Source organism: Mycobacterium sp. NGS33 (assembly GCF_059812885.1).
In genome coordinates this window covers 341784-398103 of sequence record NZ_JCALDN010000001.1, presented here as the reverse complement: position 1 = coordinate 398103, position 56320 = coordinate 341784, and the positions used below count along the sequence as shown (strand labels likewise).

General features: G+C 68.0%; 54 protein-coding genes, 3 tRNA genes and 1 pseudogene (2 of these 58 only partly in view). 40 read left to right on the top strand and 18 right to left on the bottom strand.

Features of this window, described 5'->3' with window-relative positions:
- The 3 genes in view from AC5Y5B_RS01670 to cynS are tightly spaced (at most 50 nt apart) and all read left to right on the top strand, a layout consistent with a single transcriptional unit that may run on beyond the window.
- Positions 1–82, top strand: partial view of a nitroreductase family protein gene (locus AC5Y5B_RS01670; RefSeq protein WP_112632324.1) — the final stretch only. 434 nt of this gene lie to the left of the window's left edge; the window shows 82 of its 516 coding nt (coding positions 435–516); its start codon lies beyond the left edge, outside the window; its stop codon occupies positions 80–82.
- Positions 83–132: 50 nt separating this feature from the next.
- Positions 133–882: a class I SAM-dependent methyltransferase gene (locus AC5Y5B_RS01665; RefSeq protein ID WP_500002973.1), complete on the top strand. Its 750-nt coding sequence runs from the start codon at positions 133–135 to the stop codon at positions 880–882.
- Between the two features lie 25 nt (positions 883–907).
- Positions 908–1363, top strand: a complete 456-nt coding sequence (gene cynS, locus AC5Y5B_RS01660; RefSeq protein ID WP_112632325.1) for a cyanase — start codon at positions 908–910, stop codon at positions 1361–1363.
- Positions 1364–1470: 107 nt separating this feature from the next.
- Here cynS and AC5Y5B_RS01655 read toward each other — a convergent pair whose 3' ends face one another.
- The 5 genes and pseudogenes from AC5Y5B_RS01655 to AC5Y5B_RS01635 all read right to left on the bottom strand — a co-directional run bounded on the left by AC5Y5B_RS01655 (position 1471) and on the right by AC5Y5B_RS01635 (position 6790).
- Positions 1471–1950: a hypothetical protein gene (locus AC5Y5B_RS01655; RefSeq protein ID WP_112632326.1), complete on the bottom strand. Its 480-nt coding sequence runs from the start codon at positions 1948–1950 to the stop codon at positions 1471–1473.
- A gap of 2 nt (positions 1951–1952) precedes the next feature.
- The gene (locus AC5Y5B_RS01650; RefSeq protein ID WP_500002971.1) at positions 1953–4400 is read right to left on the bottom strand and encodes a molybdopterin oxidoreductase family protein; all 2448 of its coding nucleotides are present in this window, start codon (positions 4398–4400) and stop codon (positions 1953–1955) included.
- Between the two features lie 60 nt (positions 4401–4460).
- Positions 4461–5156 (bottom strand): crotonase/enoyl-CoA hydratase family protein, encoded by a 696-nt coding sequence (locus tag AC5Y5B_RS01645; protein ID WP_112632328.1) that lies wholly within the window; start codon positions 5154–5156, stop codon positions 4461–4463.
- Positions 5153–6006 (bottom strand): annotated as a pseudogene (locus tag AC5Y5B_RS01640) (DUF8453 domain-containing protein). Before AC5Y5B_RS01640 ends, AC5Y5B_RS01645 begins: the two are co-directional and overlap by 4 nt.
- 70 nt (positions 6007–6076) lie before the next feature.
- Positions 6077–6790, bottom strand: coding sequence for an MBL fold metallo-hydrolase (locus AC5Y5B_RS01635; RefSeq protein WP_112632330.1), 714 nt, complete (start codon positions 6788–6790; stop codon positions 6077–6079).
- A 77-nt stretch (positions 6791–6867) separates the two neighbouring features.
- On the opposite strand from AC5Y5B_RS01635, the gene AC5Y5B_RS01630 reads away from it, so the two are divergent.
- The 12 genes from AC5Y5B_RS01630 (at position 6868) to rplA (ending at position 11962) form a co-directional block, all read left to right on the top strand.
- Entirely contained in the window at positions 6868–7074 is a 207-nt protein-coding gene (locus AC5Y5B_RS01630) for a type II toxin-antitoxin system VapB family antitoxin (RefSeq protein ID WP_112632331.1), read from the top strand.
- 155 nt (positions 7075–7229) lie between these two features.
- A tRNA-Thr gene (locus AC5Y5B_RS01625) sits at positions 7230–7302 on the top strand.
- A gap of 51 nt (positions 7303–7353) precedes the next feature.
- Positions 7354–7427 (top strand) — tRNA-Met (locus AC5Y5B_RS01620).
- Between the two features lie 47 nt (positions 7428–7474).
- Positions 7475–7642 (top strand): 50S ribosomal protein L33, encoded by a 168-nt coding sequence (gene rpmG, locus AC5Y5B_RS01615; RefSeq protein WP_003898538.1) that lies wholly within the window; start codon positions 7475–7477, stop codon positions 7640–7642.
- A gap of 48 nt (positions 7643–7690) precedes the next feature.
- Complete coding sequence (gene hadA / locus AC5Y5B_RS01610; protein WP_112632332.1) at positions 7691–8170, top strand: (3R)-hydroxyacyl-ACP dehydratase subunit HadA; 480 nt, start codon at positions 7691–7693, stop codon at positions 8168–8170.
- On the top strand, positions 8157–8585 hold the full coding sequence (hadB, locus tag AC5Y5B_RS01605; protein ID WP_067170032.1) for a (3R)-hydroxyacyl-ACP dehydratase subunit HadB: 429 nt from the start codon (positions 8157–8159) through the stop codon (positions 8583–8585). Before hadA ends, hadB begins: the two co-directional genes overlap by 14 nt.
- 3 nt (positions 8586–8588) lie before the next feature.
- Positions 8589–9089, top strand: coding sequence for a (3R)-hydroxyacyl-ACP dehydratase subunit HadC (gene hadC / locus AC5Y5B_RS01600; RefSeq protein WP_112632333.1), 501 nt, complete (start codon positions 8589–8591; stop codon positions 9087–9089).
- 144 nt (positions 9090–9233) lie between these two features.
- A tRNA-Trp gene (locus tag AC5Y5B_RS01595) sits at positions 9234–9306 on the top strand.
- Between the two features lie 95 nt (positions 9307–9401).
- Positions 9402–9851, top strand: a complete 450-nt coding sequence (gene secE / locus AC5Y5B_RS01590; protein WP_112632334.1) for a preprotein translocase subunit SecE — start codon at positions 9402–9404, stop codon at positions 9849–9851.
- A gap of 43 nt (positions 9852–9894) precedes the next feature.
- Entirely contained in the window at positions 9895–10701 is an 807-nt protein-coding gene (nusG, locus tag AC5Y5B_RS01585) for a transcription termination/antitermination protein NusG (protein ID WP_112632335.1), read from the top strand.
- Between the two features lie 47 nt (positions 10702–10748).
- Entirely contained in the window at positions 10749–11177 is a 429-nt protein-coding gene (rplK, locus tag AC5Y5B_RS01580) for a 50S ribosomal protein L11 (RefSeq protein ID WP_112632336.1), read from the top strand.
- 77 nt (positions 11178–11254) lie between these two features.
- Complete coding sequence (rplA, locus tag AC5Y5B_RS01575) at positions 11255–11962, top strand: 50S ribosomal protein L1 (RefSeq protein ID WP_112632337.1); 708 nt, start codon at positions 11255–11257, stop codon at positions 11960–11962.
- Here the strand turns inward: rplA and AC5Y5B_RS01570 are convergent.
- The 9 genes from AC5Y5B_RS01570 to AC5Y5B_RS01530 all read right to left on the bottom strand — a co-directional run bounded on the left by AC5Y5B_RS01570 (position 11959) and on the right by AC5Y5B_RS01530 (position 20426).
- Positions 11959–13185 carry an RNA polymerase sigma factor gene (locus tag AC5Y5B_RS01570; protein ID WP_112632338.1) on the bottom strand — a complete coding sequence of 409 codons (1227 nt, stop codon included), beginning with the start codon at positions 13183–13185 and terminating at the stop codon, positions 11959–11961. The genes rplA and AC5Y5B_RS01570 overlap by 4 nt on opposite strands.
- Before the next feature lie 3 nt (positions 13186–13188).
- Positions 13189–13887 carry a YciI family protein gene (locus AC5Y5B_RS01565; protein WP_112632339.1) on the bottom strand — a complete coding sequence of 233 codons (699 nt, stop codon included), beginning with the start codon at positions 13885–13887 and terminating at the stop codon, positions 13189–13191.
- Between the two features lie 93 nt (positions 13888–13980).
- Entirely contained in the window at positions 13981–14877 is an 897-nt protein-coding gene (gene mmaA4, locus AC5Y5B_RS01560; RefSeq protein ID WP_112632340.1) for a hydroxymycolate synthase MmaA4, read from the bottom strand.
- A 149-nt stretch (positions 14878–15026) separates the two neighbouring features.
- The gene (locus tag AC5Y5B_RS01555) at positions 15027–15893 is read right to left on the bottom strand and encodes a cyclopropane mycolic acid synthase family methyltransferase (RefSeq protein WP_112632341.1); all 867 of its coding nucleotides are present in this window, start codon (positions 15891–15893) and stop codon (positions 15027–15029) included.
- Between the two features lie 133 nt (positions 15894–16026).
- The gene (locus AC5Y5B_RS01550) at positions 16027–16887 is read right to left on the bottom strand and encodes a cyclopropane mycolic acid synthase family methyltransferase (RefSeq protein WP_112632342.1); all 861 of its coding nucleotides are present in this window, start codon (positions 16885–16887) and stop codon (positions 16027–16029) included.
- Between the two features lie 87 nt (positions 16888–16974).
- Entirely contained in the window at positions 16975–17823 is an 849-nt protein-coding gene (locus AC5Y5B_RS01545) for an alpha/beta fold hydrolase (protein ID WP_430918366.1), read from the bottom strand.
- A 67-nt stretch (positions 17824–17890) separates the two neighbouring features.
- On the bottom strand, positions 17891–19237 hold the full coding sequence (locus AC5Y5B_RS01540) for an ABC1 kinase family protein (RefSeq protein WP_112632344.1): 1347 nt from the start codon (positions 19235–19237) through the stop codon (positions 17891–17893).
- A 41-nt stretch (positions 19238–19278) separates the two neighbouring features.
- Positions 19279–19893, bottom strand: coding sequence for a DinB family protein (locus AC5Y5B_RS01535; protein WP_112632345.1), 615 nt, complete (start codon positions 19891–19893; stop codon positions 19279–19281).
- A 2-nt stretch (positions 19894–19895) separates the two neighbouring features.
- Entirely contained in the window at positions 19896–20426 is a 531-nt protein-coding gene (locus AC5Y5B_RS01530; protein ID WP_112632346.1) for a DinB family protein, read from the bottom strand.
- 84 nt (positions 20427–20510) lie between these two features.
- Between AC5Y5B_RS01530 and AC5Y5B_RS01525 the strand changes: the two genes are divergently transcribed.
- From AC5Y5B_RS01525 to rplL, 6 genes are all read left to right on the top strand, one after another.
- A complete protein-coding gene (locus AC5Y5B_RS01525) occupies positions 20511–24674 on the top strand; it encodes a glycoside hydrolase family 38 N-terminal domain-containing protein (RefSeq protein ID WP_500002945.1) in 4164 nt (1387 codons plus the stop codon).
- Positions 24671–25288 (top strand): DUF7158 domain-containing protein, encoded by a 618-nt coding sequence (locus tag AC5Y5B_RS01520; RefSeq protein ID WP_500002940.1) that lies wholly within the window; start codon positions 24671–24673, stop codon positions 25286–25288. The genes AC5Y5B_RS01525 and AC5Y5B_RS01520 overlap by 4 nt, the downstream gene beginning before the upstream one ends.
- Positions 25289–25293: 5 nt before the next feature.
- Positions 25294–26214: an ROK family protein gene (locus AC5Y5B_RS01515; RefSeq protein ID WP_112634700.1), complete on the top strand. Its 921-nt coding sequence runs from the start codon at positions 25294–25296 to the stop codon at positions 26212–26214.
- 32 nt (positions 26215–26246) lie between these two features.
- Positions 26247–26687 carry an anthrone oxygenase family protein gene (locus AC5Y5B_RS01510; RefSeq protein WP_112634699.1) on the top strand — a complete coding sequence of 147 codons (441 nt, stop codon included), beginning with the start codon at positions 26247–26249 and terminating at the stop codon, positions 26685–26687.
- A gap of 249 nt (positions 26688–26936) precedes the next feature.
- The gene (gene rplJ / locus AC5Y5B_RS01505; RefSeq protein WP_112634698.1) at positions 26937–27560 is read left to right on the top strand and encodes a 50S ribosomal protein L10; all 624 of its coding nucleotides are present in this window, start codon (positions 26937–26939) and stop codon (positions 27558–27560) included.
- A gap of 44 nt (positions 27561–27604) precedes the next feature.
- Positions 27605–28000: a 50S ribosomal protein L7/L12 gene (gene rplL / locus AC5Y5B_RS01500; RefSeq protein ID WP_066869254.1), complete on the top strand. Its 396-nt coding sequence runs from the start codon at positions 27605–27607 to the stop codon at positions 27998–28000.
- A 50-nt stretch (positions 28001–28050) separates the two neighbouring features.
- On the opposite strand, the gene AC5Y5B_RS01495 is transcribed toward rplL, so the two are convergent.
- Positions 28051–28740 (bottom strand): TetR/AcrR family transcriptional regulator, encoded by a 690-nt coding sequence (locus AC5Y5B_RS01495; protein WP_500002933.1) that lies wholly within the window; start codon positions 28738–28740, stop codon positions 28051–28053.
- A 71-nt stretch (positions 28741–28811) separates the two neighbouring features.
- On the opposite strand from AC5Y5B_RS01495, the gene AC5Y5B_RS01490 reads away from it, so the two are divergent.
- The 9 genes from AC5Y5B_RS01490 to AC5Y5B_RS01450 all read left to right on the top strand — a co-directional run bounded on the left by AC5Y5B_RS01490 (position 28812) and on the right by AC5Y5B_RS01450 (position 44445).
- Positions 28812–30314, top strand: coding sequence for a carotenoid oxygenase family protein (locus AC5Y5B_RS01490; RefSeq protein WP_500002931.1), 1503 nt, complete (start codon positions 28812–28814; stop codon positions 30312–30314).
- 182 nt (positions 30315–30496) lie between these two features.
- Positions 30497–31507: an ABC transporter ATP-binding protein gene (locus AC5Y5B_RS01485; RefSeq protein WP_007767822.1), complete on the top strand. Its 1011-nt coding sequence runs from the start codon at positions 30497–30499 to the stop codon at positions 31505–31507.
- A gap of 392 nt (positions 31508–31899) precedes the next feature.
- Positions 31900–35406, top strand: coding sequence for a DNA-directed RNA polymerase subunit beta (rpoB, locus tag AC5Y5B_RS01480; protein ID WP_112634695.1), 3507 nt, complete (start codon positions 31900–31902; stop codon positions 35404–35406).
- A gap of 68 nt (positions 35407–35474) precedes the next feature.
- Entirely contained in the window at positions 35475–39425 is a 3951-nt protein-coding gene (locus AC5Y5B_RS01475; protein WP_112634694.1) for a DNA-directed RNA polymerase subunit beta', read from the top strand.
- A gap of 95 nt (positions 39426–39520) precedes the next feature.
- Positions 39521–40276 carry a deoxyribonuclease IV gene (locus tag AC5Y5B_RS01470; protein WP_112634693.1) on the top strand — a complete coding sequence of 252 codons (756 nt, stop codon included), beginning with the start codon at positions 39521–39523 and terminating at the stop codon, positions 40274–40276.
- Between the two features lie 54 nt (positions 40277–40330).
- Positions 40331–41959, top strand: coding sequence for an acyl-CoA dehydrogenase family protein (locus AC5Y5B_RS01465; protein WP_112634692.1), 1629 nt, complete (start codon positions 40331–40333; stop codon positions 41957–41959).
- A gap of 61 nt (positions 41960–42020) precedes the next feature.
- The gene (locus AC5Y5B_RS01460; RefSeq protein WP_112634691.1) at positions 42021–42959 is read left to right on the top strand and encodes a crotonase/enoyl-CoA hydratase family protein; all 939 of its coding nucleotides are present in this window, start codon (positions 42021–42023) and stop codon (positions 42957–42959) included.
- Positions 42960–42961: 2 nt separating this feature from the next.
- Positions 42962–43681, top strand: coding sequence for a PaaX family transcriptional regulator C-terminal domain-containing protein (locus tag AC5Y5B_RS01455; protein WP_500002925.1), 720 nt, complete (start codon positions 42962–42964; stop codon positions 43679–43681).
- Positions 43678–44445, top strand: a complete 768-nt coding sequence (locus AC5Y5B_RS01450) for a crotonase/enoyl-CoA hydratase family protein (protein ID WP_112634689.1) — start codon at positions 43678–43680, stop codon at positions 44443–44445. The genes AC5Y5B_RS01455 and AC5Y5B_RS01450 overlap by 4 nt, the downstream gene beginning before the upstream one ends.
- A gap of 4 nt (positions 44446–44449) precedes the next feature.
- Here the strand turns inward: AC5Y5B_RS01450 and AC5Y5B_RS01445 are convergent, their stop codons facing one another.
- Positions 44450–44932, bottom strand: a complete 483-nt coding sequence (locus AC5Y5B_RS01445) for a DUF3060 domain-containing protein (RefSeq protein ID WP_112634688.1) — start codon at positions 44930–44932, stop codon at positions 44450–44452.
- 45 nt (positions 44933–44977) lie between these two features.
- Positions 44978–45355: a DUF3060 domain-containing protein gene (locus AC5Y5B_RS01440; protein ID WP_500002920.1), complete on the bottom strand. Its 378-nt coding sequence runs from the start codon at positions 45353–45355 to the stop codon at positions 44978–44980.
- A gap of 197 nt (positions 45356–45552) precedes the next feature.
- Here AC5Y5B_RS01440 and AC5Y5B_RS01435 point away from each other — a divergent pair, with 197 nt between their 5' ends.
- From AC5Y5B_RS01435 to AC5Y5B_RS01395, 9 genes are all read left to right on the top strand, one after another.
- Positions 45553–46197 carry a TetR/AcrR family transcriptional regulator gene (locus tag AC5Y5B_RS01435; RefSeq protein ID WP_112634686.1) on the top strand — a complete coding sequence of 215 codons (645 nt, stop codon included), beginning with the start codon at positions 45553–45555 and terminating at the stop codon, positions 46195–46197.
- A 258-nt stretch (positions 46198–46455) separates the two neighbouring features.
- Positions 46456–46830: a 30S ribosomal protein S12 gene (rpsL, locus tag AC5Y5B_RS01430; RefSeq protein WP_007767794.1), complete on the top strand. Its 375-nt coding sequence runs from the start codon at positions 46456–46458 to the stop codon at positions 46828–46830.
- Entirely contained in the window at positions 46830–47300 is a 471-nt protein-coding gene (gene rpsG, locus AC5Y5B_RS01425; RefSeq protein WP_066869309.1) for a 30S ribosomal protein S7, read from the top strand. Before rpsL ends, rpsG begins: the two co-directional genes overlap by 1 nt.
- Positions 47301–47381: 81 nt before the next feature.
- On the top strand, positions 47382–49487 hold the full coding sequence (fusA, locus tag AC5Y5B_RS01420) for an elongation factor G (protein WP_500002914.1): 2106 nt from the start codon (positions 47382–47384) through the stop codon (positions 49485–49487).
- A 99-nt stretch (positions 49488–49586) separates the two neighbouring features.
- Positions 49587–50777, top strand: a complete 1191-nt coding sequence (tuf, locus tag AC5Y5B_RS01415; protein WP_044483827.1) for an elongation factor Tu — start codon at positions 49587–49589, stop codon at positions 50775–50777.
- 155 nt (positions 50778–50932) lie between these two features.
- Entirely contained in the window at positions 50933–51703 is a 771-nt protein-coding gene (locus tag AC5Y5B_RS01410; RefSeq protein ID WP_500002911.1) for a PE family protein, read from the top strand.
- Positions 51704–51794: 91 nt separating this feature from the next.
- Positions 51795–52634, top strand: a complete 840-nt coding sequence (locus AC5Y5B_RS01405; RefSeq protein WP_112632702.1) for an SHOCT domain-containing protein — start codon at positions 51795–51797, stop codon at positions 52632–52634.
- Between the two features lie 90 nt (positions 52635–52724).
- Positions 52725–53552, top strand: coding sequence for a mycofactocin-coupled SDR family oxidoreductase (locus AC5Y5B_RS01400; protein ID WP_112632701.1), 828 nt, complete (start codon positions 52725–52727; stop codon positions 53550–53552).
- A 25-nt stretch (positions 53553–53577) separates the two neighbouring features.
- The gene (locus tag AC5Y5B_RS01395; protein WP_112632700.1) at positions 53578–54765 is read left to right on the top strand and encodes an NAD(P)/FAD-dependent oxidoreductase; all 1188 of its coding nucleotides are present in this window, start codon (positions 53578–53580) and stop codon (positions 54763–54765) included.
- A 7-nt stretch (positions 54766–54772) separates the two neighbouring features.
- Here the strand turns inward: AC5Y5B_RS01395 and AC5Y5B_RS01390 are convergent, their stop codons facing one another.
- Positions 54773–55600, bottom strand: coding sequence for an inositol monophosphatase family protein (locus AC5Y5B_RS01390; protein WP_500002907.1), 828 nt, complete (start codon positions 55598–55600; stop codon positions 54773–54775).
- 460 nt (positions 55601–56060) lie between these two features.
- Between AC5Y5B_RS01390 and AC5Y5B_RS01385 the strand changes: the two genes are divergently transcribed.
- Positions 56061–56320, top strand: partial view of an aldo/keto reductase gene (locus tag AC5Y5B_RS01385; protein WP_500002904.1) — the 5' end (the start) only. 601 nt of this gene lie beyond the right edge of the window; only the first 260 of its 861 coding nucleotides appear in the window; its start codon is at positions 56061–56063; its stop codon lies beyond the right edge, outside the window.

Here is a 56320-nt window from a genome sequence, read left to right as displayed (position 1 = left end):
TCCCGCCGATCGCCCGCTGACGCCGATCCGTAGACCGAACCGGCGCCCGTTCGCCGAGGTGGTGCACCACGGCCGCTGGTGAAGGCGGTGTGAAAACCCTTCGGCGCCTTGTGGAGTCGTAAGATGATCGGCGTGCATGATCATCGGGGCGATTACGGAGTCGACGGTTCGTTTCACACCGTGTCGCCGCGCGCGCAGGCGGTAGGTATCGGTGCTGCGGCCGCCGGCCTGGCCGTGTTCGCGGGAATCAGCTGGGCGCGCGGCAGGCGGCTCAGGGCGGCGCTGGCCGCGGTGTCGTCCGCCGGTGTCGCGGGCGCCGTCGTCCTGTACATGTACGCCACCCGCGCCGGGAAATTCGTTGTCTGGGATCGGGTCCTGCGCGACCTGCGGCTCGCGGGCGATGAAACCGTGCTCGACCTCGGCTGTGGTCGCGGCGCGGTGTTGCTGGCGGCAGCCAAGCGGCTGCCGCGGGGCCGGGCGATCGGCGTCGACCTGTGGCAGGCCGACCAGACGGACAATTCCGAGCGGGCCACGCTGGCCAACGCGGTGGCCGAAGGCGTCGCCGATCGCATCGAGTTGCACACCGCCGACATGACGGCGCTGCCCCTCGCCGACGAAAGCGTCGACGTGATCGTCAGCAACCTGGCCATCCACAACATCCCCGGCCGCGCCGGCCGGCGCCGGGCGCTCGATGAGGCCGCGCGCGTGCTGCGGCCGGGCGGGCGGCTCGCCATCGCCGACCTGTGGGAGACGCGCCAGCACGCCGCCCGGCTGCGCGAACTCGGCTGGCACAACGTGCGGCGCCGCAATCTCGGCTGGCGCATGTGGTACGGCGGCCCCTGGTTCTCCACCCGCTTGGTCACCGCCACCAAGCCGGAATGAGCCCGGGCGGGCATGCTTGAGGGCTATGAACAGAACCGAGATCACCGAACAGGTCGTTGCAGCCCGGCTCCGTCAGGGGTTGACGTGGCAGGAGCTGGCCGACGCGATCGACCGGCCGGTGCTGTGGACCACGGCCGCGCTGCTCGGCCAGCATCCGATTCCGGTGGAGCAGGCCAAGGTTCTGGTCGAGAAGTTGAAGCTCGACGCGTCCGCGGTGCCGGTGCTGGCGGCGCCGCCCATGCGCGGGGGACTGCCCGCCGCGGTCCCGACGGACCCGACCGTCTACCGCTTCTATGAGGCCCTACAGGTCTACGGCGGCGCGCTCAAAGAGGTGATCGCCGAACAGTTCGGCGACGGGATCATGAGCGCCATCAACTTCAGCGTGGACGTGCAGAAGAAGCCGCACCCGTCCGGCGATCGCGTGGTGGTGACGTTCGACGGGAAGTTCCTTCCCTATCAATGGGTTGCGGCCGACGACTGACACGGCGTCGCGGTGAAGTGACGGCGCGTCGCGCACGTGTCAGACTGGCCGTCGAGGAGGCGAAGGGAACGCGGTGGCGGCCATGGGCGGTCACCGCGTTCGCTGTCTCAGTTCATCAAGACTTGCGGGGACAGCTCTTTGAGCATCGCGTTCGCCCAGCGCATCTGGCGCAAGGTCTCGGGGTGGCACCGCGACGTCAGGTCCAGCAACTCGGAGTCCTTGGCGGCCTGTGCGCCCTGGGCCAGCAGCTCCCAATCGAGCGACACCCCGGCCGACAGCCGGTGAATCCGGCGCAGGTCGGCAAGCAGCGCCAGCGCGGGTTCGGGCCGGTGCCGCAGCAGGCCGCTCATCCGCGATTGCACAAGCCCGGTGATGGCCCCGGTGCGCGGGTCGGCCGACAGGCGCAGGCCGTAGTGGCGGCCGTGCCGCGCCAGTTCGCTGATGTGCTGCTGCGACCAGCCGGCCATGTCGCGCGCCAGGTGGCAGATGTCCTGATCGCTGTGGTGGCGGGCGGCCATCACGTTGAGCCGATGGGCCAGCTTGCGTTCGGAGCGGTGCAGCTCGCGGATCGCCAGTTTCAGTTTCATGATCAGCTCCGGCTCGACACGACTTCGGTGACGCCAGCCAGCGCGCCGCCCTCGGTCGCGGGGACCGAGCCGTTGACCGGAGCGGACGCGGCGGTGGTCGGTGCGTATCCGGCGCCGTTGCGTTCGGGCCGCCCCGCGCGAGCCTTGCGCAGCCGGGCGGCGGCCGTCTTGTAGATCGGCTGCTTGGACACCGGATCCCAGTCGGTGAGCGTCATCTCGTTGCCGGCCCGATGATGAGCCTGGCCGCCGGTGTCCCAGTAGCCGTAGTGGAAGGGCACGAACAGCACTCCGTCGCGGATGCCGCAGATACGCGCGGCGCCCACGACGCAGCCGCGTGGTGTGCTCACCTCGACGAGATCACCCTCCCGGATGTCCAGGCGGCGCGCGTCGCGGTCCGACACCTCGACCCACACGTCGGGCGCGGCCCGCTGAAGTTGTTGCGCGCGAGCGGTTTTGGTGCGGGTGTGGAAGTGGTAGACGGTGCGGCCGGTGATCAACGCGAACGGGAACTCCGCGCTGGTCCGCTCGTGCGGGGGCACGTATTGGGCCGCCTTGATGATCGCCTTGCCGAAGGGGTTCGTCGAGCGGTATTCGTCGGGTTGCAACGGGGCGCCGGTGATCAGGTCTTTGCCGTAGGCCTCGCAGGAGTCCGGTGCCGCCCAGAATTTCGCGTCGGCGTACAGCCGTTCGGTGCCGTCGGGATGCTCTGCGTTGCACGGCCATTGAATGCCGCTGCCGCCGCGCAGCTTCTCATAGGTCAGGCCGGTGTAGTCGCACGGCCGGCCCTCGGAGCATTCCTTCCACGCCTCGAACGCCGACTCCGGGTCCGTCCAGGGCGGGAACGGCCGGCCGTCTTTGTCGCGGAAGTCCATCCGCCGCGCGTAGTCCAGGAAGATATCGAGGTCGCTGCGCGCGGAACCCGGTGGCTCCACGGCCTTTTCGGACAGGTGCACGGTCCGGTCGGCGTTGGTGAAGGTGCCCGTCTTCTCGGCCCACGCCGCGGCGGGCAACACCACGTCGGCCAGCGCGGCGGTCTCGGTCATGAAGATGTCCTGCACGATGAGGAACAGCCGTTCCTGCGAGAGTATGTCGCGGATCCGCGGCAGCTCCGGCAGCGACACCGCCGGATTGGTGGCGGTCACCCACAGCATCTGCATCGTGCCTTCCTCGGCGAAGCGGAACATCTGCATGGCGTGCGTGGGCGGACCGTAGTGCGGAATCTGCAGGGGCTCGAGGTTCCACAGCTTCGCCAGTTCGGCGACGTGGGAGTCGTTGGACCAGTTGCGGAAGCCGGCCAGGTCCCCGTCGGCGCCGCACTCGCGGGTGTTCTCCGCGGTCGGCTGCCCGTTCATCTGCAGCAGGCCGCAGCCCGGCTTGCCCAGCATGCCGCGCACCAGGTGAATGTTGTTGACCTGCACGGCCGCCGCGGTGGCCTGGTGGGATTGGTAGAAGCCTTGCAGCACGGTGGACATCAACCGCTCGGCCGTGCCGAGCAGGCGCGCCGCATGCCGGATGTCGTCGGTGGACACACCGCAGATCTTGGCCACCCGCTCGGGGGGAAACTCGTCGACCCGGCCGCGCAGTTCGTCGAAACCCACTGTGTGCGAGTCGATGTAGTCCTGATCGATCCAGCCGTGGCCGATGATCTCGTGCAGCAGGCCGTTCATCAACGCGACGTTGGTGCCCGGCAGCGGCGCCAGGTGGACCGTGGCGTGCCGGGCCACGGGCGTGAGCCGGGGGTCGACGCAGATGATCGCCGGCGGCGAGTCGCCGGCCAGCCGGTCCAGCATCCGGGCCCACAGCACCGTCTGCGTCTCGGCGACGTTGTGCCCGAACAGCGCGATGACGTCGGCGTGGTCGACATCGGTGTAGGACCCCGGCTGCCCGTCGCAGCCGAAGGACTCCTTGAGCGCCTCGGCCGCCGTCGCGGTGCACAGCCGGGTGTTGCCGTCGACGTGGTTGGTGCCGATCGCGCCGTGCGCGATGGCCCCTTGGGTGTAGTAGGCCTCGGCGAACAGCTGCCCGGACGTGTAGAAGCCGATCGAGCTGGGGCCGTAGCTGTCGAGTAGGTGCCTGGTGTGGTCGACGATCCGTTGCATGGCGGTATCCCAGTCGCACGGCGTCAGCTCGCCGCGGACCCTGACCATCGGTGTGGTGAGCCGGTCGGCGGAACCGTTGGCCTGCCAGCCGAACAGATCCTTGGGATCGAGCCGCCCGTGATTGACCCGGTCGACGGCGCGTCCGCGCACCCCCACGATCCGACCGTCCTTCACGGCGATGTCCAGTCCGTCGCCGTTGGAATGCAACACCGCGGCGGACTGCACCCAGCGGTCCACCGACTCGGCGGCCACCCCGTCAGCCAGGTAGGTATCGACGCGTTCCGGCCACCGCGTGCCGGGTCCGTACGGGGTCCGCGTCCCCCAGGGGTCGGCGATGCGATCTATGGCCATTCCGGTGACTTCCCCGGCAGGGGCCCGCGAAACCGATTCGGGCGGACGCCCCTTGGCGGATCACACGCCGAATTCGGCTTCGATCCCGTCGATGCCGGCGCGGATGGCCGCCAGGGCGTCGGCGCGGGTGCGCAGTTTGGTGGCGGCGTGCGCGCGCTGATGCAGGCCGGCGAACTCCCGTGCGGCCTCCTCGGCGCGGTCGACCACCACCTCGGGCAGCACGATCTCGTCGATAAAGCCTGCGGCGAGGGCGGTTTCACCGAAGAAGGTCTTGGCCAGCCCGCTGGCTTGCTGGTAGGCCGACGGAGTCAGCCGCAGCTTCATGATCTCTAGGGCGGCGTAGGGGATGACCATGCCGATCGCGACCTCGTTGGCCTGGATGTTGTAGGCGTGCGCGGCGATTCGGTGATCGCCCGCGGACAACAGGAACGCCCCCATCGCGATGGCGTGGCCGGTGCAGGCCATCACCACCGGCTTGGGATGGGACAGCAGGCGATGCGCCAGCTCGAATCCGCCGCGCAGCATGTCGATCGCGGGCTGCACCTCGCCGGAGGTGAGGATCTTCAGGTCGAAGCCCCCGCTGAACACCCGCTCGTTCCCGGTGATCACCAGCGCCCCGGCGTCGTCCGCCTCGGCCCGGTCGATCGCGTCGTTCAGGGCGTGCTGCATGGTCGGGCCCAGCGCATTGACCTTGCCGTCGTCCATCTTGATGACGGCGATGGAGTCTTTGGTGCTGTAGTGGACCGGGGCGGTCATCGGTGGCTCCTTGCCGTCAGGCGGGCTGGCTGTGGTGTTTGCCCAGGTCGTCTTCGGCGTTGCTCCAGCGCAGGCTGACATCGGTGGGTTCGTCGAGTTGGCGGGTGCGCCATCTGTCTTGGGTTTCGCGGACCGCGGCGTTGATCCGCTCGATCTCGCTGCGGAAGACCTCCGGCCGGGTCTCCTTGCTGGCGTAGTGGAAATAGGTCAGCAGGCCGCGCAGCAGCTCCAGCTTCTCCTTCTCCCGCTTCGCCAGGTCATGGGTGGTCATCAGCTCGATGCGCTGGACGGGCGGCAGGGCGTCCCAGTCCAGCACGACGTCGGTCTGCAGCGGCGAACGCTCGCGCTGCCAGAACCGCCGGCCGCGCGGCGCAGCGGGCCGGTCGTAATAGGTCACGGTGCCGGTGAAGCAGGATTCGATGCCGCTGCCGATCTCGGCGCGGTCGAGCGCGGAATCCCACACCATGCGCCATTCCTGGCCGGGGGCCAGCGTCGGCAGCTCCCGGGGGAGTCGCAGTTCGACGACGTCGGCGTAGCCGTCGGTGGCGTTCTCGTATTCGGCCACCGTGGGGGGATTGTCGAAGGAGAAGCTGATGTCGTAGGCGGCGGTCCGGCCGAAATTCCGGACCACCAGCTCGATCACGTGCCAGTCGGCCGAATGCGGCTCCATGAACATCGTGACGTGCGGGCGGGTCTGCTCGGCCGCAGCGCGGCGATGGCGGTTGAGCTGGCTGTTGGTGAAGACCAGCGCGACGACGGCCAGGACGATCGCCGCCCACGCTGCCCACGCAATCCAGGTGCTGGACCCGACGTGCGTGACATCATGCCAGCTGTCCTGGATCCAACCCATGGAATCCACCCCCCGCTTATATCACAGAAGGCGGCCGCGGGATGGCCATCACCCAGCGATCGCGGGGCGCTCAGCCGCCCATCAGCATCCGCCATTGGTCAAGGTCGGCGGCCCGATACACGTAGTTGGAGCGCTTGACCTCCGAGAGCGAGGCGCTGGGCTCCGCCGAATACCAATGGCCCGGGAACACGGTCGGGTCACCGGGCAGGGTCGCTAGCCGTTGCAGGCTGCGGTACATCTCGTCGGAGTCCCCGCCGGGGAAGTCGGTGCGCCCGCAGCCGTCCAAGAACAGCGTGTCACCGGCGACCAGGCGGCCGTCGAGCAGGAAGCACTGGCTGCCCGGGGTGTGGCCGGGGGTGTGCAGCAACTCGATCTCGATGTCGCCGATGCTCACCTTGTCGTGGTTCTCATGGGAGGTCAGGTCGCTCAGGCTTATCCCGGTGACGCGCGAAACCCACAGTGCCTCATGGGTATTGACGTGCACGGGCACCGGTGCGCGCTCCAGCAGTTCGGCCAGGCCCGCCAGCGCGAAGCCCATCATGGATCCCCCGACGTGGTCGGGGTGGTGATGGGTCACCAGCACCCCCGACAGGTGCATGCCGTCGGCCTCGAGCGCGTCGAGCAGATCGCCGGCGGCGTACGCCGGGTCGACGACGACGCAGTCGCCGGTTTGCCGGTCGCCGATCAGGTAGGCGAAGTTGCGCATCTGCGTCGCCATCATGTCGCCGGCGGCGAAGTCGCGACCTGAGAGCAGTTGACGAAAGTACAGCCGGTCCTCTGGCACGTGACCAGACTAGGACCTCGGCCGACGCCGCCGTTTCGGGCCCGATTCGGCCGGTACCCAGTGGGTATTGTTGGCGCATGAAGAAGAAGGTTGAAATCGAGCTCGACGTCGATCTGGTCGACGAGGCGATCCGCCGATTTCATCTCCTCGACGCGCGCGAGGCCGTCAACCTCGCGTTGCGGACCCTGCTCAACAACGGCGATTCCGTCGAGCAGGACGACGAGTACGACGAGTTCAGCGACCTCAACGCCTGGCAGCCCGGGCACCGGGTCGACGGCGGCTGAAGTTTGCCGCGCGCGGAGCAATCCCCGCCCGAGCCCGCGATTTCCTATCGACCCGCGCCCGACGGCGCTTCCGTCACCCGTGGTTTGGTGCGGCTGCAAGCCAGGCTGTACCCTCTTTTAGGCCCGCGCGGAGCAGATCGCTGCGGGTCAGAACGGCCCCCTTAGCTCAGTCGGTAGAGCGTTTCCATGGTAAGGAAAAGGTCAACGGTTCGATTCCGTTAGGGGGCTCGGCGGACGCCGAGCAGGCGTGGCGGCCCCGACCCAAACGGGGTGGCCAGAGGCGATGTAGCTCAGTCGGTTAGAGCGAACGACTCATAATCGTTAGGTCGCCGGTTCGAGTCCGGCCATCGCTACAACACAACAGCACAGCTTTATTTTCAGGAATTGAGAGAGAACCGTCATGGCTTCCAGTACCGATGTGCGGCCGAAGATCACTTTGGCATGCGAGGTGTGCAAGCACCGCAACTACATCACCAAGAAGAACCGCCGCAACGACCCGGACCGACTGGAGCTGAAGAAGTTCTGCCCCAACTGCGGTAAGCACCAGGCACATCGGGAGACACGCTAGCGGCCACCCGCGGGCGTCTCATCCGATTGACTAGGTAGTTTAAGAATCGTGCCGCTAAGTTCAAGCATCGTCGGGATGCACTATCGCTACCCGGATCATTACGAGATCGAGCGGGAGAAGATCCGGGAATACGCGACGGCCGTGCAAAACGACGACGTCTGGTACTTCGAGGAGAAGGCGGCCGCCGAACTCGGCTACAACGGCCTGCTCGCCCCGCTGACGTTCGTCTCCGTCTTCGGCTACCAGGCCCAGACGGCCTTCTTCGAGTACGCCAACGTCGCCGTCCAGGACGCACAGGTCGTCCAGGTCGACCAGGTGCTCAAGTACTTCGCCCCGCTCGTGGCCGGGGACAAGCTTTACTGCGACGTGTATGTGGACTCGGTGCGTGTGTCGCACGGCACCCAGCTCATCGTCACCAAGAATGTCATCAGCAACGAAGCCGGTGACGTCGTGCAAGAGACCTACACGACCCTGGCGGGCCGTGCCGGCGAGGATGGAGAAGAGGGATTTTCTGATGCCACTGCGTGAGTTCAGCTCCGTGAAGGTGGGTGACCAACTTCCCGAGAAGACCTACCCGCTGACCCGACAGGACCTGGTGAATTACGCGGGCGTCTCCGGCGACTTGAACCCGATCCACTGGGACGACGAAATGGCCAAGGTCGTCGGCCTCGACACCGCGATCGCGCACGGCATGTTGACCATGGGCATCGGTGGCGGCTACGTCACGGCATGGATCGGCGACCCCGGCGCGGTGACCGAGTACAACGTGCGGTTCACCGCCGTGGTGCCGGTGCCCAACGACGGGAAGGGCGCCGAGCTGGTCTTCAGCGGCCGGGTCAAGTCCGCCGATCCCGAGACCAAGTCCGTGACCATCGCGCTCACGGCTACCACCGGCGGCAAGAAGATCTTCGGCAGGGCCATCGCGTCCGCAACCCTGGCGTAGCCCATGGCGCTCAAAACAGACATCAGGGGGATGATCTGGCGCTACCCGGACTACTTCGTTGTGGGGCGGGAACAACTGCGCCAGTTCGCCCTGGCCATCAAGAACCGGCACCCGGCCCACTTCGAGGAAGACGCCGCCGCCGAACTCGGCCACGAAGCGATCATCGCGCCGCTCACGTTCGGGACCATCTTCGCCAAGCTGGTCCAGCTGGATTTCTTCCGGCACGTCGACATCGGCATGGAGACGCTGGTGATCGTCCAGGTCGACCAGCGGTTCGTGTTCGCCAAGCCGATCAAGGCCGGCGACAAGCTGTGGGCCCGCATGGACGTCGTGTCGGTGGACGAGCGTTTCGGCGCCGACATCGTCGTCACCAAGAACATCTGCACCAACGAGCGGGACGAGGTCGTCCTGGAGGCTTACACCACGCTGATGGGCCAGTACGCCGACAACTCCGAGAACCTGCGCTGGGACCCGGACTCCGGCCAGGTCGTCAGAACGGCGTAATTAGTATCTGACTCTCGCGTCGTTGTACACTCGGTCCTCGGGGTTTTCCCAGCATTAGCGCGCTTTCCGTGAGTCGAGCGATCGGAAGGCGCGCGTGTCATGTAAGCCCCGGTAGGTAAGCGCAGGTTGGCCTGCCAACCGCGAAGGGGCGTAGCTCAACTGGCAGAGCAGCGGTCTCCAAAACCGCAGGTTGCAGGTTCAAGTCCTGTCGCCCCTGCTAATGGCGAACGTCCTGGCATGGTGGACACTGGAAGAAAGCCCCCACCACCGGCGGGATGGTTCGCGAAGCACTAGCAAACAAAGGAGCATGCGGTGAGCGACGAAGGCGACGTTGCCAACGACGCCGCAAGCGACGGCACTGACAAAGAGGACGGCCGCGCAAGCGGCGGTCGGACGGCGGTGGTGACGCGGCCGCAGCGCCCCACCGGCAAGCGGTCCCGGCAGCGGGCGGCCGAGGCGGGCGACGACGCCGAAGCGTCGGACGACGTCGAGACCGCGACGCTGGAGAAGACCAAAAAGGGCGCCAAGACCAAAAAGGGCGCCAAGCCCAAGAAGGCCGGCGACCACCGGGTCAATCCCTTCGTGTTCGTCTACAACTACCTCAAGCAGGTCGTTGCAGAGATGCGGAAGGTCATCTGGCCCAACCGCAAGCAGATGCTCACTTACACCTCCGTTGTGCTGGCTTTCCTGGCCTTCATGGTGGCACTGGTCGGCCTGGCGGATTTCGGCCTGACCAAGCTGGTGCTGTTGGTGTTCGGCTGAGCGAGCGACGCCGCTTTTGAACGTGACAGAGAGGACTCAAACCGTGACTACCTTCGACGGTGACCCGTCCGCGGGTGAAGCGGTCGACCTGAAAGAGACCGCCGACGCCACCGAGGCGCAGGCCACGGACACCTCCGCGGCCACCGAGGTCACCGAGGCGACCACGGACGAGGCTGTCGACGAGACGGTCGAGACCGCCGAGGCGCCCGAGGAGTCGGCCGAAGAGGCCGACCCGGCCGCCGCGCTCAAGGCGGAGCTGCGCAGCAAGCCCGGCGACTGGTATGTCATCCACTCCTACGCGGGCTACGAGAACAAGGTCAAAGCCAACCTCGAAACCCGTGTGCAGAACCTCGACGTCGGTGACTACATCTTCCAGGTGGAGGTGCCCACCGAAGAGGTCACCGAGATCAAGAACGGCCAGCGCAAGCAGGTCAACCGCAAAGTGTTGCCCGGCTACATCCTGGTCCGCATGGATCTGACCGACGATTCGTGGGCCGCGGTGCGCAACACCCCCGGCGTCACCGGGTTCGTCGGGGCGACCTCGCGTCCCTCGGCGCTGACGCTCGACGACGTGGTGAAGTTCCTGCTGCCGCGCGGCGCGACGAAGAAGGCCGCCAAGGGTGCGGCCACCACGGCGGCCGCCGCCGAGGTCGGCGGGCTGGAACGCCCGACCATCGAGGTCGACTACGAGGTCGGCGAATCGGTGACGGTCATGGACGGTCCGTTTGCGACGCTGCCGGCCACGATCAGCGAGGTCAACGGCGAACAGCAGAAGCTCAAGGTGCTGGTGTCGATCTTCGGCCGCGAAACCCCCGTCGAATTGACCTTCAGCCAAGTCTCCAAGCTCTAAACCGGCGCATACGCCGGGCATAAACCAGGAAGGAACAGCACAATCTCATGGCCCCGAAGAAGAAAGTCGTCGGGCTGATCAAGCTTCAGATCCAGGCGGGGCAGGCCAACCCGGCGCCGCCGGTCGGGCCCGCGCTCGGTCAGCACGGCGTCAACATCATGGAGTTCTGCAAGGCGTACAACGCCGCCACGGAGAACCAGCGCGGCCAGGTCATCCCGGTGGAGATCACGGTCTATGAGGACCGCAGCTTCACCTTCGCGCTCAAGACGCCGCCCGCCGCCAAGCTGCTGCTCAAGGCCGCCGGCGTGGGCAAGGGATCGGCCGAGCCGCACAAGACCAAAGTCGCCAAGGTCAGCTGGGATCAGGTCAAGGAGATCGCCGAGACCAAAAAGACCGACCTGAACGCCAACGACATCGACGCGGCCGCCAAGATCATCGCCGGGACCGCCCGGTCGATGGGTATCACCGTCGAGTAGTACCCGCACCACCACCGTGGGAGGGCCAGCTTCGGCCCGCTTTCCAACCACGACCCAACATCAGATTGGATGAGTCAATGAGCAAGAACAGCAAGGCATATCGCGCCGCCGCCGAGAAGGTGGACCGCGACAACCTCTACACCCCGCTGGAGGCGGCCAAGCTCGCCAAGGAGACGTCGTCGAACAAGCAGGACTCGACCGTCGAGGTGGCGATCCGGCTCGGCGTCGACCCCCGCAAGGCCGACCAGATGGTCCGCGGCACGGTCAACCTGCCGCACGGCACCGGCAAGACCGCCCGCGTCGCGGTGTTCGCGGTCGGCGACAAGGCCGAGCAGGCGCAGGCCGCCGGCGCCGACATCGTCGGTAGCGACGACCTGATCGAGAAGATCCAGGGCGGCTTCCTGGACTTCGACGCCGCGATCGCGACCCCGGACCAGATGGCCAAGGTGGGTCGCATCGCCCGGGTGCTCGGTCCGCGCGGCCTGATGCCGAACCCCAAGACCGGCACCGTGACGCCCGATGTCGCCAAGGCGGTTTCCGACATCAAGGGCGGAAAGATCAACTTCCGGGTGGACAAGCAGGCCAACCTGCACTTCGTCATCGGCAAGGCCTCGTTCGACGAGAAGGCCCTGGCCGAGAACTACGGCGCCGCGCTGGACGAGGTGCTGCGGCTCAAGCCGTCCGCGTCCAAGGGTCGCTATCTGAAGAAGATCGTGGTCTCGACGACGACCGGACCGGGCATCCCGGTGGACCCGGCCGTCACCCGCAACTTCGCGGAGTCCTAACCGCCGCATTCGGCGATGCGCCGCCGCAGAAACTCGCGGCCCGGCTCGGATCCGCTGGACCCCAACGCGGTTCGATACCAGGTGAGTGCGTCGTCGGGTCTGCCCGCGCGCCGCAGCAGGTCGGCGCGCACGGTCGCGACGAGATTGGAGCGGTCCAGCCGCGGATCGTGTGCCACCGCGTCCAGGGCGGCCAGGCCGGCGTCGGGGCCGTCGCGGAATCCGACGGCCAGCGCCCGGTTGGCGGCCACCACCGGCGAGCCGGTCAGTGCGAGCAACCGGTCGTAGGCGGCGCAGATGGTGACCCAGTCGGTCTGCTCCCAGGACGGGGCCGTGGCGTGCAGGGCGGCGATCACGGCCTGGGGCAGATAGGCGCCCGTCGAGCCCTGGGCGTCACGCAACCGGTCGAGACCGCGCGCGATGCGCCCCCGATCCCACCGGCGCCGATCCTGGTCCTCGAGCGGCACCGGTATTCCGGCGTCGTCCACCCGGGTCGCGCGCCGCGAATCGTGCAGCAGCATCAGGGCGGACAGGGCGTGTGCCTCCGGCTCCTCGGGCAGCAGCGCGCACAACTCCCCGGCCAGCCGGATCCCTTCGTCGCACAGGTCGTCCCGGACGGCCGAGGGGCCCGCGGTCGACCAGTAGCCCTCGGTGAATACCGAATAGACGCAACCGAATACGTGCGGTGTGCGCTCCGGCAGCAACTCGGGGGGCGGCACCCGCAGCGGGATGTTGGCGTGTCGAATCTTGTTCTTGGCGCGCGTGATTCGCTGACCGATCGCGGCCTCGGTCTGCAGCAGCGCGCGGGCGATCTCGCCGACGGTCAGACCGGACACCAGCCGCAGCGTGAGGGCCAATTGCGACTGCCGGTCGAGTGCCGGGTGGGCGCAGGTGAACATCATCCGCAGCTCGTCGTCGCGAACCGGATGCGGTTCGGTCTGATCGGTGCGGGCCCTAATGGCCTCGATTTCGCTGACCACCGCCTTCAGTTCCTTTCCGGGGCGCACGGATTCGCGGCGCAACCTATCCCGGGCGCGGTTACGCCCGACGGTCACCAGCCAGCCACCGGGGTTGGCGGGCACCCCGTCGCGCGGCCAGGTGCGCAGCGCTTCGGCGCAGGCCTCCTGGACGGCGTCCTCGGCGACGGTGAGGTCACCCGACCACCGCGCGAGCGCGGCCACGGCCGGTCCCCATTCCCGGCGGAAGACGCCGTCCAGGTCGGCCATCGGCTACAGGCCGGACACGCCCGCCAGCTGGCGCAGTTGCACGGTGGAGGCGGGGATCATTGAGGCGACCTTGACGGCCTCGTCGCGATCGGCGGCGCCGATCAGATAGATGCCGGTGGCGATCTCGGCGCCCTCGACGTATGGCCCGTCGGTGATGAGAACCTCGCCGTCGCGCACCCGGACCGTAGTCGCCGTGGACCGGTCGTGCAAAGCCGCCCCGCCGATCACGTGATCACCGGCGGCGGCGTGCAGGTCCGCGTGCTTTGCCGCCACCGCCTCCCACTCCGGCGTGCCCGGCGTGTGTGCCGATTCGGCCGGCTCCAACAGCAGCGCGAGCCAGTCGTTTCCGGTCAGCGTGCGCGACGGCTCGATCGAGTGGACCACCGGCCACAACTCGACGGCCCCGAACTGCGCGACCGGGACGTCGCGGGCCAGCGCGAGCGCCTCGTCCAGGTTCTCCGCTTCGAACACGTAGTAGCCGCACGCCACCTCGGCGGTCTCCGCGAAGGGGCCGTCGGTGACCACCGGCGCATCCGGACCGCCGGTGATCACCGCCGCGGCCGCGGCGGGCGCCAGCGCGTCCCCGGCTTTGATCGCGGAGCCCGCTTTGGCGTGGAAGCTCTCCCATTCCGCCATGGCCGCCGCCGCGTCATCGGGCGTGCGCTCTTGTTCCCTGCTGATCAACAAGGCGAAGTACTGCATGTCTCGTCACCTCCAGATAGCGAGCGAAACCCTGTGTTCCACTCTCTACCTACTCGACGAACGACGCAGCCCGGATCCGACAGGCCGCGGAAATTACGAGACGGCGCCAGGCTTGAGGTAGGTGACCAGGCTGACGTCGAGCATCTCGTCGGTGAAGTAGTGCTCGCAGCCGCGCAGGTACTTGATGTAGCGGTTGTAGACCTCTTCGGAGGTGACCTCGATGGCCTTGTCCCGGTTCGACTCCAGCGTGTCGCCCCAGATGTGCAGCGTCTTGATGTAGTGCGGTCGCAGTGAAAGCGGTTCGGGCACAACGAATCCCGCCTTCTCCCCGTGGTCGACCATCATCTGGGTCGACGGCAGCCGCCCGCCCGGGAAGATCTCGGTGATGATGAACTTGATGAACCGCGCCGTCTCGAAGCTCAGCTTCTTACCGCGAGCGCGCAGGTCGTCCGGGTGGTAGCTGACGCTGCTCTGAACGGTCATCCGCCCGTCGTCGGGCATGATGTCGAAGGTCCGCTTGAAGAAGTCGTCGTAATTCTCGTGCCCGAAGTGCTCGAAGGCCTCGATCGACACGATGCGGTCGACCGGCTCGGCGAAGTCCTCCCAGTTCTGCAGCCGGACCTCCCGCGAGCGGTCGCTGTCGACGGAACCGAGCAACGCCTCGGCGCGGGCGTGCTGGTTCTTGGACAGCGTCAGGCCGATGACGTTGACGTCGAACCGCTCGACGGCGCGCTTCATGGTGGTGCCCCACCCGCAGCCGATGTCCAGCAGGGTCATGCCCGGCTTGAGATCCAGCTTGTCCAGGTTCAGGTCGATCTTGGCGTACTGGGCCTCTTCCAGGCTCATATCGTCGCGCTCGAAGTAGGCGCAGCTGTAGATCCGGGACGGGTCCTGGAACAGGCCGAAGAAGTCGTCGGAGACGTCGTAATGCGCCTGGATGTCCTCCGAACGCGTCCGCGTCTTCGTCGGGCTAGTCGGTTGCTCAGCCATTTTCGTCCTGTTCTCCTCCGAAGAGATTCACTTCGTACAACCCGCGCACGCATCGGAGGGTCGAGTTTGACCAGCAACGATACCCAACGCCGAGGCGTGATCCGGAAAGGGTGCAAGTGCGCGTCGCGGACCCGACCGCGGATACGGGTCTACTTTTCCAGGGTGAACTGGTTGACGTCCACCCAGCCTGAGCGGAACGCGTTGGCGCAGCCGGTCAGATACTTCATGTACCGCTCGTAGACCTCGACGCACTGGATCTCGATCGCCTGATCCTTGCGCTCCCGCAGCGCGGCCGACCACAGGGTGAGGGTCCTCGCGTAGTGCGGCTGCAGCGACTGGCGGCGGGTCAGCGTGAAGCCGGCCTTCGCCGAGTGCTCCTCGACCATCTGGATCGTCGGCGCGCCACCGCCGGGGAAGATCTCGGTGAGGATGAACTTGAGGAAGCGCACCATCTCCATCGAGGTCCGCAGGCCCTGCTCGGCGAGCTGGTCGCGGGTCAGCGCGGTGATCGAGTGCAACAGCATGACGCCGTCGGCGGGCAGGATACTGTACGCCCTGGCGAAAAACTCGTCATAGCGGTCGCGGCCGAAGTGCTCGAAGGCGCCGATCGACACGATCCGGTCCACCGGTTCGTTGAATTCCTCCCAGCCGTGCAACAGCACCCGCCTACTGCGCTCGGTCTCCATCGCCTCGAACAACTTCTGCACGTGGCTGGCCTGGTTCTTCGACAGCGTCAGCCCGATGACGTTCACGTCGTAGCGCTCGATTGCCCGGCGCATGGTGGCACCCCATCCGCAGCCCACGTCGAGCAGCGTCATGCCGGGGCGCAGCCCCAGCTTGCCCAGCGAAAGATCGATCTTCGCGAGCTGGGCCTCTTCCAGGGTCATGTCGTCGCGCTCGAAATACGCGCAGCTGTAGGTCTGGCTGGGATCGAGAAACAGGCGAAAGAAATCGTCTGACAAGTCGTAGTGTGCCTGCACCTCTTCGAAATGCGGCGTCAATTTTTTGGCGGCCATGAGGCAACGCCTTCCTGGACCTCGCTGGCCCCCTCGACAGTCCGGCGCCCGTGCACGCACGTATACCCGAAGGGACGAGGCGGCTAATCGTTTGGTTCAGGCGACGCCGCAAGCCGCAGGCCGGGCCCGGCCGCTACTTGGTGAGGGTGTACTGGGCGACGTTGGAGATGCCCTTGCGGAAAAGCTCCGCGCAGCCGGTCAGGTAGCGCATGAAGCGGTCGTAGACCTCTTCGGACTGGACGGCGATGGCGCGTTCGCGATTGGCCGCGAGATTGGCCGCCCACATGTCCAGCGTGCGCGCGTAATGCGGCTGCAGGTATTGAGTTTGTTCGAGCGAGAAACCTGCCTGCCGGGAAAGGTCGACGATATCGGGTTCACCGCACATCTGCCCGCCGGGGAAAATCTCCTTGCCGAGAAAATGCAGAAAACGCAGGTCGGACATCGTGATTTTGATGCCGACCTCCTTCCAGTGCGACTGCGGATGCGTGAAAATGCTGTGCATCAGCATCCGGCTGCCCTCGGGAAGCGTCTTATACGCCCAATCCCAGAACGCGGGCCAACGTTCCTTTTTGAACGCGTCGAAGGCCTCGAAGCTGACGATCCGGTCCACTTGCTCGTCGAACTCTTCCCAACCCTGCAGCCGGGCCTCGGCCCGCCGCGTGGTCGGGATCGCCGCCAGCCGCGCCTTGGTGCGCGCGTAGTGATTCCGGCTCAGCGTGATGCCAATGACATTGACGTCGTATTTCTCCAGCGCGCGGACCACCGCACCGCCCCAGCCACACCCGACGTCGAGCACCGTCATGCCCGGCTCGAGTTTCATCTTGTCCAGGGCCAGATCGATCTTCGCGAGCTGCGCCTCTTCCAGCGTCATGTCGTCGTTCTTGAAGTAGGCGCAGGTGTACACCATGTTCGGGTCCAGGAACAGCGCGAAAAAGTCGTCTGAAATGTCGTAGGTTGCTTGCGACTCTTCGTAATACGGCTTCAGCTTGGCCAATTGAGACACCCACCCTTCTGTGCCAACCGTACAGCCCGGCGACATGGACTGAAAATCGCGGGGATGCGTTTCTACCAATGTTTTTGGCTAGCCGGCCCTGGCGAAGTTTTCCGTCAACACGCCGATCACCTGATCCCACAACTGCTGTGGAAGATCATGGCCCATGCCGTCGAATGTCACCAATCGGGCACCATCGATCGCGCGCGCCACGGCGCGCCCACCGAACGGCCGCATCAGCTTGTCCGCGGTGCCGTGGATCACCACGGTGGGGGCGGTGGTCTGGCGGTTGTAGCGACGCAGGCTGCCGCTGCCCAGCACCGCACCGAAATGCCTCGCCACGCCCTGCGGGTAGTAGTTGCGGTCGTAGCCCTCGGCGGCCTCGGCGCGGGCCTGCTCTTCGGGCACGCGGTAGCGCGGGCTGCCGATGATGTTGCCCACTCGCACCGCGTTGTCGATGATCACCTCGCGCGGCGAGTCGGGCGGCGGGCCCTTCAGCAGCGCCAGCAACGCGCGCGGGGCCGGCGGCGGCAGCAGCGCCGAATTGTTGCTGGAGAAAATGATCGCCAGCGTCTTGGTCCGCTCACGGAATCGCGCGGCGAAGATCTGCGCGATCATGCCGCCCATCGACGCGCCCACGATGTGGGCGCGGTCGATGCCCAGATGGTCCAGCACCGCGGCGGCGTCGTCGGCCATGTCCTCGAGCTTGTAGGCCGACTGGCTGGGCAGGCCCAGCCAGGACCGCAACAGCTTGGTCACCAGCGGCTGGCCGGAGCTGCGGTGTTGCGTCTTGCTGGACAAACCGACGTCGCGGTTGTCGTACCGGATGACGCGCAGGCCGTGGCCGACCAGCTTCTCGCAGAACGCGATCCGCCACAGCAGTAGCTGGGCGCCCAGGCCCATGATGAGCAGGACGGGCGGGTCGTCGATATCGCCCATGTCCTCGAAATACAGCTTCAGATCGCCAGAAATGGCGTGTCCCGTGCGGACCTGCACCGCAGTGCTCCTAAACCTCGATGTCGGAGGAGTGCTCGCGGCTGACTTCGACCATGAAGTTCGCGAAATAGCCCGTCAGCTGCGGATCCGACATCATCTGCCACTTGGGCGCCAGCAGCTTCATGTACCGCTCGACGTAGAGGAATTGCTTGCCGATCAGCACCAGCTCGCGGGGCAGCTTGACGTCGTAGGCGTCGGCCAGCGCCGACAGCTGCCGTCCGATGTCCGCGTAGGACATGTCGCCCAGCGTCTGCATGGTCAGCGGGGTGGCGAAGCGCTCCAGGTCCTTGGCGGCCTCGGCCTCGGGCTTCATGGTGCCGACGGCACCCATCAGCACCACGATCTTGCCCGCCGCGGCATGGTCCTTCTTGACCAGCAGCGCGTACACCAGCTCGCGCAGCAGCCAGCGGGTGCGCGGATCGATGCGGCCCATGATCCCGAAGTCGAAGAACACGATGCGGCCCTGCTCGTCGACGTAGAGGTTGCCGGCGTGCAGGTCGCCGTGGAACAGTCCGTGCCGCAGCCCGCCCTCGAACAGGCTGAACAGCAGCGCCTTGACCAGCTCGGTGCCGTCGAACCCGGCCTTGCGGATGGCGGCGACGTCGTCGATGCGGATGCCGTGCACCCGCTCCATCGTCAGCACCCGGTCGCTGGTGAAGTCCCAGAACACCTGCGGCACCCGGATGTTCTTGCCGAGCGGCGAGGCGTGCAGGTGCGCCACCCACGCCTCCATCGACTGCGCCTCCAGCCGGAAGTTCAGCTCCTCGGCCAGGTTGTCGGAGAAGTCGGCGACCACGTCTTGCGCCGAGAGCCGTCGGCCCAGCTTGGCCAGCTCGACGGCCTGGGCGAAACGCTTGAGGATCTGCAGGTCGGCCGCGACCCGGCGCCGGATGCCCGGGCGCTGGATCTTGACGACGACCTCCTCGCCGGTGTGCAGGGTGGCGTAGTGCACCTGCGCGATGGACGCCGACGCGAACGGTGTCTCGTCCCATTTGGCGAACAACTCGGACGGGTCACCGCCCAGCTCCTCGACGAAGAGCTTGTGCACTTCCTCGGATTCGGCGGGCGGCACCCGGTCGAGCAGGCCGCGGAATTCGCGGGACAGCGACTCGCCGAACGCGCCGGGGCTGGACGCGATGATCTGTCCGAATTTGACGTACGTCGGCCCCAGGTCGGCGAAGGTCTGCGGGAGCTGCTTGATCACCTTCTGCTGCCACGGTCCGCGGCCCGGCAGCTTGGTGACGATGCGAGCGGCGGTGCGGGTGACCTGCCAACCTGTCACGGCAACCCGGGCGGCTTCGACCGGCAACGGCACCCGGTCGAGCTTGGCCCCCTCTCGGTGTTTGGTAGAGCTCATCTGTGCAGTGTGCCAAATAGGCACGGATGAGTCCCAATCCTCTAACCCGGGCGCCCACCGCTGTCGCCGCGGTTCCAGGGCTGCACCCAGCCCTCGATCGCCCAGCCCTCCCGCGCGGCGATCAACTCGTACATGGTGGCGCCGTCGATCGTCTCCCGGATGATGTCGGCGTGCCCGGCGTGCCTAGCCAGCTCGTTGATCACATGCAGGATCACCCAGCGCACGGACCAGGCCTGCTGGTCCTTCGGAAACCAGGGAATGTCGCGGGGGACGGGCACCGCGGCGTCCAGGTCGGCGGACTCGACCAGCCGCAGCGATGTCGCGTTCTGGGCCTTGAACGCCTCCAGCAGCACGGCCAGCGTCTCGTCGGGCCGCATCACATGCTGGTCGGAGAACTCCGCGGCGATCTGCTCGAACGGTCGGGGATCCTTCGGCGGCGCGCTTGGCGCGGCGGCCACCCGCGCCATCCAGCTGCGCTGCATGCCGGTCGCGTGCTTGACCAGACCGCCGATCGACAGCGCGCTGACCGAGGGTGTGGACCGGGCCTGGTCGTCGGTGAGGCCGTGGCTGACAGCGAAATACGCGCTCTGGTGATAGGCCAGAAATTCGCGCAGGGCGCTGCGTTCGTCGGCTACCGGCGGGGCGAGGGCGGGCATTATCAATCCTCCTGAATGGCATGGCTGTGCAGGTAAAGGTCTCGGAGGCAGGCGATTTCGGCGCCATGGTGGATCGCTTCTCGATTGATGTGCAAGACCAAGTCGCTTAGCGGGTAGTCGGCGTACGGGCCTTCGGCCGCGCCGCAGCGGCGGGCCAGGTCGGCGGCGGACAGCGACCGCACACCGGTAATCCATGCGGTGTACGTCTCGTCCAATTGCCTCAGCGCAGTGGCGGCGCCGGTGGCGTAGTTCCAACTCTGATAGTCGGCGGGCGGTCCACCGAAATGGTGATGGGCACGCATCGCGAATACGCCGACGATGACGTGTGCCATGCGCCACGCGATCGTGGTGAACGGTGCCGGGATGGGCGGCGGGAACACGAAGTCCACCGACCCGCCGGGATGTACCGTCCAGCAGTTGGCCACCGGCTGCCAGAAGTACTCGTCGTCGGTTAGGCCGTCCAGCCGGGGGCGCAGATGTCCGCGCCAGTGCCAGTCGAGCTGCTCGGCCAGTTGGGTGGTCAGGTTCGACATGAGACTGAGCCTTCCAACGAGGGGCGGCAAGCGTACCAACCGTAACGGCTTTTTCGCGGCGGCGGGCCGCCGTAAGGTGCGGATATGCAGGTGATTTCGGCCGGGTCGACCGAGCTTTTCGTCGGGCCACCGGATGCGCCGCTGCAGCTGGTCCGCGTCACCGTCGCCGGGTGTCGCGAGCCCACGCCGATCCGCATCGACGGGCGCGGCCTGCGCGGCCAGGCCGTCGCCGAACCCGGATGCGAGTCCGTCGAGGTCGCGGTGACGGTCGACGACGCCGTCGTCGGGCAGCGCCGGCCCGCGCTGGCGCACGCCGGGGGCCTGCGGCTGCCGTTCGAGTTCACCGTGGCCGAGCCCGGCTGGACCATGTTCATGGTCAGCCACTTCCACTACGACCCGGTGTGGTGGAACACCCAGGGCGCCTACACCAGCGAATGGACCGAGGACCCGCCGGGCCGCGCCCGGCAGACCAACGGCTTCGAGCTGGTGCACGCCCACCTGGAGATGGCGCGCCGCGATCCCGAATACAAGTTCGTGCTGGCCGAGGTCGACTACCTCAAGCCGTACTGGGACACCCGCCCCGAAGACCGTGCCGACCTGCGCCGATTCATCGACCAGGGCCGCGTCGAGGTGATGGGCGGCACCTACAACGAGCCCAACACCAACCTCACGAGCCCCGAAACCACGATTCGAAACCTGGTGCACGGCATGGGGTTTCAGCGCCACGTTGTGGGGGCGAACCCGGCCACCGCCTGGCAGCTGGACGCGTTCGGCCACGATCCGCAATTCCCCGGCATGGCCGCCGACGCGGGGCTGACGTCGAGCTCGTGGGCCAGGGGACCGCACCACCAGTGGGGCCCCGCGCTGGGCGGCGGTGACGTCGAGCGCATGCAGTTCGCCAGCGAGTTCGAGTGGATCTCGCCGTCGGGCCGCGGACTGCTCACCCACTACATGCCGGCGCACTATTCGGCGGGCTGGTGGATGGACTCCGCGGCGTCGCTGGGCGAGGCCGAGGCCGCCACGTGCGAGCTCTTCGAGCAGCTCAAGAAGGTCGCGTTGACCCGCAACGTGCTGCTGCCGGTCGGCACCGACTACACCCCGCCCAACAAGTGGGTCACCGAGATCCACCGCGACTGGGCCGCCCGCTACACGTGGCCGCGGTTCGTGTGCGCGCTGCCGAGTGAGTTCTTCGCGGCGGTGCGGGCCGAGCTGGCGCAGCGCGGCCGCGTGCCGTCGCCGCAGACCCGGGACATGAACCCGATCTACACCGGCAAGGACGTGTCCTACATCGACACCAAGCAGGCCAACCGGGCCGCCGAGAACGCCGTCTTGCAAGCCGAGCGCTTCGCCGTGTTCGCCGGGCTGCTGACCGGCGCCCCCTATCCGCAGACCGCGCTCGCCAAGGCGTGGGTGCAGCTGGTCTACGGCGCGCACCACGACGCCATCACCGGGTCGGAATCCGACCAGGTCTACCTCGACCTGCTGACCGGGTGGCGCGACGCCTGGGAGCTGGGCCGCGCGGCCCGCGACGACGCGCTGGCCCTGCTGTCCGGCGCCGTCGGCGCGGGCGACGTGATCGTGTGGAATCCGCTGACCTGCCCGCGCACCGACGTCGTCACCGCGCGCCTCGACCGGCCGCTCGGCGCCCGGGTCCGGGTGCTCGACGCCGACGGCGCCGAGCTGGCGGCGCACGTCGAACACGGCGGACGGTCGGTCAGCTGGCTGGCCCGCGACATGCCGTCGCTGGGCTGGCGGGCCTACCGGTTGGTGCCCGGTGCGGGGCGCGAACCGGCCGGCTGGGAACCGGTGCCGGGAACGGCGATCGCCAACGAGCACTACCGGCTCGAGGTCGACCCGGCGCGCGGCGGGGGCGTCGCCTCATTGCTCCAGGACGGCCGCGAGCTCATCGCCGGCGGTCGGGTGGGCAACGAGCTCGCGGTCTACGAGGAATACCCGGCGCATCCGAGCCAGGGTGAGGGCCCGTGGCATCTGCTGCCCAAGGGCCCGGTGGTGTGCTCGTCGGAAGCCCCCGCCCGGGTACAGGCCTTCCACGGGCCGCTCGGTCAGCGGGTGGAGGTACGGGGTCGGATCGGCGCGCTGCTGCGCTACACCCAAACGCTGACGTTGTGGCGCGGGGTCGCGCGGGTGGAGTGCCGCACCACCATCGACGAGTTCAGCGGAGCCGACCAGCTGGTGCGGCTGCGCTGGCCGTGCCCGATACCGGGCGCCATGCCGGTCAGCGAGGTGGGCGACGCCGTCGTCGGCCGCGGTTTCGCCCTGCTGCACGACGGGTCGCGCGCCGTGGATTCCGCGAAGCACCTGTGGGCACTGGACAACCCGGCCTACGGGTGGTTCGGCCTGTCCTCGGCGGCCCGGGTCCGCGTCTCGGGCGCCGGCGTGCGGGCGGTGTCGGTCGCCGAGGTGGTGTCGCCGACGGAGACGCTGTCCGGGCCGCTGGCCCGGGAGCTGATGGTCGCGCTCGTCCGCGCCGGCGTCACGGCCACCTGCAGCGGCGCCGACAAGCCGCGCTACGGCAACCTCGCGGTCGATTCCAACCTGCCCGACGTGCGCATCGCGCTGGGCGGGCCCGGCCGCAACGCCTTCGCCGCGGCCGTGCTGGCCGACGCACCGGAGTACTCCGCGGAGCTGGACCGTCAGCTGGCGACGACCGGCCGGGCCCGGGTGTGGGTGCCCGCCGCGGCTCCGCTGGACGCGGTGTGGGTGCCCGACGCCGACCTGCGCCCGGCGCGGGCGTTGCCGGTGCTGATCGTCGACGGCCGCGACGACGAGCAGCTGCGGGCCGCGATCGCCGCCGTCGTCGACGACCTCGACGACGCCGAGATCGCCGTCACTCAGCGGGCACCCGCAGCGACGGGCACTTTCGAGGATCGCACCGTCGCCCTGCTCAACCGCGGCGTGCCCAGCTTCGCCGTCGACACCGAGGGCACCCTGCACACCGCGTTGATGCGGTCCTGCACCGGCTGGCCGTCGGGCATCTGGATCGACGACCCGCGCCGCACCGCGCCCGACGGCTCCAACTTCCAGCTGCAGCACTGGACGCACCACTTCGACTACGCCTTGGTCGGCGCGGCGGGCGACTGGCGGCGCGCCCAGATCACCACCCGCAGCGCCCAGTTCTCCCAGCCGCTGCTCGCCGTCACCCCGGGCCGGCGTCGGGGCGCGCTGCCGCCGGCCGGGTCGCTGCTGCGCGTGCAGCCCGCCGAATCGGTGCAGCTGGGCGCCCTGAAGGCCGCCGGCAATCCGCTGACCGCGGGCAGCGCGGCGCCGCTGGACCCGAACGCGGTCGCCCTGCGCCTGGTGCAGACGACCGGCGCGGCCACCGACGTCGCGATCGACTCGGACGTCGCGACGCTGAGCGGCCTGCACCGCGCCGACCTGCTGGAGTCCGCCCTCGAACCCGTGTCGTCGGTCGAGCTGCACGGCTATGAGGTGGCGACCGTCCTGGCCCGGTTCGACGCGCCGAGGGCGGCGACCGGCGCCGCCGCGCAGGCCCCGCACGCCGAGGCCGCGCAGCCGCTGTATGCGCGGTACTGGCTGCACAATCGCGGCCCCGCGCCGCTCGGCGGGCTGCCGGCGGTCGCGCACCTGCTACCGGTGCGGGTGGGCGCGGAACCCGGCGGCGAGGTGACGCTGCGGCTCACCGCGGCCAGCGACAGCACCGACGCCACCCTGCCCGGCGCGGTCACCCTCAGGTGTCCCGACGGCTGGACGGTCACGCCCGCCGAGCTGCCCTTCACCCTGGGGGCCGGTGACCACCTGCACACCGACGTGGTGGTGCGGGTGGCGGCCCGCGCCGGACCCGGGCTCTACCCGGTGCGCGCCGAACTGCGCGTCGCAGGCGAAGGCGTCCCGGCCTCCTGGCTCCAGGCGGTCGAGGACGTGTGCGTGGTGACGGTGGGTGAGCCCGGCGAGCTGATCTACCTGGCCGGCGGGCCCGGCGAGGTCACGCTCGCGGCCGGGGAGGCGGGCGCCCTGACCGTCACGGTCGGCAGCCGCGCCGGGGCCGACCTGGCGCTGGAGGCGCATCTGATCAGCCCGTGGGGCACCTGGGAGTGGATGGGTCCCGGCGCGCTGGGCGCGGTGCTGCCGGCCCGCGGCACCGTCGACCTAGGCTTCGACCTGACCCCACCGGCCTGGCTGGGGCCCGGCCAGTGGTGGGCGCTGGTGCGGGTCGGCTGCGCCGGGCGGCTGGTCTATTCGCCGGCGGTGAAGGTGACGGTGACATGAGCGCATCTGTGATCGCGACCGTTGCCGGCGTGCCCGTGTCGCCGGGCGTGCTCGACGCCGCCGAGGAGCGGCTGCGCGCCGCGCGGGGTGCGGCCGCCCTGCCGGTCAGCGGCACCGGCGAGGGCCGCCAATTGCGGCGCTGGCTGACCCAACTGATCGTCACCGAGCGGGTGGTAGCCGTGGAGGCGGCCGCGCGCGGCCTGACCGCCGGCGGCGCCCCGGCCGAGGCCGAGCTGCTGCCCGACGCGACCGCCCGGCTCGAGATCGGCAGCGTCGCCGCGGCGGTGCTGGCCGACCCGCGCGCCCGGGCGCTGTTCGCCGATGTCACCGCCGCGGTGCGGGTGGGCGACGCCGAGGTGGCCGCCTACCATGTCCGCAACCCGCTGCGCTTCGCCGAGCCGCTGTCGGGCGAACACGGCTGGCGCACACCGGCGCCGGCCGGCCCGCCGCTGGAGGAGGTGCGCTCGGCGATCGAAGAGCATCTGCGCGGTGCCGCGCGGCGACGCGCGTTCCGGCTCTGGCTGGATGCGCGCCGCGCCGCGCTGGTGGAGCTGGCACCCGGCTACGAGCATCCCGGGGACCCCCGACAGCCCGACAACACCCACCGGCACTGAGCGCCATGCCCACCCTCGCGTTGGACATCGGCGGCACCAAAATCGCTGCCGCGCTGGTGGATTCGGGTGGGAAGGTGGTGTACACCGCCATCCGTCCCACACCGGTCACCACCGTCCCAGACGACGTCTGGGCCGTCGTCGACGCGACGATCGCCGACGCGCTGGGGGCGGCCGACGCAGCCGTCACAGCGGTGGGGATCGCGTCGGCCGGGCCCATCGATCTGCGCAGCGGATCGGTCAGCCCCATCAACATCGGCAGCTGGGACCGGTTCCCCTTGCGCGACAGGGTCGCCGCGGCGGTGCCCGGGGTGCCGGTGGTGCTGGCCGGCGACGGCGTCTGTATGGCGTTGGGGGAGCACTGGATTGGAGCGGGCAAAACCGCGGGACCCGACGCCCGGTTCCTGCTGGGCATGGTGGTCTCCACCGGGGTCGGCGGCGGCCTGGTGCTCGACGGCGTCCCCTACTCGGGACGCACCGGCAACGCCGGTCACGTCGGTCACGTGGTGGTCGAGCTGGACGGCCGGCCCTGCACCTGCGGCGGCCACGGCTGCGTCGAAACCGTCGCGTCCGGACCGTGGATGGTGCGCTGGGCGCGCGAGAACGGCTGGTCGGCGCCGCCCGACGCCGGCGCCAGCGACCTGGCCGCCGCCGCCGCGGCGGCAGACCCGGTGGCCCAGCGGGCGTTTCACCGCGGGGCCAACGCGCTCGCCGCGATGATCGCCTCGGTCGGCGCGGTGTGCGATCTGGATCTCGTGGTGATCGGGGGAGGCGTGGCCAGATCCGGGCCGCTGCTCTTCGACCCGCTGCGGGCCAGGCTCGCCGACTACGCCGGCCTGGACTTCTTGTCCGGGCTGCGGGTGGTGCCGGGCGAACTCGGCGGTGCGGCCGGTCTGATCGGCGCCGCCCGGCTCGCGGGCCTGGGCTGACCCCGTGCGGGTTTCATGCCAAGGTCGTTGTCATGAACCACAGCATCGACGCGCTCGCGGTCGTGGTCACCGGGCTGCTGGTCGGCGTGGAACTGGCGGTCGCCGTCTTCTTCCATCCGCTGCTCGCCCGGCTGCCCGACGACGCCTTCCGCACGGCGCGCGGCGGCGCAGGCCGGGCGCTGGGCACGACGATGCCCTTCTGGTACGCGATCGTCCTGCTGCTGTTGGTGTCGCTGGCGATCCAGGAGCGCGGCGCCCCGCGCGACTGGCTCTGCGGCATCGCCGCCGGCCTGATGGCCGTGGTGGTGCTGCTGACGGTCACCCTGCTGGTGCCGATCAACAACCGCATCGCGAAATGGCCCAGCACGGGAGGGCTCTCGCGCGAGCTCGCCGCCCGCTGGGATCGACGGCACCGGGTGCGGGTCGTCCTGCTGCTGGCGGTGTTCGTCCTGCTGGCCCTCGCGGTCACCTGAGGCCGCCGTTTTGGCCGACCGGGCCAGGTCGCGCTATCCTGTTGGCCGATCCACCGAAGACCGTCGGTCACCGAGCAATCGGTTGAAGGTCCGGGAGCATCCCGGCGGCCCACGCAGGAGGACGAGGCAACCGCGCCGGCTCGCGCCGGCGCCCTTTCACGCCCCGGCCGCTTCTGCGCCGGGGCGTTCGTCGTTCTTCCGGGGGATCGAGACGACACGTCGCATTGACTTTCACTTCAGGAGGTAGGCATGGCCAGGGCTGACAAGGCCACCGCCGTTGCAGACATCGCCGAGCAGTTCAAGGAATCGACCGCGACCCTGATCACGGAATACCGCGGTCTGACCGTCGCCAACCTGGCCGAGCTGCGGCGCTCGCTCAACGGGGCGGCCACCTACTCGGTGGCCAAGAACACGCTGGTCAAGCGGGCGGCTTCGGAGGCCGGGGTCGAGGGGCTCGACGAGCTTTTCGCCGGCCCGACGGCCATCGCCTTCGTCACCGGGGAACCGGTCGACGCCGCCAAGGCCATCAAGACCTTCGCCAAGGAACACAAGGCGCTGGTCATCAAGGGCGGCTACATGGACGGCCGCGCGCTGACGGTCGCCGAAGTCGAGCGCATCGCCGACCTCGAGTCGCGCGAGGTGCTGCTGGCCAAGCTGGCCGGCGCGATGAAGGGCAACCTGGCCAAGGCGGCCGGGCTGTTCAACGCTCCGGCCTCGCAGGTCGCCCGCCTGGCGGCCGCCCTGCAAGAGAAGAAGGCCGCAGCAGGGCCGGCGGCTCCCGCCGCTGCCGCAGAGTCCGCCGCGGAATCCGCCCCCGAACCCGCTTCGGAAGCACCCGCTGAGGCGCCGGAAACCCCGGCCGACGCCGAATAACAACCACCCCGGAACCTGGGAAAAACAAGGAAGGACCCACACCCATGGCAAAGCTGTCTACTGACGACCTGCTCGACGCCTTCAAGGAGATGACCCTGCTGGAGCTCTCCGACTTCGTGAAGAAGTTCGAGGAGACCTTCGAGGTCACCGCGGCCGCCCCGGTCGCCGTTGCCGCCGCCGGTGGTGGCGCCGCCGGTGGCGCGCCCGCCGAGGCCGCCGAGGAGCAGTCGGAATTCGACGTCATCCTCGAGGCCGCCGGTGACAAGAAGATCGGCGTCATCAAGGTGGTCCGCGAGATCGTCTCCGGCCTGGGCCTCAAGGAGGCCAAGGACCTGGTCGACGGCGCGCCCAAGCCGCTGCTGGAGAAGGTGGCCAAGGAGGCCGCCGACGAGGCCAAGACCAAGCTCGAGGCCGCCGGCGCCACCGTCACCGTCAAGTAAGTCACTGCGCACGAAACCCCCGGGATCGCCATCCCGGGGGTTTCGTGCGCTCAGCGCGCCTGCATCGCCGCGTGCAGCGACCGTGTCACCCGCTCCGGTGAATCGCCAAGGGCCACAAGCAGGTTCGACGTCATCGAGCCCAGCACGGGGACCACCGCCGAGCTGTCATCGCCGTAATAGCCGGCCAGTTCCAGCATGACGAACCCGTGAATCAACGCCCAGAATTGGGCGGCGGTGGCCACCACGGACGCGTCGTCGACGCCGCCTTCCACGGCGCCCGCGGGCGTGATGCGCCCGCCCAGCATGCATCGGTGCACCCCGCGCACCACGTGCGCGAAGCTCGGGTAGTCGCGCTCGATCTCGGCGACCGTCAGCGTCAGCACGTTGTGCGCGGGCGCGTTGATGCCGTGCGCGCTGGTGCTGCCGAACATCAGCCGGTACATGTGCGGGCGCTCGATGGCGTAGCGGCGGTAGGCCGCCCCGATCACGAACAGGTCGGCGACCGGGTCGTCGGTGCGCGGCACGGTCAGCGCGGCGTCGAACTGCCGCAGCCCCTCCTCGGCCACCTCGGCGATGAGCCCGCGCATCCCGCCGAAGTGGGTGTAGACCGCCATCGTGGAGGTCCCCACGGCGCGGGCGACCTTGCGCGTCTGCAGGGCGTCGGGCCCGTCCTCGTCGAGCAGGGCGACCGCCGCGTGCAGCAGCTCCTCGCGGACGCTGCGCTGAACGTCTGAAGTCATCGTTGCCATCTTCTCATCGGCGGCGTACCGTGCCAATAACGCTGAAATAACAATGTTATAGGAGCTCAGCCATGGCGACAGCGGCAACCGTCAAGCCCGGCAATCCCTATCTCGAGGACTTTCTGGCGCCGGTCAGCGCGGAAGTCACCGCGCACGACCTGCGCGTCACCGGACGCATCCCCGACCACCTCGACGGGCGCTACCTCCGCAACGGGCCCAACCCGGTTGCCGAGGTGAACCCGGCCGTCTACCACTGGTTCAGCGGCGACGGCATGGTGCACGGGGTGGCGCTGCGCGACGGCGAGGCGCGCTGGTATCGCAATCGGTGGGTGCGCACCGCCCACGTCTGCGCCGCACTCGGCGAGCCGGCGCCCCGCGGGCTGAACCCGCGGGCCGGCATGCTTTCCGTCGGGCCCAACACCAACGTGCTCAGCCATGCCGGTCAAACGCTCGCGCTCGTGGAAGGGGGCGGGGCGAACTACCGCCTGACCGACGAGCTGGACACCGAGGGGCCCTGCGATTTCGACGGGACGTTGTTCGGGGGATACACCGCCCACCCGCACGCCGATCCGCGGACGGGCGAATTGCACGCGGTCTCCTACGCATTCACCCGCGGGTGGACCGTGCAGTACTCCGTCATCGACACCGCCGGCAGGGCCCGGCGCACGGTGGACATCGAGGTCGGCGGGTCGCCGATGATGCACGACTTCTCGCTGACCGACAACTACGTGGTGCTCTACGACCTGCCGGTGACCTTCGACCCCGTGCAGGTGATGCCGACGAACGTGCCGCGCTGGTTGAGTCTGCCGGCCCGGCTGGTGATGCAGTCGCTCATCGGGCGCGTGCGGGTGCCGGGCCCCATGACGACGGCGATCAACCGCAATCGCGAGCCGATCAACCGGATGCCCTACCGCTGGAACCCCGGCTACCAGGCGCGCATCGGGGTCATGCCCCGCGAGGGCACTAACAACGACATTCGCTGGTTCGACATCGAGCCGTGCTACGTCTACCACCCGCTCAACGCCTACTCCGAGATGCGCGACGGGGCAGAGGTTTTGGTGCTCGACGTGGTGCGCTATTCGCGGATGTTCGACCGTGACCTGCGCGGTCCCGGCGACAGCCGGCCGACGCTGGACCGCTGGACCGTCAACCTGGCCACCGGGGCGGTGACCAGCGAGCGCCGCGACGATCGCCCCCAGGAGTTCCCGCGGATCAACGAGACCCTGCTGGGCGGGCGGCACCGCTTCGGCTACACCATCGGCACCGAAGGCGGTTACCTGTCCGGCGGGGCATCCGCGATGTCCACCGCGGTGTACAAACACGACTACGCCACGGGCTCCAGCGCGGCGGCCGACCTCGATGCCGCCCTCGTGCTCGGCGAGATGTGCTTTGTGCCCAATCCCACCCCCCGCGCCGAGGATGACGGCATCCTGATCGGCTTCGGCTATCACCGCGAGCACGACGAGGGCCAGCTGCTCTTGCTGGACGCGCAGACGCTCGAGCGGGTCGCCACCGTGCACCTGCCGCAGCGGGTTCCGATGGGTTTCCACGGCAACTGGGCGCCCACGGGCTAACGTTTGGCTAACACGTGCGTCAAATAAGTTGTGCCGCCGGGACGTGAGAGTGATCTCAGGACGGTCAATTTATTCCCGCAGTGCTCCGTATCCCTGATGCCGTGTGCCAGCCGTGCGCTACAGTGACTCATGCCACACAAAAGGGCAGGTGGCGGGCACGACTGTCGACGGAAGGATTCCCCATGGGCGTCGCTATCGAGGTGAATGGACTGACGAAGTCCTTCGGCTCCTCGAGAATTTGGGAAGACGTGACGCTGGAAATCCCCGCCGGGGAGGTCAGCGTCCTACTTGGACCATCGGGTACCGGCAAATCGGTTTTCCTGAAGTCCCTGATCGGTTTGTTGCGGCCCGAGCGCGGCTCGGTCGTCATCGACGGCACCGACATCCTGCAATGTACGGCCAAGGAGCTCTACGAGATCCGCACGCTGTTCGGCGTGATGTTCCAGGACGGCGCCCTGTTCGGTTCGATGAACCTGTTCGACAACGCGGCGTTCCCGCTGCGCGAGCACACCAAGAAGAAGGAAGGCGAGATCCGTGACATCGTCATGGAGAAGCTGACCCTGGTCGGCCTCGGTGGCGACGAGAAGAAGTTCCCCGGCGAGATCTCCGGCGGTATGCGCAAGCGCGCCAGCCTGGCCCGCGCCCTGGTGATGGATCCGCAGATCATCCTCTGCGACGAGCCGGACTCCGGTCTGGACCCGGTGCGTACCGCCTACCTGAGCCAGCTGATCCTGGACATCAACGCCCAGATCGACGCCACGGTGCTGATCGTGACCCACAACATCAACATCGCCCGCACCGTGCCGGACAACATGGGCATGCTGTTCCGCCGCAAGCTGGTCATGTTCGGCCCCCGCGAGGTGCTGCTGACCAGCGACGAGCCCGTCGTGCGGCAGTTCCTCAACGGTCGCCGGATCGGACCGATCGGCATGTCCGAGGAAAAGGACGAGGCGACCATGGCCGAAGAGCAGGCCGCGCTGGACGCCGGGCAGCATGCCGGCGGTGTCGAGGAGATCGAGGGTGTGCCCCCGCAGATCGTCGCGTCGCCGGGCATGCCGGAGCGCAAGGCCGTCGCCCGGCGCCAGGCGCGGGTGCGCGAGATCCTGCACACCCTGCCGCAGAAGGCGCAAGCCGCGATCATCGACGACATGGAAGGCACCCACAAGTATCGGGCGCACGAGGTCGGCGACTAGGGGCCCCGGGCTCGCCGGTTTCGCGATAACTCCGCGTAACACGACGGCCCGCCCTCTTGACGGCGGGCCGTAAACGAGCCAGTCTGTTGGGCAGCATGTATCCAGTGGAAAGTCGAGATGCCAGCCAGCGCCGATGTCCCTGGACTGCTAACGCTGGGAAGTTGAGGAATGCGCCGTCCTGCGCTATTGTTGGACGTTGCGCTGGCTACCTCCTGCCCACCTCACCCGCCACCTGACACCGTGGTCTAAGCCTGAGCCCCCTTACGTGGCTTAGTTCTAGTTGCGCGTGAGATCCGGACAGTTCGTTCGCCGGCCGAACCGACACAATTCGCGGCGAGCTGGCCGGTGGTCCCGGCCTTCGTGAGCCGCACGAGGTGCTGGAAGGATGCATCTTGGCAGATTTCCGCCAGAGCAAGACGGATCGCCCACAAAGTTCCTCTAACGGAAGTTCCTCAAACGGCTCCGTGCCGGGAGCGCCCAACCGAGTTTCCTTCGCCAAGCTCCGCGAACCGCTCGAGGTTCCGGGTCTGCTTGACGTGCAGATCGACTCCTTCGAGTGGTTGATCGGCGCGCCGCGGTGGCGCGAGGCCGCCGCCGCCCGCGGGGACGTCACTCCGGTGGGTGGCCTGGAAGAGGTGCTCTACGAGCTCTCGCCGATCGAGGACTTCTCCGGCTCGATGTCGCTGTCGTTCTCCGACCCGCGTTTCGACGAGGTCAAGGCGCCGGTCGACGAGTGCAAAGACAAGGACATGACGTACGCGGCCCCGCTGTTCGTCACGGCCGAGTTCATCAACAACAACACCGGTGAGATCAAGAGCCAGACGGTGTTCATGGGTGACTTCCCGATGATGACCGAGAAGGGCACCTTCATCATCAACGGGACCGAGCGCGTCGTGGTCAGCCAGCTGGTCCGCTCGCCCGGCGTGTACTTCGACGAGACCATCGACAAGTCCACCGAGAAGCTGCTGCACAGCGTCAAGGTGATCCCCAGCCGCGGCGCGTGGCTGGAGTTCGACGTCGACAAGCGCGACACCGTCGGCGTGCGCATCGACCGCAAGCGCCGCCAGCCCGTCACCGTGCTGCTCAAGGCGCTGGGCTGGACCAACGAGCAGATCACCGAACGCTTCGGCTTCTCCGAGATCATGATGTCGACGCTGGAGAAGGACAACACCGCCGGCACCGACGAGGCGCTGCTGGACATCTACCGCAAGCTGCGTCCGGGCGAGCCGCCGACCAAGGAGTCCGCGCAGACCCTGCTGGAGAACCTGTTCTTCAAGGAGAAGCGCTACGACCTGGCCCGCGTGGGCCGCTACAAGGTCAACAAGAAGCTCGGCCTGAACGTCGGCGCGCCGATCACGAGCTCGACGCTGACCGAGGAAGACGTCGTCGCCACCATCGAGTACCTGGTGCGCCTGCACGAGGGCCAGGCCACGATGACGGTCCCCGGCGGCACCGAGGTGCCGGTGGAGACCGACGACATCGACCACTTCGGCAACCGCCGGTTGCGCACTGTGGGCGAGCTGATCCAGAACCAGATCCGGGTCGGCATGTCGCGGATGGAGCGCGTCGTGCGCGAGCGCATGACCACGCAGGACGTCGAGGCCATCACGCCGCAGACCCTGATCAACATCCGGCCGGTCGTCGCCGCGATCAAGGAGTTCTTCGGCACCAGCCAGCTGTCGCAGTTCATGGACCAGAACAACCCGCTGTCCGGGCTGACCCACAAGCGTCGCCTTTCGGCGCTGGGCCCGGGTGGTCTGTCCCGTGAGCGCGCCGGCCTGGAGGTTCGTGACGTCCACCCGTCGCACTACGGCCGCATGTGCCCGATCGAGACCCCGGAGGGTCCGAACATCGGTCTGATCGGCTCGCTGTCGGTGTACGCCCGGGTCAACCCGTTCGGCTTCATCGAGACGCCCTACCGCAAGGTCGTCGACGGTGTGGTCTCCGACGAGATCCACTACCTGACCGCCGACGAGGAGGACCGCCACGTCGTGGCGCAGGCCAACTCGCCGATCGACGCGAACGGCCGGTTCGAGGAGTCACGCGTCCTGGTCCGCCGCAAGGCGGGCGAGGTCGAGTACGTGCCGTCGTCCGAGGTGGATTACATGGACGTGTCGCCGCGCCAGATGGTGTCGGTGGCCACGGCCATGATCCCGTTCCTCGAGCACGACGACGCCAACCGCGCCCTGATGGGTGCCAACATGCAGCGCCAGGCGGTTCCGCTGGTGCGCAGCGAGGCACCGCTGGTGGGCACGGGCATGGAGCTGCGCGCCGCGATCGACGCCGGCGACGTGGTGGTGGCCGACAAGGCCGGGGTGATCGAGGAGGTCTCCGCCGACTACATCACCGTGATGGCCGACGACGGCACCCGGCACACCTACCGGATGCGCAAGTTCGAGCGGTCCAACCACGGCACCTGCGCCAACCAGTCGCCGATCGTTGACACCGGTGAGCGGGTGGAGGCCGGCCAGGTCATCGCCGACGGTCCCTGCACCGAGAACGGCGAGATGGCGCTGGGCAAGAACCTGCTCGTGGCGATCATGCCGTGGGAAGGCCACAACTACGAGGACGCGATCATCCTGTCCAACCGCCTGGTTGAGGAGGACGTGCTCACCTCGATCCACATCGAGGAGCACGAGATCGACGCCCGCGACACCAAGCTGGGCGCCGAGGAGATCACCCGGGACATCCCGAACGTCTCCGACGAGGTGCTGGCCGACCTGGACGAGCGCGGCATCGTGCGCATCGGTGCCGAGGTCCGTGACGGCGACATCCTGGTCGGCAAGGTCACCCCGAAGGGTGAGACCGAGCTGACCCCGGAGGAGCGCCTGCTGCGCGCGATCTTCGGCGAGAAGGCCCGCGAGGTCCGCGACACCTCACTGAAGGTGCCGCACGGCGAGTCCGGCAAGGTCATCGGCATCCGGGTGTTCTCCCGCGAGGACGACGACGAGCTGCCGGCCGGTGTCAACGAGCTGGTGCGCGTCTACGTGGCCCAGAAGCGCAAGATCTCCGACGGCGACAAGCTCGCCGGACGCCACGGGAACAAGGGCGTCATCGGCAAGATCCTGCCGCAGGAGGACATGCCGTTCCTGCCGGACGGCACGCCGGTGGACATCATCCTGAACACCCACGGTGTGCCGCGACGGATGAACATCGGCCAGATCCTGGAGACCCACCTCGGGTGGGTGGCCAAGTCCGGCTGGAACATCGACGGCTCACCCGACTGGGCGGCCAACCTGCCCGAGGACCTGCGGCACGCGCAGCCGGACCAGATCGTGTCGACGCCGGTGTTCGACGGCGCCAAGGAGGAGGAGCTGCAGGGCATGCTGTCCTGCACGCTGCCCAACCGTGACGGTGAGGTCATGGTCAACGGCGACGGCAAGGCGGTGCTGTTCGACGGCCGCAGCGGCGAGCCGTTCCCGTACCCGGTGACCGTCGGCTACATGTACATCATGAAGCTGCACCACCTGGTGGACGACAAGATCCACGCCCGTTCCACCGGTCCGTACTCGATGATCACGCAGCAGCCGCTGGGTGGTAAGGCGCAGTTCGGTGGCCAGCGCTTCGGTGAGATGGAGTGCTGGGCCATGCAGGCCTACGGCGCGGCGTACACGCTGCAGGAGCTGTTGACCATCAAGTCCGACGACACCGTCGGCCGGGTCAAGGTGTACGAGGCGATCGTCAAGGGCGAGAACATCCCGGAGCCGGGTATTCCCGAGTCCTTCAAGGTGTTGCTCAAGGAGCTGCAGTCGCTCTGCCTCAACGTCGAGGTGCTCTCCTCCGACGGTGCGGCGATCGAGTTGCGCGAAGGCGAGGACGAGGACCTCGAGCGGGCAGCGGCGAACCTGGGAATCAACCTGTCCCGCAACGAATCTGCGTCTGTTGAGGATCTGGCTTAGCGGCAATCCCGTTGCAGCCAAGCCAGCCTCGTATTGGTAACTAAACCCGCAAGGGGAAAGGGAGTTACGTGCTCGACGTCAACTTCTTCGATGAACTCCGTATCGGCCTGGCCACCGCGGAGGACATCAGGCAATGGTCTTACGGCGAGGTCAAGAAGCCGGAGACGATCAACTACCGCACGCTGAAGCCGGAGAAGGACGGCCTGTTCTGCGAGAAGATCTTCGGACCGACTCGCGACTGGGAGTGCTACTGCGGCAAGTACAAGCGCGTCCGGTTCAAGGGCATCATCTGTGAGCGCTGTGGCGTCGAGGTGACCCGCGCCAAGGTGCGTCGCGAGCGGATGGGTCACATCGAGCTGGCCGCTCCCGTCACGCACATCTGGTACTTCAAGGGCGTGCCGTCACGGCTGGGGTATCTGCTCGACCTGGCGCCCAAGGATCTCGAGAAGATCATCTACTTCGCCGCCTACGTCATCACCTCGGTCGACGATGAGATGCGCCACAACGAGCTCTCGACGCTCGAGGCCGAAATGATGGTGGAGCGCAAGGCGATTGAGGACCAGCGCGACGCCGACCTGGAGGCCCGGGCACAGAAGCTCGAGGCCGACCTGGCCGAGCTGGAGGCCGAGGGTGCCAAGGCCGACGCGCGCCGCAAGGTTCGCGACGGCGGCGAGCGCGAGATGCGTCAGCTGCGCGACCGGGCCCAGCGCGAGCTGGACCGGCTCGAGGAGATCTGGACGACCTTCACCAAGCTGGCCCCCAAGCAGCTGATCGTCGACGAGAACCTTTACCGCGAGCTGATCGACCGCTTCGGTGAGTACTTCACCGGCGCGATGGGCGCGGAGTCGATCCAGAAGCTGATCGAGAACTTCGACATCGACGCCGAGGCCGAGATCCTGCGCGACGTGATCCGAAACGGCAAGGGGCAGAAGAAGCTTCGCGCCCTCAAGCGGCTCAAGGTGGTCGCCGCGTTCCAGCAGTCGGGTAACTCCCCGATGGGCATGGTGCTCGACGCCGTCCCGGTGATCCCGCCGGAACTGCGCCCGATGGTGCAGCTCGACGGTGGCCGGTTCGCCACGTCGGACCTCAACGACCTGTACCGCCGCGTGATCAACCGCAACAACCGCCTCAAGAGGCTGATCGACCTCGGCGCGCCCGAGATCATCGTCAACAACGAGAAGCGGATGCTGCAGGAGTCGGTGGACGCGCTGTTCGACAACGGCCGTCGCGGCCGCCCGGTCACCGGGCCGGGTAACCGCCCGCTGAAGTCGCTGTCGGACCTGCTCAAGGGTAAGCAGGGCCGGTTCCGCCAGAACCTGCTCGGTAAGCGCGTCGACTACTCGGGCCGTTCGGTCATCGTGGTCGGTCCGCAGCTCAAGCTGCACCAGTGCGGTCTGCCCAAGCTGATGGCGCTGGAGCTGTTCAAGCCGTTCGTGATGAAGCGACTGGTCGACCTCAACCACGCGCAGAACATCAAGAGCGCCAAGCGCATGGTGGAGCGTCAGCGTCCCCAGGTGTGGGATGTCCTCGAAGAGGTCATCGCCGAGCACCCGGTGCTGCTGAACCGCGCACCCACCCTGCACCGCCTGGGTATCCAGGCCTTCGAGCCGATGCTGGTGGAAGGCAAGGCAATCCAGCTGCACCCGCTGGTGTGTGAGGCGTTCAACGCGGACTTCGACGGTGACCAGATGGCGGTGCACCTGCCGCTGTCCGCCGAGGCGCAGGCCGAGGCCCGCATCCTGATGCTGTCGTCCAACAACATCCTGTCGCCCGCGTCGGGCCGTCCGCTGGCCATGCCGCGTCTGGACATGGTGACCGGTCTGTACTACCTGACCACCGAAGTCGACGGCGACAAGGGCGAATTCAAGCCGGCCGCCAAGGACGAGCCCGAAGTCGGGGTGTACTCCTCACCGGCCGAGGCGATCATGGCGTCCGACCGTGGCGTGCTGTCGGTGCGGGCCAAGATCAAGGTGCGGCTGACCCAGTTGCGTCCGCCGGCCGAGATCGAGGCCGAGCTGTTCGGCGCCAACGGCTGGCAGCCGGGCGACGCCTGGATGGCCGAGACCACCTTGGGCCGTGTGCTGTTCAACGAACTGCTGCCGGTGGGCTACCCGTTCGTGAACAAGCAGATGCACAAGAAGGTGCAGGCGTCGATCATCAATGACCTGGCCGAGCGCTACCCGATGATCGTGGTCGCGCAGACCGTGGACAAGCTCAAGGACGCCGGTTTCTACTGGGCGACCCGCAGCGGTGTCACGGTCTCGATGGCCGACGTGCTCGTCCCGCCGCGCAAGAAGGAGATCCTCGACCACTACGAGGAGCGGGCCGAGAAGGTCGAAAAGCAGTTCCAGCGTGGTGCTTTGAACCACGACGAGCGCAACGAGGCGCTGGTGGAGATCTGGAAGGAAGCCACCGACGAGGTCGGCCAGGCGCTGCGTGAGCACTACCCGGCCGACAACCCGATCATCACGATCGTCGACTCGGGCGCCACGGGTAACTTCACCCAGACGCGAACGCTGGCCGGCATGAAGGGTCTGGTGACCAACCCGAAGGGTGAGTTCATCCCGCGTCCGGTCAAGTCCTCGTTCCGTGAGGGCCTGACCGTGCTGGAGTACTTCATCAACACCCACGGCGCTCGAAAGGGCTTGGCGGACACCGCGTTGCGTACCGCCGACTCCGGGTACCTGACCCGTCGTCTGGTGGACGTGAGCCAGGACGTCATCGTCCGCGAGCACGACTGCGAGACCGAGCGCGGCATCCTCGTCGAGCTGGCCGAGCGTCAGCCCGACGGCACGCTGATCCGCGACCCGTACATCGAAACCTCGGCGTACGCACGGACTCTGGGCGCCGACGCGGTCGACGAGGCCGGCAACGTCGTCGTGGCGCGTGGCGAGGACCTGGGTGACCCGTCGATCGAAGCCCTGCTGGCCGCGGGCATCACGCAGATCAAGGTGCGCTCGGTGCTGACGTGCACCACCGGCACCGGCGTGTGCGCGACCTGCTACGGGCGGTCCATGGCCACCGGGAAGCTGGTCGACATCGGCGAGGCCGTCGGTATCGTCGCGGCGCAGTCCATCGGTGAGCCCGGTACCCAGCTGACCATGCGCACCTTCCACCAGGGTGGTGTCGGTGAGGACATCACCGGCGGTCTGCCCCGGGTCCAGGAGCTGTTCGAGGCCCGCATCCCGCGCGGCAAGGCGCCGATCGCCGACGTCACCGGCCGGGTCCGTCTCGAGGACGGTGAGCGGTTCTACAAGATCACCATCGTTCCCGACGACGGCAGCGAAGAGGTCGTGTACGACAAGCTGTCCAAGCGGCAGCGGCTGCGGGTGTTCAAGCACGAGGACGGTTCCGAGCGGGTGCTGTCCGACGGCGACCACGTCGAGGTGGGCCAGCAGCTGATGGAGGGTTCGGCCGACCCGCACGAGGTGCTGCGCGTGCAGGGCCCCCGCGAGGTGCAGATCCACTTGGTCCGCGAGGTCCAGGAGGTCTACCGGGCCCAGGGTGTGTCGATCCACGACAAGCACATCGAGGTGATCGTTCGCCAGATGCTGCGCCGCGTCACCATCATCGACTCGGGCTCGACGGAGTTCCTGCCCGGCTCGCTGATCGACCGTGCGGAGTTCGAGGCGGAGAACCGCCGCGTGGTGGCCGAGGGTGGCGAGCCCGCCGCCGGCCGTCCGGTGCTGATGGGTATCACGAAGGCGTCGCTGGCCACCGACTCGTGGCTTTCTGCGGCGTCGTTCCAGGAGACCACGCGAGTGCTGACCGATGCGGCGATCAACTGCCGCAGCGACAAGCTCAACGGTCTGAAGGAGAACGTGATCATCGGAAAGCTGATCCCGGCCGGTACCGGTATCAACCGGTACCGCAACATCCAGGTGCAGCCGACCGAGGAGGCCCGGGCCGCCGCGTACACGATCCCGTCCTACGAGGATCAGTACTACAGCCCGGACTTCGGCCAGGCCACCGGTGCCGCGGTGCCGCTGGACGACTACGGCTACAGCGACTACCGCTAGTCCACAACGACAAAGCCCCGGGGTTCGCCCCCCGGGGCTTTGTCGTTGCCCCTTGCGCCGTCGCGGCCGTCGTAGCCCCTCACTAGACTGGCCGCGTGCTCATCGGTTCACACGTCCGCAATGACGACCCGCTGGCCGCCGCGCAGGCCGACGGCGCCGACGTGGTGCAGTTCTTCCTCGGCAACCCGCAGAGCTGGAAGAAACCCAAACCCCGCGAGGACGCCGAGGCGCTCAAGGCGTCGACCGTGCCGCTGTACGTCCATGCGCCGTACCTCATCAACGTGGCGTCGGCGAACAACCGCATCCGGATCCCGTCGCGCAAGATCCTGCAGGACACCTGCGACGCGGCCGCGCAGATCAACGCGACGGCGGTCATCGTGCACGGCGGCCACGCCGACGACGACGACATGGAAGCCGGCTTCGAGCGGTGGGTCAAAGCGCTGGACTACCTGGAGTCGGACGTGCAGGTGTATCTGGAGAACACAGCCGGCGGCGACCACGCGATGGCCCGCTATTTCGACACCATCGGCCGGCTGTGGGATCACATCGGCGACAAGGGAATTGGCTTCTGCCTGGACACCTGTCACGCCTGGGCCGCCGGCGAGGCCCTGATCGACGCGGTCGACAGGATCAAGGCCCTGACCGGGCGCATCGACCTGGTGCACTGCAACGACTCGAGAGACGCGGCCGGGTCCGGCGCGGACCGGCACGCCAACTTCGGCACCGGCCAGATCGACCCGCAGCTGCTCGTCGCGGTGGTCGAGGCCGCCGGCGCCCCAGTGATCTGCGAGACCGCGGACGAGGGCCGCAAGGACGACATCGCCTTCCTGCGGGACAACGTCACGGGCTGACCACCCGCTGTTACACCTCTTGTGCAACTGTCGGGAAAATGTAACATTGGGGGCATGTCGGATACGCATGTCGTCACCAACCAGGTCCCGCCCCTGGAGAACCACAACCCCGCCAGTTCCCCGGTGCTCATCGAGGCCCTGATCCGCGAGGGCGGCCAGTGGGGCCTGGACGAGGTGAACGAGGTCGGCGCGCTGTCGGCCACCCACCAGGCGCAGCGGTGGGGCGAGCTCGCCGACCGTAACCGGCCCATCCTGCACACCCACGACCGCAACGGTCACCGCGTCGACGAGGTCGAATACGACCCCGCCTACCACGAACTGATGCGCGCGGCGGTCGCCCACGGCATGCACGCCGCACCGTGGGCCGACGAGCGCCCGGGCGCGCACGTCGTCCGCGCCGCCAAAACGTCGGTGTGGACGGTCGAGCCGGGCCACATCTGCCCGATCTCGATGACGTACGCCGTCGTGCCCGCGCTGCGCTGCAACCCCGACCTGGCCAAGGTGTACGAGCCGCTGCTGACCAGCCGCGAATACGACCCCGAGCTCAGGCTGGCGACCACCAAGCGGGGCATCACCGCGGGCATGTCGATGACGGAGAAGCAGGGCGGCTCCGACGTGCGCGCCGGCACCACCGAGGCGACCCCCAACGCCGACGGCTCCTACAGCCTGACCGGGCACAAGTGGTTCACCTCCGCGCCGATGTGCGACATCTTCCTGGTGCTCGCGCAGGCACCGGGCGGCCTGTCGTGCTTCCTGCTGCCGCGGGTCCTGCCCGACGGCACCCGCAACCGGATGTTCTTGCAGCGGCTCAAGGACAAGCTCGGCAACCACGCCAACGCGTCCAGCGAGGTCGAGTACGACGGTGCGATCGCGTGGCTGGTGGGGGAGGAAGGGCGCGGTGTGCCCACCATCATCGAGATGGTCAACCTCACCCGGCTGGACTGCACCCTGGGCAGCGCCACCAGCATGCGCACGGGTCTGACCCGCGCGATCTACCACGCTCAGCACCGAAAGGCCTTCGGCGCCTACCTGATCGACCAGCCACTGATGCGCAACGTGCTGGCCGACCTGGCCGTCGAGGCGGAGGCGGCCACCATGGTCGCGATGCGGATGGCCGGGGCCACCGACCAGGCCGTGCGCGGCGACCAGCGCGAGGCGCTGCTGCGCCGGATCGGCCTGGCGGCCAGCAAGTACTGGGTGTGCAAGCGCTCCACCCCGCACGCCGCCGAGGCCTTGGAATGCCTGGGCGGCAACGGCTATGTCGAGGACTCGGGCATGCCGCGGCTGTACCGGGAGGCGCCGCTGATGGGCATCTGGGAGGGCTCGGGCAACGTCAGCGCGCTGGACACGTTGCGCGCCATGGCCACTCGCCCCGAATGCGTCGAGGTGCTGTTCGACGAACTCGCCGACGGCGCGGGCCAGGACCCGCGACTGGCCGGTCACGTCTCGCGGCTGCGCGATCAGCTGGCCGACCTGGAGACCATCGCCTACCGCGGCCGCAAGGTCGCCGAAGACATCTGCCTGGCGCTGCAGGGCTCGCTGCTGGTGCGCCACGGCCACCCCGCGGTCGCCGAGGCCTTCCTGACGACCCGGCTCGACCGCCGGTGGGGTGGCGCGTTCGGCACCATGCCCGACGGGCTCGACCTCGCACCGATCCTGGAGCGGGCGCTGGTAAAGGGCTGAGCCACAACATGACTTGCGCCGACGACGATGCAGAGCGAAGCGATGAGGAGGAGCGGCGCCGATGACCCACGCGATCAGGCCGGTGGACTTCGACAACCTCAAGACGATGACCTACGAGGTCACCGACCGGGTTGCCCGCATCACCTTCAACCGGCCGGACAAGGGCAACGCGATCGTCGCGGACACCCCGCTGGAGCTCTCGGCTTTGGTGGAGCGCGCCGACCTCGACCCGAATGTGCACGTCATCCTGGTGTCCGGTCGCGGGGAGGGCTTCTGCGCGGGTTTCGACCTGAGCGCCTACGCCGATCGCACCGGCTCGGCGGGCGGCACCGGCGCGTATCAGGGGACGGTGCTGGACGGAAAGACCCAGGCGGTCAACCATGTGCCGGATCAGCCGTGGGACCCGATGATCGACTACCAGATGATGAGCCGCTTCGTGCGCGGCTTCTCCAGCCTGATGCACGCCGACAAGCCGACGGTGGTCAAGATCCACGGCTACTGCGTGGCCGGCGGCACCGACATCGCGCTGCACGCCGATCAGGTGATCGCCGCCGCCGACGCCAAGATCGGCTACCCGCCCACCCGGGTGTGGGGCGTTCCCGCGGCCGGCCTGTGGGCGCACCGGCTCGGCGACGCGCGCGCGAAAAGGTTGTTGTTCACCGGTGATTGCATCACCGGCGCGCAGGCCGCCGAGTGGGGATGGGCGGTCGAGGCGCCGGATCCGGGCGACCTCGACGAGCGCACCGAGCGGCTGGTCGAGCGGATCGCCGCGGTGCCGGTCAACCAGCTGATCATGGTCAAGCTCGCGCTGAATTCCGCGCTGCTGCAACAGGGCGTGGCGACCAGCAGGATGGTCAGCACGGTGTTCGACGGCGTCGCGCGGCACACGCCCGAGGGCCACGCCTTCGTCGCCGACGCGGTCGAGCACGGCTTCCGCGAGGCGGTGCGACACCGCGATGAACCGTTCGGCGACCACGGCCGCCGCGCGTCCGGGGTTTAGCCGTGCCGGACCTGACAGCGCGGTCGGTGGTGCTCAGCGTGCTGCTCGGCGCGCACCCCGCCCACGCGCGTGCGAACGAATTGGTCCGACTCACTGCCGATTTCGGCATCAAGGAGTCGACGCTGCGGGTTGCGCTGACCCGCATGGTCGGCGCCGGTGACCTGATCCGCTCGGCGGACGGCTACCGGCTCTCGGATCGCCTGTTGGCCCGTCAGCGGCGCCAGGACGATGCCATCGACCCGCGGGTACACCCGTGGAGCGGGGAGTGGATCACGCTCATCGTGACCAGCGTGGGCAAGGACGCGCGGACCCGGGCGGCCCTGCGAACGACCTTGCACGACAAGCGTTTCGGTGAGCTTCGCGAAGGCGTTTGGATGCGCCCCGACAACATCGACGCGGGACCCGGTCCCGAGGTCGCGGCCCAGGCGCGGGTGCTGCGGGCGCGCGACGACGACCCCGCCGAGCTGGCCGGTCGGCTGTGGGACCTGCCCGCCTGGGCGCGGATCGGTCACGAGCTGCTCGACGAGATGGCCGCCGCGCCAGACATTCCCGGCCGCTTCGTGGTGGCGGCCGCGATGGTGCGCCACCTGCTCACCGATCCGGTGTTGCCCGACGAGCTACTGCCGGCCGGCTGGCCGGGCGCCCGGCTCCGGGCGGCCTACCACGACTTCGCCGCTGAGCTGCTCCAGCGGCGCGAACCACTATTTGCGGAGGCGACATGACTGATCCGGTGCGGGTCGAGCGCAACGGCCCGGTGACCACGGTGATCATCAACCGGCCGAACGCGCGCAACGCGGTCAACGGCCCGACGGCCGCCGCGCTGTACGCGGCCTTCGAGGAGTTCGACCGCGACGACTCCGCATCGGTGGCCGTGCTGTGGGGCGAGGGCGGAACCTTCTGCGCCGGAGCCGATCTGAAGGCCTTCGGCACGCCGGACGCCAACGCTGTGCACCGCAGCGGCCCCGGCCCGATGGGCCCGACGCGGATGGTGCTGTCCAAGCCGGTCATCGCCGCGGTGAGCGGTTACGCCGTCGCCGGGGGCCTGGAGCTGGCGATCTGGTGCGACCTGCGGGTCGCCGAGGAGGACGCGGTGTTCGGCGTGTTCTGCCGGCGCTGGGGGGTCCCGCTGATCGACGGCGGCACCGTGCGGCTGCCCCGGCTGATCGGCCACAGCCGCGCGATGGACATGATCCTCACCGGCCGCGCGGTGGCCGCCGCCGAGGCCCAGGCCATCGGGTTGGCGAATCGTGTTGTCCCCAAAGGTCAATCGCGCCAGGCCGCCGAGGGATTGGCGGCCCAACTGGCGGCGCTGCCGCAGCAGTGCCTGCGCTCCGACCGGCACTCGGCGTTACATCAGTGGGGGACAACGGAATCCGACGCGCTCGACTTCGAATTCGCCAGCATCTCCCGGGTGGCCGCGGAGGCGAACGAAGGGGCCGGGCGCTTCGCGGCGGGCGCCGGCCGGCACGGTGCGCCGGCCGGCTGACGCCTCAGCTGCCCTTGTTGATCGTGTTGCTCTGGCCGATCTTGTCGACCTTGGGGTCACCGTCTTTGTAGGTGATGGTGTTGTTCATGCCCAGCACCGTGATGCGGGTGTTGACCTTGTCGAAGGTGATCTTGTTGTTGGTCCCGGTGACGGTGGCCGTCTCACAGGTGCCCGTGATGGTCAGGGTGTTGTCCGAGCCGCCGACGTTCAGCGACTTGCCGCTGGCGCAGTCCAGCGTGGCGGTGGTGCCCATCGATCCGTAATTGATCGTGTTGCCGATCTCGATGGACGCGGTGGTGCTGGCCCCGCTGGATCCCGTGGTAGGCGCGGCGCCCGCACTGGTCGTCGTCGTGGTCTTCGTGGTGGTCGTCGAAGTGCCGGCCGGCGGGTTGGCCGTCGAACTGCAGCCGGCCAGCACCAGGGCCGCGGCGGCCGGCGTCACGGCGAGCACGGCCAGGCGCTGCGAACGGTCACGGATGTAGGCCATGTGTCCTCGATTCCCCTCGATTCCGATGATGGTGTGCGGCGTGGCTCAGCCCGGCACCTGCTGCAGCCGGTTGGTCATGCCCAGTTCGCGGCCGCGGTCCCACAGGGCGGGCTGGCCGTTCTTGTAGAACACCGTCTGGTTGTAGCCGTACACGGTGATGTCGTGCGAAACCGAGTCGGCGATGACGGTGTTCGACGAACCCATCACCGTCACGGCGTAGCAGTTGCCGAGCGCGGTGACGGTGATGCCGGAGCCGTTGACCATCAGCGTGGCGTCGTTGCAGTCGATCGTCTGCTCGATGTCCTGCCCGACGATGTGGGTGTCGCCGTTCTTGGCCTGCGCGATGCCCGCTGGGGCGGCGGCGCCGGCGACGACGGCGATAACACAGATGACCAGTGACCCGGCGACAGTCGTCCACTTCACTGCGGGCCCCCTTTTTCGACGGGTCGGCTGCTCGAGACGAGCAAGCATGACATTACGTGCATTTGCCTGCCCGGTGGCAGAGTTTATTTTCCTTCGCCGCGCCCCCGTATCGCCTCCGGGCGATGAATGTCCGGGCGGGCGTCAACTAGAGTCATTAGTTAACCGCAACCCGTTCACGCAATCGAAGGGCGACCGCCATGGCAGCTCCACCGGATCCGCCGTCGGCGGCCGGACGCCAACGCGCGGGACGGCCCGCGTCCCGTCCGGCCAAGCTCAGCCGGGACGGGATCATCGACGGCGCGCTGACGTTCCTGGATCGCGAGGGATGGGACGCCCTGACCATCAACGCGCTGGCGATGCAGCTGGGCACCAAGGGCCCGTCGCTGTACAACCACGTGGACAGCCTGGAGGACCTGCGCCGCGCGGTGCGCATCCGCGTGATCGACGACATCATCATGATGCTCAACCGGGTCGGCGAGGGCCGCGCCCGCGACGACGCGGTGTTGGTGATGGCGGGGGCCTACCGCAGCTACGCCCACCACCACCCGGGCCGCTACTCGGCCTTCACCCGGATGCCGCTGGGCGGTGACGATCCCGAGTACACCGCCGCGACCCGCGGGGCGGCCGCGCCGGTGATCGCCGTGCTCTCGTCCTACGGCCTGGACGGCGAGGCGGCCTTCCATGCGGCGCTGGAGTTCTGGTCCGCCCTGCACGGCTTCGTTTTGCTGGAGATGACGGGCGTGATGGACGACATCGACACCGACGCGTTGTTCTCCGACATGGTGCTGCGGCTGGCGGCCGGCCTGGAAAGGCGCACCGCCGCCGATGGTGCGCGCTACTAGCCGGATAGCCTCCGCCGTCGCTTTGACCTGCGAGACCGGCGGCGGGTATTGTGGTCCCTCGTGCCTGGCGGCTTACGGCGCCTAACCGTAAGGGAGTGGATGCCGGGCGAATTCGCGTGTCCACGAAGCATCGGACCTTCTCCGGTGCGCAGCGCATGCGACACACCCGGACGCGGGGTGACGCGGACGGGCATAACTGCAGTACACAGACTTGAAAACGCTAGAAGTATGCCGAACACGAACACAGAAAGCCGGTAGATGCCAACCATTCAGCAGCTGGTCCGCAAGGGTCGCCGCGACAAGGTCGCCAAGGTCAAGACCGCGGCCCTGAAGGGCAGCCCGCAGCGCCGTGGCGTATGCACCCGCGTGTACACCACCACCCCGAAGAAGCCGAACTCGGCGCTTCGGAAGGTCGCCCGCGTGAAGCTGACGAGCCAGGTTGAGGTCACGGCCTACATCCCCGGCGAGGGCCACAACCTGCAGGAGCACTCGATGGTGCTGGTGCGTGGTGGTCGTGTGAAGGATCTGCCCGGTGTCCGGTACAAGATCATCCGCGGATCGCTGGACACCCAGGGTGTCAAGAACCGCAAGCAGGCTCGCAGCCGTTACGGCGCCAAGAAGGAGAAGAGCTGATGCCGCGCAAGGGGCCCGCGCCGAAGCGTCCGTTGGTCAATGACCCGGTTTACGGGTCGCAGCTGGTGACGCAGCTGGTGAACAAAGTTCTGCTGGACGGGAAGAAATCGCTGGCCGAGCGCATTGTTTATGGTGCGCTCGAACAGGCCCGCGACAAGACTGGCACCGACCCGGTGATCACGCTCAAGCGGGCCATGGACAACGTCAAACCCTCCCTCGAGGTGCGCAGCCGCCGCGTCGGTGGCGCTACCTACCAGGTCCCGGTCGAGGTCCGTCCGGATCGCTCGGTCACGCTGGCACTGCGCTGGCTGGTCAGCTTCTCCAAGCAGCGCCGCGAGAAGACCATGGTCGAACGACTGGCCAACGAGATCCTGGACGCCAGCAACGGCCTCGGAGCCGCCGTCAAGCGGCGCGAGGACACCCACAAGATGGCCGAGGCCAACCGCGCCTTCGCGCACTATCGCTGGTAGGGGGCGGCGTCCAACGGCAGTGCGGCCGGGCGCAAACCGACAGCGAACTAACCAAGCAATCGAAAGAGTGGGAAGACTTCTGTGGCACAGAAGGACGTGCTGACCGACCTCACCAAGGTCCGCAACATCGGCATCATGGCGCACATCGACGCCGGCAAGACGACGACGACCGAGCGCATCCTCTACTACACCGGTATCAGCTACAAGATCGGTGAGGTGCACGACGGCGCCGCCACCATGGACTGGATGGAGCAGGAGCAGGAGCGGGGGATCACCATCACCTCCGCGGCCACCACCTGCTTCTGGAAAGACAACCAGATCAACATCATCGACACCCCCGGGCACGTCGACTTCACCGTCGAGGTGGAGCGCAGCCTGCGCGTGCTCGACGGTGCCGTGGCCGTCTTCGACGGCAAGGAGGGCGTCGAGCCGCAGTCCGAGCAGGTGTGGCGCCAGGCCGACAAGTACGACGTCCCGCGCATCTGCTTCGTCAACAAGATGGACAAGATCGGGGCCGACTTCTACTTCTCCGTGAAGACCATGGAGGAGCGTCTGGGCGCCAACGCCATCCCGATCCAGCTGCCCGTGGGCTCCGAGGGTGACTTCGAGGGCATCGTCGACCTGGTCGAGATGAACGCCAAGGTGTGGCGCGGCGAGACGAAGCTGGGCGAGACCTACGACACCATCGAGATCCCCGCCGAGCTGGCCGAGAAGGCCGAGGAATACCGCACCAAGCTGCTCGAGGCCGTCGCCGAGACCGACGAGGCGCTGCTGGACAAGTACCTCGGCGGCGAAGAGCTCACGGTGGCCGAGATCAAGGCCGCCATCCGCAAGCTGACCATCAGCTCGGAGGCCTACCCGGTGCTGTGCGGCAGCGCCTTCAAGAACAAGGGTGTGCAGCCGATGCTGGACGCCGTCATCGACTACCTGCCCTCGCCGCTGGACGTGCCGCCGGCCGTCGGCCACGCCCCGGGCAAGGAGGACGACGAGGTCACCCGCAACCCGTCGACCGACGAGCCGTTCTCCGCGCTCGCGTTCAAGGTGGCGACGCACCCGTTCTTCGGCAAGCTGACCTACGTCCGGGTGTACTCGGGCAAGGTCGACTCCGGCAGCCAGGTCATCAACGCCACCAAGGGCAAGAAGGAGCGGCTGGGCAAGCTGTTCCAGATGCACTCCAACAAGGAGAACCCGGTGGAGACCGCCTCGGCCGGTCACATCTACGCCGTGATCGGGCTCAAGGACACCACCACCGGTGACACCCTGAGCGACCCGAACCAGCAGATCGTGCTGGAGTCGATGACCTTCCCCGACCCGGTCATCGAGGTGGCCATCGAGCCCAAGACGAAGAGCGACCAGGAGAAGCTGTCGCTGTCGATCCAGAAGCTCGCCGAGGAAGACCCGACCTTCAAGGTGCACCTGGACCAGGAGACCGGCCAGACCGTCATCGGCGGCATGGGCGAGCTGCACCTGGACATCCTGGTGGACCGGATGCGCCGCGAGTTCAAGGTCGAGGCCAACGTCGGTAAGCCGCAGGTGGCCTACAAGGAGACCATCAAGCGGGCCGCGAACAACGTCGAGTTCACCCACAAGAAGCAGACGGGTGGCTCGGGTCAGTTCGCGAAGGTGATCATCAACCTCGAGCCGTTCACCGGCGAGGACGGTGCGACCTACGAGTTCGAGAACAAGGTGACCGGTGGGCGCATCCCCAGGGAGTACATCCCGTCGGTGGACGCCGGTGCCCAAGACGCCATGCAGTACGGCGTGCTGGCCGGCTACCCGCTGGTGAACCTGAAGGTCACCCTGCTCGACGGGGCGTTCCACGAGGTCGATTCGTCGGAAATGGCCTTCAAGATCGCCGGTTCCCAGGTGCTGAAAAAGGCTGCGCAGCAAGCACAGCCGGTCATCCTGGAACCGATCATGGCCGTCGAGGTCACCACGCCCGAGGACTACATGGGCGACGTGATCGGCGACTTGAACTCCCGCCGTGGCCAGATCCAGGCCATGGAGGAGCGGAGCGGTGCGCGCGTGGTCAAGGCGCATGTGCCGCTGTCGGAGATGTTCGGCTACGTCGGCGACCTGCGGTCCAAGACCCAAGGCCGGGCGAACTACTCCATGGTCTTCGACTCCTACGCCGAAGTGCCGGCGAACGTGTCAAAGGAGATCATCGCGAAGGCGACGGGCCAGTGAGAAAGCCCTCGGAGTAATCTTGCCCGGTTACAACCGCGGCACAACGGAAAACACCAACACTGCTTTAACAAGCACCAACTAGTCCAGGAGGACACAGAAGTGGCGAAGGCGAAGTTCGAGCGGACGAAGCCGCACGTCAACATCGGGACCATTGGTCACGTTGACCACGGCAAGACCACGCTGACCGCGGCTATCACCAAGGTTCTGCACGACAAGTACCCCAACCTGAACGAGTCGCGCGCATTCGACCAGATCGACAACGCGCCCGAAGAGCGTCAGCGCGGTATCACCATCAACATCTCCCACGTGGAGTACCAGACGGAGAAGCGTCACTACGCGCACGTCGACGCCCCGGGTCACGCCGACTACATCAAGAACATGATCACCGGTGCGGCCCAGATGGACGGCGCGATCCTGGTGGTCGCCGCCACCGATGGCCCGATGCCGCAGACCCGCGAGCACGTGCTGCTGGCCCGCCAGGTGGGTGTGCCCTACATCCTGGTCGCGCTGAACAAGGCCGACATGGTCGACGACGAGGAGCTGCTCGAGCTCGTCGAGATGGAGGTCCGCGAGCTGCTGGCCGCCCAGGAGTTCGACGAGGACGCCCCCGTCGTGCGGGTCTCGGCGCTCAAGGCGCTCGAGGGTGACGCCAAGTGGGTCGAGTCGGTCGAGCAGCTGATGGAGGCCGTCGACGAGTCCATCCCGGACCCGGTCCGCGAGACGGAGAAGCCGTTCCTGATGCCCGTCGAGGACGTCTTCACCATCACCGGTCGTGGCACCGTGGTCACCGGTCGCGTCGAGCGCGGCATCATCAACGTCAACGAAGAGGTCGAGATCGTCGGCATCAAGCCGACCAGCACCAAGACCACCGTCACCGGCGTGGAGATGTTCCGCAAGCTGCTCGACCAGGGTCAGGCCGGCGACAACGTCGGGCTGTTGCTGCGCGGTATCAAGCGTGAGGACGTCGAGCGCGGTCAGGTCGTGACCAAGCCCGGCACCACCACGCCGCACACCGAGTTCGAGGGCCAGGTCTACATCCTGTCCAAGGACGAGGGCGGCCGGCACACGCCGTTCTTCAACAACTACCGCCCGCAGTTCTACTTCCGCACCACCGACGTGACCGGTGTGGTGACGCTGCCGGAGGGCACCGAGATGGTGATGCCCGGTGACAACACCAACATCTCGGTGAAGCTGATCCAGCCCGTCGCCATGGACGACGGCCTGCGGTTCGCGATCCGTGAGGGTGGCCGCACCGTCGGCGCCGGCCGGGTCGTCAAGATCATCAAGTAGTTCGAACCACCGCAAAGCCCGGATCGCCGCCTCGGCGATCCGGGCTTTGTGCTTCTGCGCCCGGGCAACGCGGGAGAAATCAAGCGGCGGGGCCGCCGGCTGGTTTAGGATTTGCTCATAATTCTGCTGACGCCTAGGCGTGCGGGGAGGTGCCGATGTCATACGTTCAAGCGACTCCCGAATTCGTGGCGGCGGCCGCGGGGGACCTGGCCCGGATCGGGTCGACGATCACCTCCGCCAACACCGCCGCGCTCGGACCGACCTCGGGTGTGCTGGCGCCCGGCGCCGACGAGGTGTCGGCGAGCATCGCCGCCCTGTTCGATGCGCATTCCCAGGTCTATCAGGCGCTGAGCGCACAGGCGGCCGCGTTCCACAGCCAGTTCGTGCAGTTGATGAACGGTGGTGCGGCGCAGTATGCGTTCGCCGAGGCCGCCAACACCTCGCCCCTGCAGAGCGCGGCGGGCCCGGCGTCGATGGCCGCGCAGGTTCCGGCGGTGAGCGCCGGGGCCGTGGGAACGTCCGCGCCGACCGCGCCCGCGGGGCCCCTGGCGGCGGCGGTGGCGCCGGCCGCGGCGGCGGCCACCCCGGCACCGGCGGGCACGCCGGTCGCGGCGGCTCCGTCGGGATCGGCGACGCTGGCCTCGGCCACCATGCCCGCCGGCGCGGCGCGGGTGGCAACGCCGGCCTACGCCCCGGCGGCCTCGCCGGCCACCGTCCAGCCGGCGGCATCGGCGGCGACGCCTCTCGCCAACCCCGCCGCGTCCATGCAGACCGCGGTGGCGCCGCAGAGCTCTGCGGCCCCGGCGATGCCGGTCTCGGCGCGTACCGTCCCGCACGCGCCGGCCGCCGGGCAGCCGGCGCACCCGGCGCAGCAGGCGACACCGCCGGTCCGGCGGGTGCCGATCGTGCCGCCCGAACCGGTGTAGGCGACCGGAAGCGGTTTGCGCGTATCGCGTTCGCCGCGACCGCGGCGGCGCTAATCTGACACGGATTCCCCAGTAAGCCGAGGAGGGGCATGTGTTAGCGCGCTACCTGAAGGCACAGTTGATCGTTTTGCTGTGCGGTGGGCTGGTCGGACCGATCTTCTTGATCGTGTACTTCACGCTCGGGTTGGACAACCTGCTGCAGTGGATGTTCTACGTCGGCCTGCTCATCACCGTGGCCGACGTGTTGGTCGCGCTCGCGTTGGCGAACTACGGGGCCAAGTCGTCGGCCAAGGTGGCCGCACTCGAGCAGAACGGGGTGCTGGCGCTCGCCCAGATCACCGGGATCACCGAGACCGGGACGTGGGTCAACAACCAGCAGGTCGTCAAGGTGCACCTGCACATCGCGGGACCCGGGCTGGTGCCGTTCGACAGCGAGGACCGGGTGATCGCCAGCGTGACGCGGCTCGGCAACCTCAACGCCCGCAAGGTGGTGGTCCTGGTGAACCCCACCACCAGCGAATACCGGATCGACTGGGAGCGAAGCGCTTTGGTCAACGGCCTGGTGCCCGCGCAGTTCACCGTCGCCGAAGACAACACGACGTATGACCTGAGCGGGCAGGCCGGGCCGCTGATGGAGATTTTGCAGATCCTCAAGGCCAACAACGTTGCGCTCAACCAGATGGTCGACATTCGGTCGAACCCGGCGCTGCGCGCCCAGATCCAGGCGGTGGTGCGTCGCGCGGTCGAGCAACAGGCGCCGGCCGCCCGACCGGCGCCGGCCGCCGCGGCGCCCGCGGCGTCGGCCGTCGTCACGCCGCCCGAACCGACGATCGCCGCGCGGCTGCAAGAGCTGAAGGATCTGCACGCCAGCGGGGCCCTGACCGACGCCGAATACAGCAGCCGGCGCGCCGCGATCATCTCCGAAATCTAGGCGCCCGCCCGGCAAGGCCGGGTGAATTAGAACACGTTTCAGTTCCGCTGCTAGCCTGGCTTGATCTATCGGCGGTCGAAGGGATTACGCGTGGCCGGACAGGGCGGATCACTGCAGGGGCGGGTCGCATTCATCACGGGGGCCGCCCGCGGGCAGGGACGCTCGCACGCGGTGCGGCTGGCCCGTGAGGGCGCCGACATCATCGCGTTGGACATCTGCGCTCCGGCGTCGGCCAGCGTGACCTACACGCCGGCCACCCGCGAGGACCTCGACGAGACGGCCCGCCTCGTGGAGGGCGAGGGCCGCAAGATCCTCGCCCGTGAGGTCGACGTCCGCGACGACGCCGCGCTGCGGCAACTGGTGGCCGACGGCATCGAGCAGTTCGGCCGGCTCGACATCGTGGTGGCCAACGCCGGCGTGCTGAGCTGGGGCCGCATCTGGGAGCTCACCGACGAGCAGTGGGACACGGTCATCGGCGTCAACCTGACCGGCACGTGGCGCACGCTGCGCGCCACCGTCCCCGCCATGATCGAGGCGGGAAACGGCGGCTCCATCGTGGTGGTCAGCTCGTCGGCGGGAATCAAGGCCACCCCGGGCAACGGCCACTATTCGGCCAGCAAACACGGGCTCACCGCGCTGACCAACACGCTGGCCATCGAGCTCGGCGAGTTCGGCATCCGGGTCAACTCCATTCACCCGTACTCGGTGGACACCCCGATGATCGAACCCGAAGCGATGATGGAGATTTTCGCCAAGCATCCCAGCTTCGTGCACAGCTTCCCGCCAATGCCGGTGCAGCCCAACGGCTTCATGGGGGCCGACGAAGTGGCCGACGTGGTGGCCTGGCTCGCCGGCGACGGCTCGGGCACCCTCACCGGCACCCAGATCCCGGTGGATAAGGGTGCCCTAAAGTACTGAGCGGCCATCGTGCTAAGAACTCCACGTGAGTAGTGACGCAAGCGCCGCCAACGGAATCGTGATCGTCGGGGGCGGATTGGCCGCCGCCCGCACCGCCGAGCAGCTGCGGCGCTCGGAGTATTCCGGGCCCATCACGATCGTCAGCGACGAGGTGCACCTGCCCTACGACCGGCCGCCGCTGTCCAAGGAGGTGCTGCGCAAAGAGGTCGACGACACCGCGCTCAAGCCGCGCGAGTGGTACGACGAGAACGACATCACCCTGCGACTGGGCTCGGCCGCTACCGGTCTGGACACCGCGGCGCAGACGGTGACGCTCGCCGACGGAACGACGCTTGGCTACGACGAACTCGTCATCGCCACCGGGCTGGTGCCCCGGCGCATTCCGGCGATCCCGGACCTCGAGGGCATCCGCGTGCTGCGGTCGTTCGACGAAAGCCTGGCGCTGCGCGAGCACGCGTCGGCCGCGCAGCGCGCCGTCGTCATCGGTGCCGGCTTCATCGGCTGCGAGGTGGCGGCCAGCCTGCGCAGCCTGGGCGTGGACGTGGTGCTGGTGGAGCCGCAGCCGACCCCGCTGGCCGCGGTCCTCGGCGAGCAGATCGGCGAGCTGGTGGCCCGGCTGCACCGCACCGAAGGTGTCGACGTGCGCCTCGGCGTCGGGGTCGCCGAGGTGCGTGGTGACTCCCGCGTCGAGGCGGTGGTGTTGAGCGACGGCACCGAGCTGCCGGCCGACATCGTGGTGGTCGGCATCGGGTCGCGCCCGGCGACCGAATGGCTCGAGGGCAGCGGCGTGCAGGTCGACAACGGCGTCATCTGTGATGAAGCCGGACGCACCAGCGCGCCGAATGTGTGGGCGCTCGGTGACGTCGCGTCGTGGCGCGATGCGACGGGACACCAAGGGCGCGTTGAACATTGGAGCAACGTCGCCGATCAGGCCCGCGCCGTGGTGCCCGCGATGCTGGGGCAGGATGTGCCGGCGGTGGTGGTCGTCCCGTACTTCTGGAGCGACCAGTACGACGTCAAGATCCAGTGTCTGGGCGAGCCGGAGGCCGGCGACATCGTCCACATCGTCGAGGATGACGGCCGCAAGTTTTTGGCCTACTACGAACGCGACGGGGCCCTGGTCGGGGTGGTCGGCGGCGGGATGCCCGGCAAGGTGATGAAGGTGCGCGCCAAGATCGCCGCGGCCGTGCCCATCGCCGAAATACTGGGCTGAGCCGCCACTAGCCCACGGCGCCCGCGTACCGGTCGCTGGGGACCTCGGTGTTGAGCAGCACCGCGGCGAGTTGCTCGGCGATGCCCGGCGCGGTGACGATCGTCGACGCGGACTGGTGCGTGTGCGGGTTGCCGTGCGCATCGGTGAGCCGCGCCCCGGCTTCGCGGGCGATCAGGGTCCCCGCGGCCGTGTCCCACGGCTTGTTGGACATCATCACGCAGGCGTCCAGTGCGCCCTCGGCGACGAAGGCGAGGTCCAGCGTCGCCGCCCCGATCATCCGGATCCGCTCGACGCGGGGGACCAGCTCGGTGGTGATCGCCAGCCGGTGCTCGTTGAGCCGGCCGGCGTCGTGGCCGACGGCGTAGTCGCCGAGGGACACGATCGCCGCGCTGAGGCTGTCGGTGGCGCTGGCGGTGATCCGCTGCCCGTTGACGAACGCGCCCTTGCCCTCGACGGCGTGGTAGGTCTTGCCGATCAGGGGAGCGTGGGTGACCGCCACCACGGTGCGCCCGGCGCGCAGCAGGGCCAGCGAGACTGCGCACAACGGCAGTCCGTGAGCGAAGTTCGACGTCCCGTCGATGGGGTCAAGAACCCAAAGCCACTCGGAACTTTCGATCTCCGGTTGTTGTTCGGACTCTTCGGCCAGCAGCGCGATGTCGGGTGTGGTCTGGGCAAGGTAGGCGGCGATGTCGCGCTGGATCGTCAGGTCGACGTCGGTGACCGTGTCGCGATCACCCTTGTGCTGCACCGAACTCGGCTGAGATTTCTTGAGCGTTCCGGCACCGATTTGTGTTGCCTGCCAGGCTATTTCGAAAAGCTCTTGCATTGTCTTCACGGGACGGGTCTGCCTCGCTTCCGGTGTTGGCGTGCGGTCGGCGTTTTTCGAGCATAAGGGATCGGCGATTTCGTGTCGCGCGCACCCCGGGTGCCGCGACGCGAAATCGAAAGCACTTAGCACATCGAGTTTTTGGGCTTGATCACCGCCGTTTGCAGCACTTCGATGGTTGCTGCGGCGGCACTGTAGCCGGTGTCACATAATTGCCATCACGGCGGCACCAAAGCCATTGTGCTGGAAATACGTAACTGCGCGGCGGCGCGAATTTTGCTGTGTCGTCATGCCTCGCGGTGTGCGGTGCACCGCTTGCGGGGCTCGGTTACTGTCTGCAGGCGAACGATGTGGCGGCCTCGCACGATGCGGCGGGCCGGCGCAATCGCCCGGCTCGATGGCCGCCGCCGAATCGTCGTTCCTTACCAGTAAATCCAGTAATCCACATTGGCAGGCAGGTGATTGGCAAGTGACAGTGATTGATGAGACGTTCAGCTCGCCCAGCGCGATTCCGACCGTCGCTCTCAACGACGAGGCGAAGATGCCCGTGCTCGGCTTGGGGGTAGCCAAGCTGTCCGACGAGGAGACGGAAAGCTCGGTGCTCGCGGCGCTTCAGGCCGGCTGCCGCCTCATCGACACCGCCGCCTCCTACGGAAACGAGGAAGCCGTCGGGCGCGCGATAGCCGCCTCGGGCGTTCCCCGCGAGGAGCTGTTCGTCGCCACCAAGCT

Excerpts from the sequence above, each read along its gene's own strand:
- AC5Y5B_RS01645 (WP_112632328.1), bottom strand. The coding sequence starts at position 5,156 with ATGACCGCCCCGGTCCACTACAGCACCAAAGACTCCATCGCCGTCATC.
- AC5Y5B_RS01545 (WP_430918366.1), bottom strand. The coding sequence starts at position 17,823 with ATGGGCGATATCGACGACCCGCCCGTCCTGCTCATCATGGGCCTGGGC.
- AC5Y5B_RS01570 (WP_112632338.1), bottom strand. The coding sequence starts at position 13,185 with ATGGCCGACCTGGACGGCGTCTTCCGCCGGGAATGGGGACCGGCCGTG.
- AC5Y5B_RS01540 (WP_112632344.1), bottom strand. The coding sequence starts at position 19,237 with ATGAGCTCTACCAAACACCGAGAGGGGGCCAAGCTCGACCGGGTGCCG.
- AC5Y5B_RS01410 (WP_500002911.1), top strand. The coding sequence starts at position 50,933 with ATGTCATACGTTCAAGCGACTCCCGAATTCGTGGCGGCGGCCGCGGGG.
- AC5Y5B_RS01450 (WP_112634689.1), top strand. The coding sequence starts at position 43,678 with ATGACTGATCCGGTGCGGGTCGAGCGCAACGGCCCGGTGACCACGGTG.
- AC5Y5B_RS01490 (WP_500002931.1), top strand. The coding sequence starts at position 28,812 with ATGGCGACAGCGGCAACCGTCAAGCCCGGCAATCCCTATCTCGAGGAC.
- AC5Y5B_RS01485 (WP_007767822.1), top strand. The coding sequence starts at position 30,497 with ATGGGCGTCGCTATCGAGGTGAATGGACTGACGAAGTCCTTCGGCTCC.
- AC5Y5B_RS01465 (WP_112634692.1), top strand. The coding sequence starts at position 40,331 with ATGTCGGATACGCATGTCGTCACCAACCAGGTCCCGCCCCTGGAGAAC.
- AC5Y5B_RS01650 (WP_500002971.1), bottom strand. The coding sequence starts at position 4,400 with ATGGCCATAGATCGCATCGCCGACCCCTGGGGGACGCGGACCCCGTAC.
- rpsG (WP_066869309.1), top strand. The coding sequence starts at position 46,830 with ATGCCGCGCAAGGGGCCCGCGCCGAAGCGTCCGTTGGTCAATGACCCG.
- rplK (WP_112632336.1), top strand. The coding sequence starts at position 10,749 with ATGGCCCCGAAGAAGAAAGTCGTCGGGCTGATCAAGCTTCAGATCCAG.
- rpsL (WP_007767794.1), top strand. The coding sequence starts at position 46,456 with ATGCCAACCATTCAGCAGCTGGTCCGCAAGGGTCGCCGCGACAAGGTC.
- hadB (WP_067170032.1), top strand. The coding sequence starts at position 8,157 with ATGCCACTGCGTGAGTTCAGCTCCGTGAAGGTGGGTGACCAACTTCCC.
- AC5Y5B_RS01655 (WP_112632326.1), bottom strand. The coding sequence starts at position 1,950 with ATGAAACTGAAACTGGCGATCCGCGAGCTGCACCGCTCCGAACGCAAG.
- cynS (WP_112632325.1), top strand. The coding sequence starts at position 908 with ATGAACAGAACCGAGATCACCGAACAGGTCGTTGCAGCCCGGCTCCGT.
- AC5Y5B_RS01460 (WP_112634691.1), top strand. The coding sequence starts at position 42,021 with ATGACCCACGCGATCAGGCCGGTGGACTTCGACAACCTCAAGACGATG.
- AC5Y5B_RS01555 (WP_112632341.1), bottom strand. The coding sequence starts at position 15,893 with ATGGCCGCCAAAAAATTGACGCCGCATTTCGAAGAGGTGCAGGCACAC.
- AC5Y5B_RS01565 (WP_112632339.1), bottom strand. The coding sequence starts at position 13,887 with ATGCAGTACTTCGCCTTGTTGATCAGCAGGGAACAAGAGCGCACGCCC.
- AC5Y5B_RS01510 (WP_112634699.1), top strand. The coding sequence starts at position 26,247 with ATGAACCACAGCATCGACGCGCTCGCGGTCGTGGTCACCGGGCTGCTG.
- AC5Y5B_RS01435 (WP_112634686.1), top strand. The coding sequence starts at position 45,553 with ATGGCAGCTCCACCGGATCCGCCGTCGGCGGCCGGACGCCAACGCGCG.
- AC5Y5B_RS01535 (WP_112632345.1), bottom strand. The coding sequence starts at position 19,893 with ATGCCCGCCCTCGCCCCGCCGGTAGCCGACGAACGCAGCGCCCTGCGC.
- AC5Y5B_RS01495 (WP_500002933.1), bottom strand. The coding sequence starts at position 28,740 with ATGACTTCAGACGTTCAGCGCAGCGTCCGCGAGGAGCTGCTGCACGCG.
- rpmG (WP_003898538.1), top strand. The coding sequence starts at position 7,475 with ATGGCTTCCAGTACCGATGTGCGGCCGAAGATCACTTTGGCATGCGAG.
- rplL (WP_066869254.1), top strand. The coding sequence starts at position 27,605 with ATGGCAAAGCTGTCTACTGACGACCTGCTCGACGCCTTCAAGGAGATG.
- AC5Y5B_RS01520 (WP_500002940.1), top strand. The coding sequence starts at position 24,671 with ATGAGCGCATCTGTGATCGCGACCGTTGCCGGCGTGCCCGTGTCGCCG.
- AC5Y5B_RS01515 (WP_112634700.1), top strand. The coding sequence starts at position 25,294 with ATGCCCACCCTCGCGTTGGACATCGGCGGCACCAAAATCGCTGCCGCG.
- AC5Y5B_RS01445 (WP_112634688.1), bottom strand. The coding sequence starts at position 44,932 with ATGGCCTACATCCGTGACCGTTCGCAGCGCCTGGCCGTGCTCGCCGTG.
- mmaA4 (WP_112632340.1), bottom strand. The coding sequence starts at position 14,877 with ATGGCTGAGCAACCGACTAGCCCGACGAAGACGCGGACGCGTTCGGAG.
- AC5Y5B_RS01630 (WP_112632331.1), top strand. The coding sequence starts at position 6,868 with ATGAAGAAGAAGGTTGAAATCGAGCTCGACGTCGATCTGGTCGACGAG.
- hadC (WP_112632333.1), top strand. The coding sequence starts at position 8,589 with ATGGCGCTCAAAACAGACATCAGGGGGATGATCTGGCGCTACCCGGAC.
- rplJ (WP_112634698.1), top strand. The coding sequence starts at position 26,937 with ATGGCCAGGGCTGACAAGGCCACCGCCGTTGCAGACATCGCCGAGCAG.
- rplA (WP_112632337.1), top strand. The coding sequence starts at position 11,255 with ATGAGCAAGAACAGCAAGGCATATCGCGCCGCCGCCGAGAAGGTGGAC.
- AC5Y5B_RS01530 (WP_112632346.1), bottom strand. The coding sequence starts at position 20,426 with ATGTCGAACCTGACCACCCAACTGGCCGAGCAGCTCGACTGGCACTGG.
- AC5Y5B_RS01525 (WP_500002945.1), top strand. The coding sequence starts at position 20,511 with ATGCAGGTGATTTCGGCCGGGTCGACCGAGCTTTTCGTCGGGCCACCG.